This window comes from Pseudomonas sp. PGPPP1, assembly GCF_002255865.1.
In the GTDB taxonomy this organism is placed as follows: domain Bacteria; phylum Pseudomonadota; class Gammaproteobacteria; order Pseudomonadales; family Pseudomonadaceae; genus Aquipseudomonas; species Aquipseudomonas cremoris.
Genome location: NZ_NKIG01000027.1, coordinates 1 through 57,056, shown reverse-complemented (window position 1 = coordinate 57,056; position 57,056 = coordinate 1). Strand labels below are relative to the sequence as shown.

General features: G+C 61.1%; 47 protein-coding genes, 1 tRNA gene, 2 pseudogenes and 1 riboswitch (1 of these 51 running past the window's edge). Of the genes and pseudogenes, 35 read left to right on the top strand and 15 right to left on the bottom strand.

Going from position 1 to position 57,056, the window contains the following annotated elements:
- The 3 genes from cysC to pgnE all read left to right on the top strand — a co-directional run.
- Positions 1-254: the 3' portion of an adenylyl-sulfate kinase gene (gene cysC / locus CFE47_RS24520; protein ID WP_286841029.1), read on the top strand. The gene continues 355 nt to the left of window position 1, outside the view; only the last 254 of its 609 coding nucleotides appear in the window; its start codon lies beyond the left edge, outside the window; the stop codon is at positions 252-254.
- A gap of 103 nt (positions 255-357) precedes the next feature.
- On the top strand, positions 358-1,782 hold the full coding sequence (gene hldE, locus CFE47_RS24515; RefSeq protein ID WP_185705032.1) for a bifunctional D-glycero-beta-D-manno-heptose-7-phosphate kinase/D-glycero-beta-D-manno-heptose 1-phosphate adenylyltransferase HldE: 1,425 nt from the start codon (positions 358-360) through the stop codon (positions 1,780-1,782).
- Positions 1,775-2,701, top strand: coding sequence for a UDP-N-acetylglucosamine epimerase PgnE (gene pgnE, locus CFE47_RS24510; protein WP_286841027.1), 927 nt, complete (start codon positions 1,775-1,777; stop codon positions 2,699-2,701). The genes hldE and pgnE overlap by 8 nt, the downstream gene beginning before the upstream one ends.
- Before the next feature lie 105 nt (positions 2,702-2,806).
- Here the strand turns inward: pgnE and CFE47_RS24505 are convergent, their stop codons facing one another.
- The 4 genes from CFE47_RS24505 to CFE47_RS24490 are packed head-to-tail and all read right to left on the bottom strand — an operon-like array spanning position 2,807 to position 6,183.
- Complete coding sequence (locus CFE47_RS24505) at positions 2,807-3,766, bottom strand: metal ABC transporter ATPase (RefSeq protein WP_286841025.1); 960 nt, start codon at positions 3,764-3,766, stop codon at positions 2,807-2,809.
- A gap of 41 nt (positions 3,767-3,807) precedes the next feature.
- Positions 3,808-4,620: an aldo/keto reductase gene (locus CFE47_RS24500; protein WP_286841023.1), complete on the bottom strand. Its 813-nt coding sequence runs from the start codon at positions 4,618-4,620 to the stop codon at positions 3,808-3,810.
- Positions 4,617-5,792, bottom strand: coding sequence for an NAD(P)/FAD-dependent oxidoreductase (locus CFE47_RS24495; protein WP_286841021.1), 1,176 nt, complete (start codon positions 5,790-5,792; stop codon positions 4,617-4,619). Before CFE47_RS24495 ends, CFE47_RS24500 begins: the two co-directional genes overlap by 4 nt.
- A 55-nt stretch (positions 5,793-5,847) precedes the next feature.
- On the bottom strand, positions 5,848-6,183 hold the full coding sequence (locus CFE47_RS24490) for a DMT family transporter (protein ID WP_185705042.1): 336 nt from the start codon (positions 6,181-6,183) through the stop codon (positions 5,848-5,850).
- Positions 6,184-6,286: 103 nt separating this feature from the next.
- On the opposite strand from CFE47_RS24490, the gene CFE47_RS24485 reads away from it, so the two are divergent.
- Together CFE47_RS24485 and waaA are read left to right on the top strand one after the other, a co-directional pair.
- The gene (locus tag CFE47_RS24485) at positions 6,287-7,177 is read left to right on the top strand and encodes a LysR family transcriptional regulator (RefSeq protein ID WP_286841020.1); all 891 of its coding nucleotides are present in this window, start codon (positions 6,287-6,289) and stop codon (positions 7,175-7,177) included.
- A gap of 23 nt (positions 7,178-7,200) precedes the next feature.
- Positions 7,201-8,478: a lipid IV(A) 3-deoxy-D-manno-octulosonic acid transferase gene (gene waaA / locus CFE47_RS24480; protein ID WP_286841018.1), complete on the top strand. Its 1,278-nt coding sequence runs from the start codon at positions 7,201-7,203 to the stop codon at positions 8,476-8,478.
- Positions 8,479-8,587: 109 nt separating this feature from the next.
- On the opposite strand, the gene CFE47_RS24475 is transcribed toward waaA, so the two are convergent.
- Positions 8,588-10,027 carry a TolC family outer membrane protein gene (locus tag CFE47_RS24475; protein ID WP_185705048.1) on the bottom strand — a complete coding sequence of 480 codons (1,440 nt, stop codon included), beginning with the start codon at positions 10,025-10,027 and terminating at the stop codon, positions 8,588-8,590.
- A gap of 196 nt (positions 10,028-10,223) precedes the next feature.
- Positions 10,224-10,329: riboswitch (TPP riboswitch) on the top strand.
- A gap of 149 nt (positions 10,330-10,478) precedes the next feature.
- Between CFE47_RS24475 and thiC the strand changes: the two genes are divergently transcribed.
- Positions 10,479-12,383 carry a phosphomethylpyrimidine synthase ThiC gene (thiC, locus tag CFE47_RS24470; RefSeq protein ID WP_286841015.1) on the top strand — a complete coding sequence of 635 codons (1,905 nt, stop codon included), beginning with the start codon at positions 10,479-10,481 and terminating at the stop codon, positions 12,381-12,383.
- A gap of 141 nt (positions 12,384-12,524) precedes the next feature.
- A complete protein-coding gene (cytX, locus tag CFE47_RS24465) occupies positions 12,525-13,814 on the top strand; it encodes a putative hydroxymethylpyrimidine transporter CytX (protein ID WP_286841013.1) in 1,290 nt (429 codons plus the stop codon).
- Here cytX and CFE47_RS24460 read toward each other — a convergent pair.
- Positions 13,783-14,529 (bottom strand): RsiV family protein, encoded by a 747-nt coding sequence (locus CFE47_RS24460; RefSeq protein WP_286841011.1) that lies wholly within the window; start codon positions 14,527-14,529, stop codon positions 13,783-13,785. The two genes, cytX and CFE47_RS24460, sit on opposite strands and share 32 nt — an antisense overlap.
- A gap of 194 nt (positions 14,530-14,723) precedes the next feature.
- Between CFE47_RS24460 and CFE47_RS24455 the strand changes: the two genes are divergently transcribed.
- The 8 genes from CFE47_RS24455 to CFE47_RS24420 all read left to right on the top strand — a co-directional run bounded on the left by CFE47_RS24455 (position 14,724) and on the right by CFE47_RS24420 (position 23,675).
- Entirely contained in the window at positions 14,724-15,341 is a 618-nt protein-coding gene (locus CFE47_RS24455; protein WP_286841009.1) for an NUDIX domain-containing protein, read from the top strand.
- Positions 15,332-15,781: a DUF1249 domain-containing protein gene (locus CFE47_RS24450; protein WP_105695145.1), complete on the top strand. Its 450-nt coding sequence runs from the start codon at positions 15,332-15,334 to the stop codon at positions 15,779-15,781. Before CFE47_RS24455 ends, CFE47_RS24450 begins: the two co-directional genes overlap by 10 nt.
- Before the next feature lie 98 nt (positions 15,782-15,879).
- Complete coding sequence (gene cpdA / locus CFE47_RS24445; protein ID WP_286841006.1) at positions 15,880-16,695, top strand: 3',5'-cyclic-AMP phosphodiesterase; 816 nt, start codon at positions 15,880-15,882, stop codon at positions 16,693-16,695.
- Positions 16,696-16,899: 204 nt separating this feature from the next.
- A complete protein-coding gene (locus CFE47_RS24440) occupies positions 16,900-17,508 on the top strand; it encodes a YqiA/YcfP family alpha/beta fold hydrolase (RefSeq protein WP_286841005.1) in 609 nt (202 codons plus the stop codon).
- A gap of 45 nt (positions 17,509-17,553) precedes the next feature.
- The gene (parE, locus tag CFE47_RS24435) at positions 17,554-19,458 is read left to right on the top strand and encodes a DNA topoisomerase IV subunit B (protein ID WP_135291879.1); all 1,905 of its coding nucleotides are present in this window, start codon (positions 17,554-17,556) and stop codon (positions 19,456-19,458) included.
- Positions 19,458-20,453 (top strand): esterase-like activity of phytase family protein, encoded by a 996-nt coding sequence (locus CFE47_RS24430; RefSeq protein ID WP_286841003.1) that lies wholly within the window; start codon positions 19,458-19,460, stop codon positions 20,451-20,453. Before parE ends, CFE47_RS24430 begins: the two co-directional genes overlap by 1 nt.
- Positions 20,454-20,526: 73 nt before the next feature.
- On the top strand, positions 20,527-22,791 hold the full coding sequence (gene parC / locus CFE47_RS24425; protein ID WP_038844463.1) for a DNA topoisomerase IV subunit A: 2,265 nt from the start codon (positions 20,527-20,529) through the stop codon (positions 22,789-22,791).
- Positions 22,792-22,967: 176 nt separating this feature from the next.
- Positions 22,968-23,675: a PqiC family protein gene (locus CFE47_RS24420; RefSeq protein WP_185705063.1), complete on the top strand. Its 708-nt coding sequence runs from the start codon at positions 22,968-22,970 to the stop codon at positions 23,673-23,675.
- Positions 23,676-23,750: 75 nt separating this feature from the next.
- Here the strand turns inward: CFE47_RS24420 and CFE47_RS24415 are convergent, their stop codons facing one another.
- Positions 23,751-25,289, bottom strand: a complete 1,539-nt coding sequence (locus CFE47_RS24415) for an AhpA/YtjB family protein (protein WP_286840999.1) — start codon at positions 25,287-25,289, stop codon at positions 23,751-23,753.
- A 133-nt stretch (positions 25,290-25,422) separates the two neighbouring features.
- Here CFE47_RS24415 and serB point away from each other — a divergent pair, with 133 nt between their 5' ends.
- Positions 25,423-26,637, top strand: coding sequence for a phosphoserine phosphatase SerB (gene serB, locus CFE47_RS24410; RefSeq protein WP_185705069.1), 1,215 nt, complete (start codon positions 25,423-25,425; stop codon positions 26,635-26,637).
- Positions 26,638-26,774: 137 nt separating this feature from the next.
- Here serB and asd read toward each other — a convergent pair whose 3' ends face one another.
- From asd to CFE47_RS24395, 3 genes are read right to left on the bottom strand one after another with little or no spacing between them, the layout of a single operon-like run.
- Positions 26,775-27,635 carry an archaetidylserine decarboxylase gene (gene asd / locus CFE47_RS24405; protein WP_286840997.1) on the bottom strand — a complete coding sequence of 287 codons (861 nt, stop codon included), beginning with the start codon at positions 27,633-27,635 and terminating at the stop codon, positions 26,775-26,777.
- Positions 27,636-27,652: 17 nt separating this feature from the next.
- Positions 27,653-28,468: a rhodanese-like domain-containing protein gene (locus CFE47_RS24400; RefSeq protein WP_286840995.1), complete on the bottom strand. Its 816-nt coding sequence runs from the start codon at positions 28,466-28,468 to the stop codon at positions 27,653-27,655.
- A 57-nt stretch (positions 28,469-28,525) separates the two neighbouring features.
- Positions 28,526-30,061 (bottom strand): HDOD domain-containing protein, encoded by a 1,536-nt coding sequence (locus CFE47_RS24395; RefSeq protein WP_286840993.1) that lies wholly within the window; start codon positions 30,059-30,061, stop codon positions 28,526-28,528.
- 167 nt (positions 30,062-30,228) lie between these two features.
- Here CFE47_RS24395 and motA point away from each other — a divergent pair, with 167 nt between their 5' ends.
- Positions 30,229-31,080 (top strand): flagellar motor stator protein MotA, encoded by an 852-nt coding sequence (gene motA / locus CFE47_RS24390; protein WP_010213623.1) that lies wholly within the window; start codon positions 30,229-30,231, stop codon positions 31,078-31,080.
- Positions 31,081-31,083: 3 nt separating this feature from the next.
- A complete protein-coding gene (gene motB / locus CFE47_RS24385; protein WP_286840990.1) occupies positions 31,084-32,100 on the top strand; it encodes a flagellar motor protein MotB in 1,017 nt (338 codons plus the stop codon).
- An 87-nt stretch (positions 32,101-32,187) separates the two neighbouring features.
- Here the strand turns inward: motB and rsgA are convergent, their stop codons facing one another.
- Positions 32,188-33,219, bottom strand: coding sequence for a small ribosomal subunit biogenesis GTPase RsgA (rsgA, locus tag CFE47_RS24380; protein WP_033898469.1), 1,032 nt, complete (start codon positions 33,217-33,219; stop codon positions 32,188-32,190).
- Positions 33,220-33,327: 108 nt separating this feature from the next.
- On the opposite strand from rsgA, the gene orn reads away from it, so the two are divergent.
- Both orn and CFE47_RS24370 read left to right on the top strand, forming a co-directional pair.
- Positions 33,328-33,870, top strand: a complete 543-nt coding sequence (gene orn / locus CFE47_RS24375) for an oligoribonuclease (RefSeq protein ID WP_003171343.1) — start codon at positions 33,328-33,330, stop codon at positions 33,868-33,870.
- A gap of 192 nt (positions 33,871-34,062) precedes the next feature.
- Positions 34,063-34,680: a trimeric intracellular cation channel family protein gene (locus CFE47_RS24370; protein WP_286841079.1), complete on the top strand. Its 618-nt coding sequence runs from the start codon at positions 34,063-34,065 to the stop codon at positions 34,678-34,680.
- Here CFE47_RS24370 and queG read toward each other — a convergent pair.
- Entirely contained in the window at positions 34,677-35,741 is a 1,065-nt protein-coding gene (gene queG / locus CFE47_RS24365; protein WP_286840987.1) for a tRNA epoxyqueuosine(34) reductase QueG, read from the bottom strand. The two genes, CFE47_RS24370 and queG, sit on opposite strands and share 4 nt — an antisense overlap.
- 63 nt (positions 35,742-35,804) lie before the next feature.
- On the opposite strand from queG, the gene CFE47_RS24360 reads away from it, so the two are divergent.
- The 13 genes and pseudogenes from CFE47_RS24360 to CFE47_RS31860 form a co-directional block, all read left to right on the top strand.
- Positions 35,805-36,665: an NAD(P)H-hydrate dehydratase gene (locus CFE47_RS24360; protein WP_286840985.1), complete on the top strand. Its 861-nt coding sequence runs from the start codon at positions 35,805-35,807 to the stop codon at positions 36,663-36,665.
- Positions 36,653-37,123 carry a tRNA (adenosine(37)-N6)-threonylcarbamoyltransferase complex ATPase subunit type 1 TsaE gene (gene tsaE, locus CFE47_RS24355; protein ID WP_286840984.1) on the top strand — a complete coding sequence of 157 codons (471 nt, stop codon included), beginning with the start codon at positions 36,653-36,655 and terminating at the stop codon, positions 37,121-37,123. The genes CFE47_RS24360 and tsaE overlap by 13 nt, the downstream gene beginning before the upstream one ends.
- A gap of 15 nt (positions 37,124-37,138) precedes the next feature.
- Positions 37,139-38,566 carry an N-acetylmuramoyl-L-alanine amidase gene (locus CFE47_RS24350; protein WP_286840983.1) on the top strand — a complete coding sequence of 476 codons (1,428 nt, stop codon included), beginning with the start codon at positions 37,139-37,141 and terminating at the stop codon, positions 38,564-38,566.
- Positions 38,566-40,479, top strand: coding sequence for a DNA mismatch repair endonuclease MutL (gene mutL / locus CFE47_RS24345; RefSeq protein WP_502695507.1), 1,914 nt, complete (start codon positions 38,566-38,568; stop codon positions 40,477-40,479). Before CFE47_RS24350 ends, mutL begins: the two co-directional genes overlap by 1 nt.
- A complete protein-coding gene (miaA, locus tag CFE47_RS24340; protein ID WP_286840982.1) occupies positions 40,479-41,450 on the top strand; it encodes a tRNA (adenosine(37)-N6)-dimethylallyltransferase MiaA in 972 nt (323 codons plus the stop codon). Before mutL ends, miaA begins: the two co-directional genes overlap by 1 nt.
- Positions 41,451-41,544: 94 nt before the next feature.
- Positions 41,545-41,805, top strand: coding sequence for an RNA chaperone Hfq (gene hfq, locus CFE47_RS24335; protein WP_071482778.1), 261 nt, complete (start codon positions 41,545-41,547; stop codon positions 41,803-41,805).
- Between the two features lie 12 nt (positions 41,806-41,817).
- Positions 41,818-43,119 carry a ribosome rescue GTPase HflX gene (gene hflX / locus CFE47_RS24330; RefSeq protein ID WP_185705091.1) on the top strand — a complete coding sequence of 434 codons (1,302 nt, stop codon included), beginning with the start codon at positions 41,818-41,820 and terminating at the stop codon, positions 43,117-43,119.
- Between the two features lie 96 nt (positions 43,120-43,215).
- Positions 43,216-44,391: an FtsH protease activity modulator HflK gene (gene hflK, locus CFE47_RS24325; protein WP_185705093.1), complete on the top strand. Its 1,176-nt coding sequence runs from the start codon at positions 43,216-43,218 to the stop codon at positions 44,389-44,391.
- Entirely contained in the window at positions 44,391-45,257 is an 867-nt protein-coding gene (gene hflC / locus CFE47_RS24320; RefSeq protein ID WP_065900122.1) for a protease modulator HflC, read from the top strand. Before hflK ends, hflC begins: the two co-directional genes overlap by 1 nt.
- A gap of 293 nt (positions 45,258-45,550) precedes the next feature.
- Entirely contained in the window at positions 45,551-46,738 is a 1,188-nt protein-coding gene (locus CFE47_RS24315; RefSeq protein ID WP_185705095.1) for an ATP phosphoribosyltransferase regulatory subunit, read from the top strand.
- Positions 46,739-46,792: 54 nt separating this feature from the next.
- Entirely contained in the window at positions 46,793-48,082 is a 1,290-nt protein-coding gene (locus CFE47_RS24310) for an adenylosuccinate synthase (protein ID WP_010213605.1), read from the top strand.
- Between the two features lie 112 nt (positions 48,083-48,194).
- Positions 48,195-49,250, top strand: a pseudogene (locus CFE47_RS31865) (methyl-accepting chemotaxis protein); the annotation flags it as partial.
- Positions 49,251-49,640: 390 nt separating this feature from the next.
- Positions 49,641-50,156 (top strand): annotated as a pseudogene (locus tag CFE47_RS31860) (methyl-accepting chemotaxis protein); the annotation flags it as partial.
- 91 nt (positions 50,157-50,247) lie between these two features.
- Here CFE47_RS31860 and CFE47_RS24300 read toward each other — a convergent pair.
- The 3 genes from CFE47_RS24300 to CFE47_RS24290 all read right to left on the bottom strand — a co-directional run bounded on the left by CFE47_RS24300 (position 50,248) and on the right by CFE47_RS24290 (position 53,070).
- Complete coding sequence (locus tag CFE47_RS24300) at positions 50,248-51,813, bottom strand: ABC transporter permease (protein ID WP_286840979.1); 1,566 nt, start codon at positions 51,811-51,813, stop codon at positions 50,248-50,250.
- Positions 51,813-52,838: an iron ABC transporter substrate-binding protein gene (locus tag CFE47_RS24295; protein WP_185705101.1), complete on the bottom strand. Its 1,026-nt coding sequence runs from the start codon at positions 52,836-52,838 to the stop codon at positions 51,813-51,815. The genes CFE47_RS24300 and CFE47_RS24295 overlap by 1 nt, the downstream gene beginning before the upstream one ends.
- Positions 52,839-52,983: 145 nt before the next feature.
- A tRNA-Leu gene (locus CFE47_RS24290) sits at positions 52,984-53,070 on the bottom strand.
- A gap of 224 nt (positions 53,071-53,294) precedes the next feature.
- Here CFE47_RS24290 and rnr point away from each other — a divergent pair.
- Positions 53,295-55,925 carry a ribonuclease R gene (gene rnr / locus CFE47_RS24285; protein ID WP_185705102.1) on the top strand — a complete coding sequence of 877 codons (2,631 nt, stop codon included), beginning with the start codon at positions 53,295-53,297 and terminating at the stop codon, positions 55,923-55,925.
- Entirely contained in the window at positions 55,922-56,683 is a 762-nt protein-coding gene (gene rlmB, locus CFE47_RS24280) for a 23S rRNA (guanosine(2251)-2'-O)-methyltransferase RlmB (RefSeq protein ID WP_003188074.1), read from the top strand. The genes rnr and rlmB overlap by 4 nt, the downstream gene beginning before the upstream one ends.
- Positions 56,684-57,056: the final 373 nt, after the last annotated feature.

Below are 57,056 nucleotides of genomic sequence, written 5' to 3'. Positions count from 1 at the left end.
ACCGGGCGACCGCCAAGGCATTGTTCGGGCCGGGGCAATTCCATGAGGTCTACATCAGCACGCCGTTCGATGTGTGCGCGCGGCGCGACCCCAAGGGCCTGTACCGCTTGGCACTGGAAGGGCGCATCAAAGCGTTTACCGGCCTGGACAGCCCCTATGAGGCGCCGATCAAGGCCGACTGCGAGGTCAACACTGACGAGGTCGAACTGGCCGACGCCGTGGAGCATATCCTGGCGACTTTGTTTAAAAAATGATCAGTTGCGCCGCCCGATGCTTTACAGATAAAGCTCTCGAACTAGGCGGCGCTCACCCTGTGCTAATATCGCGCCCCTGTTCATTTTGTATGTGGGTTGCTCCATGAAGTTGTCCATGCCGCGATTCGATCAAGCCCCTGTCTTGGTGGTCGGCGATGTCATGCTCGACCGTTACTGGCATGGCGGTACCTCACGGATTTCCCCTGAGGCACCGGTACCGGTAGTCAAGGTCGAGCAAATCGAAGACCGTCCAGGTGGCGCTGCCAACGTTGCCCTTAACATTGCCGCGCTCGGCGCCCCGGCCTCCCTGGTGGGTGTGACCGGCGACGACGAAGCCGCCGACAGCCTGGCCAACAGCCTGCGCGGTGCTGGTGTGCGCGCGCTGTTCCAGCGCATCGCCCATCAGCCGACCATCGTCAAGCTGCGGGTCATGAGCCGTCACCAGCAATTGCTGCGTATCGATTTCGAAGAACCCTTCGCCACCGACGCCCTGGCCCTCAGTGGCCAGGTCGACGAGCTGCTCGAAGGCATCAAGGTGCTGGTCTTGTCCGACTACGGCAAAGGCGCCTTGAGGAACCACCAGGTGTTGATCCAGGCCGCCAAGGCCAAGGGCATTCCTGTGTTGGCCGATCCCAAGGGCAAGGACTTCTCGATTTATCGCGGAGCCAGCCTGATCACCCCGAACCTCAGTGAGTTCGAAGCTATCGTCGGCGGTTGCGCCGACGAGCACGAACTGGTGAGCAAGGGCGCGGCGCTGATGGCCGATCTCGACCTTGGCGCCTTGCTGGTAACCCGTGGCGAGCACGGCATGACCCTGCTGCGTCCCGGCCACCCGGCCATGCACCTGCCAGCGCGGGCCCGTGAAGTGTTCGACGTCACCGGCGCCGGTGATACCGTGATTTCCACCCTGGCCGCTTCGATTGCGGCCGGCGAAGAGCTGCCCCACGCCGTGGCCCTGGCCAACCTGGCGGCCGGTATCGTGGTCGGCAAGTTGGGTACCGCTGCCATCAGCGCGCCTGAATTGCGCCGTGCAATCCAGCGTTCCGAAGGCTCTGAGCGCGGCGTGCTGACCATCGAACAATTGCTGCTGGCGATTGATGATGCGCGTGCCCACAACGAAAGCATTGTGTTCACCAATGGCTGCTTCGACATCCTGCACGCCGGCCACGTGACCTACCTGGAACAGGCGCGCGCCCAAGGCGATCGCCTGATTGTTGCGGTCAACGACGACGCGTCGGTCAGCCGCCTGAAAGGTCCGGGTCGTCCGATCAATAGCGTCGACCGCCGCATGGCGGTACTGGCAGGTCTGGGCGCGGTGGATTGGGTGATCAGCTTCCCTGAAGCGACCCCGGAAAACCTGCTGGCCCAGGTCAAGCCGGACGTACTGGTCAAGGGCGGTGACTATTCCGTCGACCAAGTGGTCGGTGCCGATATCGTCAGCGCCTATGGCGGCAAGGTCAAAGTGCTGGGGCTGGTTGAAAACAGCTCGACCACGGCAATTGTCGAGAAGATTCGCGGTAATGACTAAGCGGGTGCTCATCACCGGTGGTGCGGGCTTTATCGGCTCGCACCTGGTGGATGCGTTGCTCGCCCTGGGCTATGAAGTGCGGGTGCTGGATAACCTCTCCACCGGCAAGCGCAGCAACCTGCCGTTGGACAATCCTCGCGTCGAGTTGCTGGAAGGTGACGTGGCCGATGCTGAGCGGGTAGCGCGTGCTGCCGAGGGTATGACCGCGGTCGTGCACTTGGCCGCGGTGGCGTCGGTGCAGGCTTCGGTGGACGATCCGGTCAGCACGCACCAGAGCAACTTCATCGGCACCTTGAACCTCTGCGAAGCCATGCGCAAAGCCGGCGTCAAGCGCGTGGTGTACGCCTCCAGCGCAGCGGTGTACGGCAACAACGGTGAAGGCGCTTCGATTGATGAAGCGACTGCCAAGGCACCGTTGACGCCCTATGCGTCCGACAAGTTGGCCGGTGAGCACTACTTTGATTTCTACCGCCGCCAGCATGGCCTGGAGCCGGTGATTTTCCGCTTCTTCAATATTTTTGGCCCGCGCCAGGATCCGTCATCGCCGTACTCCGGCGTGATCAGTATCTTCAGCGAACGTGCGCAACAGGGCCTGCCGATCACCGTGTTTGGCGACGGCGAGCAAACCCGAGACTTCATGTATGTGGGGGACTTGGTGAAGGTATTGGTGCAGGCCATCGAAGCGCAAGAAGCGCCTTTGGGGGCGATCAACGTGGGCTGGAACCGCACGACTACCCTCAAGCAGGTATTGCAGGCGCTGGAAGAAGCGGTCGGCAGCTTGCCCGCCGTGACTTATGGCCCGCCACGTTCGGGAGACATCAAGCATTCGCGGGCGAATAACCAGCGGCTGTTGGCGAGCTTCACGTTGCCCGAGCCGACACCCTTGAAGGTCGGCCTGGAACGCTTGCTCAAGGGTTGATGCAAGTCCAAATGTGGGAGCTGGCTTGCCTGCGATGATATCGCCTCGGTCTACCTGATGTAGCGAGGTGACTGCATCGCAGGCAAGCCAGCTCCCACATTGGTTTTAGCGATTGGCTTTTTTCTTCGGCACGATCTTGCGCAGCACCCGCTGTGCCAGGCGCTTCAATTTCGACTCTTTCTCCGGCTCAGCCAACCCTTGCTGGCGCAGCCAATCCTTCCAGCGAATCCGCTCCTCACGCACCAGCCAGCCTTCCTGTTGTGCGAAGCTTTCCGCCAGGTACAAACCCCGCGTGCTGGCTGGGTACAGTTGGTCTTTCTTGACGGTGTACAGCTCAGCCAGCGGTTGGCCGTCCTTGAGTGGCATCAGGTACAGGTCCGGACGCTGGCGGTCCAGGCGCGCGACCAGTTGGTCGCCTTCCAGGCGCTCGTCCACATGGAACAGGCTCAGGGATTTGGCTTCCTTGGGCACCTCCAGGCGCAGGTCATAGATCAACTGCAACGACGCCGTGGGCAGGTGCACGTAGGCCCGTGGGCGCTCGATCAATTGAGTGGTGGCGCAACGTACCGGGCGCGCGGCGCCGGACAGCGGGCTCAGGCGAAACGGCAGGGCTTCGCGGTAATGCAGCGCGGCAGAATAGGGGGCGGGCAGCCAAGTGTCGTTGAATCGCCCGCTGAGCCAGCCCTCAGGCGTCTCCAGCAGGCATTCTTCGGCGATTTCCTGGATGGCGGTGTGCAGTGGCAGGTTCAGTTCGTGGGCGGGGACGTAGCCGGAGATCAGTTTGAGCACTACGTCGCCACGGTCCTGGCGACGCTGGCGCACCAGCACCCAGTAATCCTTGTTTTGCCAATGCAGGGTCAGTCGCACCGACACGCCCAGGTTCGCCAACTCCAGTGCGAAACGCTCGGGGTCGGCCACCTCTACCGGCTTGCGCCGTTGCAGGGTCTGGGCAAAGTTGAGCGGCATGCCGACGCTCTGGTAACTCAGGCCTTCGGGGGTGGCTTCGACGTGCAGCGGCAGTGTTTTAAAGTTACTGGGGTTTTTTCTTATGAGCGTTCGCGGCATGTCGGCTCCTTCTTGCGACGGGGTCGGCCGCGTCGGCGGCATCAGAGTTGACGAATGACCTTGGCAGCAGTCGCCACGTTGTGGGCCAGGTGCAGCGGATTAATGGTCCCGACAATAGCACTGGCGACACCCGTTTGCGCAAACAACAACATGAAACTGGCGTGTATTGGATCCACTCCGGGCTCCAGGCAGACGTGGCCACTGGCCAGTGCCTTTTTCACCAGGATGCCCTTGCCGTTCGCCGCTGCATAGTCAATGACGGCTTTCTCGGTCTGTTCGTTCAAATTGTAGGTCACCATCGCGCAATCGCCCTGTTCCAGAGCCTTCACGCCGCCTTCGACAGTTTTGCCGGAGAAGCCGAATCCCCGGATTTTGCCTTCCTGTTTCAATGCCGCCAGGGTCTGGTAGACCTCGCAGTCGTTGAGGATGTGCAGGTCGTTGCCGTCGGAGTGCACCAGCACCAGATCGATAAAATCAGTTTCAAGTCGCTTCAAGCTGCGTTCAATCGACATCCGGGTATGGGCGGCGCTGAAATCGTGGCTGGACACGCCATTCTCGAACTCTTCGCCCACTTTGCTGACAATCACCCAATCCTTGCGTTGGTCGCGCAGCAGCGGCCCCAGGCGTTCTTCACTCATGCCATAGGCCGGCGCAGTGTCGATCAAGTTGATGCCCAGTTCGCGGGCCTGGCGCAGCAGCATGCGTGCGGCGTCATCATCGGGGATCTGGAAGCCATTGGGGTATTTAACCCCCTGGTCACGGCCCAGCTTGACGGTGCCCAGGCCCAACGGTGATACCAACAGGCCAGTGCTGCCCAGGGGGCGATGCAGGTCGTGCAAGGTCGGCAGGCTCATGGCAACAATTGCTCCCAGGCCGGTACGCCAATGGCGGGTTTTGGCAGCTCCGGCAACGGCTCGGCGACGCTTGGGCGGATGCCATCACGTTCCAGGCTGTTGATCACGCGATCGGCGAAGTCCGGTGCCAGGGCCAGCTTGGTAGGCCATCCCACCAATAGGCGGCCTTCTTCAAAGACGAAGGCATTGTCGGGACGCGTCAGGCCCGATTGCAGGGGTTCGGCACGGTCCACGCGCAGGGTGGCCCATTGGGTCTGGCTCATGTCGATCCATGGCAGCAATTGCGCCAACTCCTTCTGCGCAGTGGCGATCTGTTCAGCTGGCGTGCGTGCCACGCCATCAGCCTCGGCAATGTCGCCACCCATGTACCACACCCAATTGCCATCGGCGGCCGGATGGGTGGTGACGGTGATGCGTGGTTTGGTACCGCCGCCCAGGCAGTGTGCGTAAAGCGGTTTAAGACCGGGGCCCTTGGCGATGATCATGTGCAGCGGGCGTTTTTGCATGGCCGGTTTGCTCAGGCCCAGGTCGCTAAGCAAATCGGCGGTGCCACCCCCGGCGCTCAGCACGATGCGTTGGGCGCGGATCTCGCGGCCATCCACCTTCAAGCCCACCAGCTTGTTGCCTTCCAGCAGCGGTTCGATGCGCTGACCGGAAAGCAAGCCGTCGCCAGCCAGTTGTGCGAGGCGTTCGATCACGCTGGGCACGTCCACCACCAGTTCCGCCAGCCGATAGACCTTGCCCTTGAAGCGCCGGTCTTGCAGGGCAGGGGGCAGGTCATCGCCCTTGACCTGGTCGACTCGACCGCGCACGGCCTTGCTCGCAAAGAAGCTGGTGAGGTTGCCGGCGAGGGTGCCGGGCGACCACAGGAAATGGGCTTGGGACAGTACGCGCACGCCGGTCAGGTCCAGTTCCCCAGTGCCCGCCAACGCTTCACGCCAGCGGCGCGGCATGTCGGCAATGGCTTCGGACGCGCCGGTGAGGGCGCCATGCAGGGCGTATTTCGCCCCGCCGTGAATGATCCCCTGGGACTTCACGCTTTGCCCACCGCCCAAAGTGGCGCTTTCCACCAGCACCGTGGAAAACCCCTGGCGACGCAAGCGCGCGTTCAGCCAAAGGCCAGCAACCCCGGCGCCGACAATCAGGACGTCGGTGGAAATAACGGATGGCATGGGCGACCTCAGTGTTCAAGACAAGAGGCGCAGTATACAGGCTGTTGAGTGGCGGTCAGTGCCCGGCGGTTTTCGAGAACAGTTGAATCACCACCACGCCCAGCACGATCAGGCCCATGCCCATGATCGCCGGGGTGTCGAGCTTCTGCCCGTAGATAAACAGCGCGGCGATGCTGACCATCACGATCCCCATCCCGGCCCACACCGCATACGCCACGCCTACGGGAATGGTGCGCACCACCAGGGTCAGCATCCAAAAGGCCGTGGCATACCCGACGATCACCAGCAGCAACGGAATCGGCGTGCTCCAGCCCTTGATGGCTTTCATGGAAACGGTCGCGATCACTTCCGAGCAGATGGCAATGGCCAGATAGAGGTAGGCGGCATTCATGGGGTAATCCTCGGTGTGGGGCGTGCTTAATAAGGTCGCCATTCTAACGCTTCAGAAGATGGGATAAAGTCATTACCTATCTGGATTGAAGATGGGTTGAGCCATGAGCGTGCAGTGGAACCTAGAGCAGATGCGCCTGTTTGTCAGCGTCGCTGAGCAGCGTTCGTTTTCGGCGGTAGCGCGGGACCAGCGCAAGGCGCAGTCGGCGGTCAGTACCGGAATCGCCTTGCTGGAAGCTGACCTGGGCCTGAGCCTGTTTGAGCGTAGCAGCGGCCGTCAGCCGCGCCTGACCGAAGCCGGCAGCGTATTGCTGGAGGAAGCGCGTGAGGTGTTGCGCCAGTGTGAGCGGCTTAATGGCCGGGCCTTGTCACTGACTCGCGGCGAAGAAGCCTGCCTGCGCCTGGCCCAGGATGAAGCCATGCTATTCCAGCCGGTGCTCGACAGCCTTGAAGCGCTGGCCGGTCAATTTCCCCATCTGGAAGTACAGCTTTCCAGCGCCGCCCAAGGCGATGTGGCGCGCAAGCTGGTGGAGCGCAAGGCCGACCTGGGGCTGTTGTTCTATCACGACCAGATCCCCGAAGCGCTTGAGCGGCGGGTGGTCGGCAGTGTGGAAATGGTCACGGTGTGCGGGGTGAATCACCCGCTGGCCAAGGAGGCCTATGTGGACTGTAAGCGCTTGGCGCAGTTTCGCCAGTTGTTGATGTCGACCCAGACCAGTGTCTACCCCGGCAGCGAAGCCGCCAGCCCCTTGGTGTGGCGCGCCGACAGTTTCTACGTGTTGGCCGAATGGCTGATGAGTGGCCTGGGCTGGGCCTGGCTGCCCCGGCACATCGTGCAGTACCCGACTTACCATCAACAAATGATCGAACTGGACAGCGAGTGGACCCCTCCGGCCCTGGTGGTGGAGCTGGTTTGGCGGCGCGACGAGCACCTGGGCCCGGCTGCGCGCTTCCTGGCCGAACGTTTTGCCGAGTGCTTGCGCGCGATTGACTGAAAAAGCCGATAAACTCCGCCGCCATGAATAGAACTCTCTACAGCTGTCTGTTTTACCTGGCGCTGCCGTTGGTGGCTTTACGTCTTTGGCTGCGCGCACGCAAGGCGCCGGCCTACGCCAAGCGCGTCTGCGAGCGGTTTTCCTATGGCTTGCCGGTGCTGCAGCCGGGCGGGATCTGGGTACACGCTGTGTCGGTGGGCGAAAGCATCGCCGCCGCGCCGATGGTGCGCGGGTTGCTGGAGCGTTATCCGACCCTTCCCATCACCGTCACTTGCATGACGCCCACCGGTTCCGAGCGGATCCAGGCATTGTTCGCCAACGAGCCGCGCATCCAACACTGCTATTTGCCGTATGACTTGCCGTGCGCCGCCAAGCGTTTTCTTGATCGCGTGCAACCGAAGTTGGCGGTGATCATGGAAACCGAGCTGTGGCCCAACCATATCCACGCTTGCGCTCAGCGCGGGATTCCCGTGGCACTGGCCAACGGGCGGTTGTCGGCACGTTCGGCCAAGGGCTACGGGCGTTTCGCCAAGCTGACCGCGCCGATGCTGGCAGAGATGAGCCTGCTTGCCGTGCAGACGCAAACTGAAGCCCAGCGCTTCCTCAGCCTGGGCGCCCGCCCGGAAACCGTGGACGTCACCGGTTCGATCAAGTTCGACCTGACCATCGACCCTCAATTGCCCGTGCGCGCAGCAGCGCTGCGCGAACAATGGGGCGCCAGCGAGCGCCCGGTGTGGATCGCGGCCAGTACCCATGAAGGCGAAGATCAAGTGGTGTTGGCGGCTCATCGCCAATTGCTCGACAGCTACCCCAACGCATTGCTGATCCTGGTGCCACGGCATCAGGAGCGATTCGGTCCGATGTTCGAGCTGAGCGAGCGGGAAGGTTTTGCGACTGTGCGCCGCTCCAGTGGTGAGCCGGTGACCGCGCAAACCTCGGTGTTGCTCGGCGATACCATGGGCGAATTGCTGTTCCTCTATGCCCTGGCCGACAGCGCTTTTGTCGGCGGCAGCCTGGTGCCGACCGGAGGGCACAACCCGCTGGAACCGGCGGCATTGGCCTTGCCGGTGATCATGGGGCCGCACGTGTTCAACTTCCTCGAAATCACCGCGATGATGCGCGAAGCCGGGGCATTGCGAGCCGTGGATGACGCCGAAGGGCTGGCCGAGGCGGTGCGGCAATTGTTCGAACTGCCGCAGGATGCGCGCAAGATGGGGCAGGCGGGGTTGAAGGTGATGCAGGCCAACCAGGGCGCCTTGAAGCGCTTGCTGGATGGCTTGGGCAAACTCCTAAGTCACTGACTCAGCACCTAACCCAAATGTGGGAGCTGGCTTGCCTGCGATGCAGGCACCTCGGTGCATCAGGCATACCGAAGTGATGCTATCGCAGGCAAGCCAGCTCCCACAGGGTTCAGTAACTGGGGCGGGCCTTGAGTTGTTCGGCAGCCGCCTTGGCCAGATCCGGCGGCAGGAAGTCCCGATCCGGGTTGTAGTCCGCCTTTAGATACCGCGCCAGATCCTGCAAATCCCCCGGGTTCAACGTGCCCGCCGCCTGCTTCAAGCGCAGGTTGTCGAGGATGTAGTCGTAGCGGCTGTTGTTGTAGTTGCGCACCGACGAGTACAGCTGGCGCTGCGAGTCCAGCACATCGACGATATTGCGCGTGCCCACCTGATAACCGATTTCCGTAGCTTCCACCGCGCTCTGGTTGGAGATGATCGACTGGCGGCGCGCCTGTACCTGTTCCACATCGGTGTTCACCGCGCGGTGCAGGTTACGGGTGTTTTCCACCACCTGGCGGCGCAGGCCTTCGCGTTGTTGCTCGGTCTGGTCCAGGCGCGAATAGGATTCGCGCACTTGCGAGCTGGTGAGGCCGCCACTGTAGATCGGGATGCTCAGGCGCAGACCGATGGTGCGCTGTGAAACATCACCGCCGTAGGGCACCGGCAACTGGTTCGGGTTGCTGAAACCGAGGGCGTCGTTGTCACCTTTTTCGTACTGCGCCACGGCGTCGAGGGTCGGTGCGTGGCCGGCCTTGCGCTGTTTCAGGGTTTCTTCGGCGGCGGTTACCGCATAGTTACTGGCCAGCAGGTTGAGGTTCTGGCGCCCGGCAGTTTCGACCCACGCCTTGGCGTCGTTCGGCGCCGGCGGTAGCACGGGCAAGGTGTGGACGATGCCCTGGATCGAGTTGTACTGGCGGTTGGTCAGGGTGATCAGCGCTTCAAAGGCGTCTTCCACCTGGCGCTGCGCCAGGATCCGGTTGGCGCGGGCGGTGTCATAGCTGGCCTGGGATTGCAGTACATCCGTCTTGTCCGACAGGCCTACGTCGAAGCGCTCGTTGGATTGATCGAGCTGGCGCTTGAACGCGTTTTCTTCGGCCTTGGTCGACGCCAGGTTGTCCTGTGCACGCAGTACGGCGAAGTAGTTTTCGGCGCTCTGCAGGATCAGGTTCTGCTCGGTGGCCGACAGTTGCAGGGCGGCCTGTTCGTTGACAGCTTCGGCTGCTTGCAATTGGAACCAGCGGTCGGCGCGAAACAGCGGCTGGCTCAAGGTTGCGCGCCACGAGTGCGCATCGCGATTGGCCGTGGCCGCAGGCTGCGAGATCTGGGTGCGTACATTGTTGCTGTCTGCGCCTGCCGACAAATTCGGCAGCAAACCGGCGCGGGCCTGGGGCACCACTTCTTTCTGCGCGCCGTATTGGGCGCGGGCGGCGGCCAGGTCGGCGTTGTTGTCTACTGCTTCCTGGTAGACGCTGACCAGGTCAGTTTTGGCGGACAAGGGCGCTTCTGCTGCCCAGACCATTCCGTTGGTCGCACAAGACACGGCGAGCGCCAGTGAGAGTTTGCGCAGCATGAGTCGATCCCTAGTTTTAATATTACGGCGATAATTTAGCGCCCAAGGCTAAGGCTGGCCATTCCTGGCGTCAAGCATTGTGGCAGTGCCCGAGTGTAGTGGCGCTGACCCTGCGCAACAATCCCGCAATCACGCCATTCATCACGCTGAATACACCGGTATTGGCAATTTGCCCACGGCATGGTCTAGACTGGCCGCGTTCTTGTCGGGGTGCCTTGTTGGAAGGCTGAGATCGGTAAATACCGGATCCCGTTGAACCTGATCAGGTTAGCGCCTGCGTAGGGAACAAGATTTCTCGTCACCCGGCGAGTCCTCTTGTGCTTCGTCCGGGATGCTGTTCAAAAAACGAACAGCCCTCGTGCGCCAAGCACAGCACTGGTTTCAGTGCGTCCATCCGTCACAGGTTCGCTCCGACAAAAATCCACCGCCTGGATAAGTTGGAGAGCCCGTGATGAGCACAGAAATAAAAAGTACAAAACTCAAAAACACCGTGCACCTGAGTGAATCGGCCAAGGTCGACTCCGGTTCCGTGCAGCCGTTTACACGCTCGCAAAAAGTCTACGTACAGGGCACTCGCCCGGACATCCGCGTGCCCATGCGAGAAATCAGCCTGGACGTGACGCCCACCGATTTCGGCGGTGAAATCAACGCGCCGGTCACCGTGTACGACACCTCTGGCCCCTACACCGACCCCAATGTGATCATCGATGTGCGCAAAGGCCTGGCCGACGTGCGCTCGCCGTGGATCGAAGTGCGCAACGACACCGAGCGCCTGCCGGGCCTCAGCTCGCACTTCGGCCAGCAGCGTCTCAGCGATGCTGAACTGACCGCACTGCGCTTTGCCCATGTGAAGAACCCGCGCCGTGCCAAGGCTGGCGCCAACGTCACGCAGATGCATTACGCGCGCAAAGGCATCATCACCGCCGAGATGGAATACGTCGCCATCCGCGAAAACATGAAGCTCGAAGAAGCCCGCGCCACCGGCCTTCTGGACCAGCAACATGCCGGCCACAGCTTTGGCGCCAGCGTGCCGAAGATCATCACGCCGGAATTCGTGCGCGAAGAAATCGCCCGTGGCCGCGCGATCATCCCGGCCAACATCAACCACACCGAACTGGAACCGATGATCATCGGCCGTAACTTCCTGGTGAAGATCAACGGCAACATCGGCAACAGTGCCCTGGGTTCGTCCATCGAAGAAGAAGTGGCGAAACTGACCTGGGGCATTCGCTGGGGTTCGGACACCGTGATGGACTTGTCCACCGGCAAGCACATCCATGAAACCCGCGAGTGGATCATCCGCAACTCGCCCGTGCCGATCGGTACCGTACCGATTTACCAGGCCCTGGAAAAAGTTGGCGGCGCGGCCGAAGACCTGACCTGGGAGCTGTTCCGCGACACCCTGGTGGAGCAGGCCGAGCAGGGCGTCGACTACTTCACCATCCACGCCGGCGTCTTGCTGCGCTATGTGCCGCTGACCGCCAAGCGCGTGACCGGCATTGTTTCTCGTGGCGGTTCGATCATGGCCAAGTGGTGCCTGGCGCACCACAAAGAGAACTTCACCTACACGCATTTCGACGAAATCTGCGAAATCATGAAGGCCTATGACGTCAGCTTCTCCCTCGGTGACGGCCTGCGCCCAGGCTCCATCGCCGACGCCAACGACGCCGCGCAATTCGGCGAGCTGGAAACCCTCGGCGAGCTGACCAAGACCGCCTGGAAGCACGACGTGCAAACCATGATCGAAGGCCCGGGCCACGTGCCGATGCAGTTGATCAAGGAAAACATGGACAAGCAGTTGGAGTGCTGCGACGAGGCGCCGTTCTACACCCTCGGCCCGCTGACCACCGACATTGCACCGGGCTACGACCACATCACCTCCGGTATCGGTGCGGCGATGATCGGCTGGTTCGGTTGCGCCATGCTCTGCTATGTCACGCCCAAGGAACACCTGGGCTTGCCGAACAAGGATGACGTGAAGACCGGGATCATCACCTACAAGATCGCGGCCCACGCGGCGGACTTGGCCAAGGGGCATCCAGGCGCGCAGATTCGCGATAACGCCTTGAGCAAGGCGCGCTTCGAGTTCCGCTGGGAAGACCAGTTCAACCTCGGCCTGGACCCGGACACGGCGCGCTCGTACCACGATGAAACCTTGCCGAAAGATTCGGCCAAGGTCGCGCATTTCTGCTCGATGTGCGGGCCGAAGTTCTGCTCGATGAAAATCACCCAGGAAGTGCGTGAGTACGCGGCCAACCAGCGCATTGAGGCGGTGGATGTGGATGTGGCCAAGGGCTTGGCGGAGCAGGCGGAGCGGTTCAAGCAGGAAGGGAGTCAGCTGTACAAAAAGGTCTGACCCGGGATTGTCGGCCCCTGTACCGGCCTCTTCGCGAGCAAGCCCGCTCCCACATTTGAAACGCATTCCAAATGTGGGAGCGGGCTTGCTCGCGAAAGCAATCTCCCAAACAACACATGTCCCATCAGAGATAACCCCCCCTTGAACATTCAACCGAGTACCTACTCCCCCGACATTGCAGTGCCGAGTGACAAACGAGTCTTCGGCGCCCGCGACCTGTTCTCCCTGTGGTTTTCCCTCGGCATCGGCCTGATGGTCCTGCAAACCGGCGCCTTGCTCGCGCCGGGCCTGGGTTTGTCTGGCTCGTTGCTGGCCATCTTCCTCGGTACGCTGGTCGGCGTATTGCTATTGGCCGCCGTCGGTGTGATCGGCAGCGACACCGGCCTGTCTGCCATGGCTGCCCTGAAACTCAGCCTGGGCGCCAAAGGCGCGAGCCTGCCGGCGCTGTTGAACCTGCTGCAACTGGTCGGCTGGGGTTCGTTCGAGATCATCGTGATGCGCGACGCCGCCAGCTTGTTGGGCGCGCGCGCGTTCAGCGACGGTAGCCTGCTGGCCAGCCCGTTGCTGTGGACACTGTTTTTTGGTGGTTTGGCCACACTGCTGGCCGTGAGTGGTCCGCTGACCTTCGTGCGCCAGATCCTGCGCAAATGGGGTATTTGGCTGTTGCTCGCGGCTTGCCTATGGCTGACCTGGAACCTGTTTGCCAAAGCTGACCTCGCTGCCCTGTGGGCCCAGGCCGGTGACGGTTCGATGCCGTTTGCGGTGGGTTTTGATATTGCCATCGCGATGCCGCTGTCGTGGCTGCCGCTGATCGCCGATTACTCGCGCTTCGGCAAACGCGCAAAAAGCGTGTTTGGCGGCACAGCATTCGGCTTCTTTATCGGTAATTTCTGGCTGATGAGCCTTGGCGTGGCCTACACCCTGGCATTTGCGCCAAGTGGTGAAGTGAATGCGCTGTTGCTGGCGTTGGCCGGTGCGGGGCTGGGAATTCCGCTGTTGCTGATCCTGTTGGACGAGTCGGAAAATGCCTTTGCCGATATTCACTCGGCGGCAGTGTCCTGCGGCATTCTGTTGCGCCTGAAGGTCGAGCACCTGGCCCTGGCTATCGGTGTGATCTGCACCCTGATTGCCTGCTTTGCGCTGTTGGCCCAGTACCAGAACTTCCTGCTGCTGATCGGCTCGGTGTTCGCGCCTTTGTTTGGCGTGGTGCTGGTGGATCATTTCATCCTGCGTCGCCGAGGCCAGGGCTTGGTCGCGAACCTGCATTGGTCGGCGCTGTTAGCCTGGCTGGGTGGTATCGCAACCTACCACATGCTGGCCAACCTGTACCCGGATGTTGGCGCGACCCTGCCGGCGCTGGTGCTGGCAGGGCTGTTGCAATTCATCCTTGGCCGGGTTTTCAGTGCCGCGCGGGCGCCAGCTCAGGCTTGAGCACACCGGTGAGGCGCGCATAGGGGATGGTCATCTCGATCAGCCCCAATGCATACGGTGCGATGGTCGCCACGTTGTACTTGAGCACCACGCCGTTGCTGGTCAGGGCCACGTTAGGGGTTTTCTGGAATGGCCAGTTCTTCACGAACTCCGGGTCGCGGTCCATCTGCGAGTTGATCAGCCAACTGTTGTGGGCGACTTTGGCGGTATTCCAAAACGCTTGCTCCTGGCCCGGCAGCAACATGTCGGTCAGGCTCAGCTCTTTGTGAAGAATGCGCGAATAGTTGATGAACCCTCGGCCTGGCTCGCCGTGGGCGGCGCCGGTGTCCAGGTAGCTGGACACCTCAACGATCACCAGTCCGTCATGCTGTTCGCGTACCTTGGCCTGCAAGTACATGCTGTTGCGGTCGGCCGACTCACGCAAGAACTTGTCCCGATAGGCATTCAATGTGGCCGGTACGCTGGCGCCTGGCGTGGTGCGGGTCATTTGCAGCAGGCGCTGCTCCACCAGGGTGTCCAGTTGCGGTTCGGTGGGGAAGTGCACGGTGTCGATGTTCACCAGCGGGCAGTCAGGGCTGTCGCAGCCGGGCTTGATCTGCTCCGAGGCATCCGGCTGGGTGTCCAGCGGCTTGAGGTAGCTGGGTTGGAACAGGCTCTGGCAAGCACCCAGGGTCAAGGCAATACAGGCCACGGAGGCGATTTTTAAAAGCGACATGTGTGTCCTTCGTAAATCGATGGAAAGCGAAAAGAGTGGAGCTTCGACTACCAACAAAGCAGTCAGTTCGCCACTAAGCTTATTAGAGTGAGTTTGACGCCCGCCGTCTATCCCGGCAACCGGAAAGGGGCTGCACCAACGGGTGCGAGCGCGTTAGGATGGCGCCAAATGCGCAGGCACAACGAGGAAGGGACATGACGGATTTCGCAAAATCGACGCCGAGCAAGATTGAAATCGTTCAGCGCGACAATGCCTTCAAGGGCTTCTATCAGCTCGACCGCCTGCAATTGCGCCACGAGAAATTCGATGGTGGCATGAGCCGCGTGATCAACCGCGAAGTCTTTGTTCGTCATGATGCTGTGTGCGTATTGCCCTACGACCCGCAACGCGACGAAGTGGTATTGAACGAGCAGTTTCGCGTTGGCGCCATGGGTCGCACCGACAACCCATGGTTGATCGAAATGGTTGCCGGCCTGATCGACAGGGATGAAGAGCCGGAGGAGGTTGCGCACCGCGAAGCCGAGGAGGAAGCTGGGCTGACGTTCTCCGCGCTGTGGCCGATCACCAAGTATTTCCCATCGCCGGGCGGCAGTACCGAATATGTGCACTTGTACCTGGGCCGTTGCGACAGCACAGGGGTGGGTGGCGTCCATGGACTGGAAGAAGAGGCAGAAGATATCCGCGTCACCACCTGGGCGTTCGAGGATGCCCTGCAAGCGGTGCGCGACGGCAGAATTTCCAACGCAGCCAGCATTATCGCCCTGCAATGGCTTGCGCTTAATCGCGCGGAAGTGAGGGGGTTATGGCAGTAAAGGCACGGGAACGTTATCGAGTTGACCTGATTGGGTTGCAAGCGGCCTGCGAGGCCAACTATGCGCGGCTGATGCGTCTGCTGCCGGACATGCGCCATGCCCCAGCGGCGCGGCGCATTGGCGTGACCCATGGCGACCAGATGCTCGGCGTGCTGACCCTGGAAGTGATCGTCAACTGCCCGTACACCACCACCCTGCGCGTGCGCCAGGAGCACAGCCTGCCATGGCTGCCGGTGCCGCAGCTGGAAGTGCAGGTGTACCACGACGCGCGGATGGCCGAAGTCATCAGCGCCGAGCATGCACGACGCTTTCGCAGCATCTATCCTTACCCGAACGTGTTCATGCACCAGCCCGATGAGAAAGCACAGCTCAATGTGTTCCTCGGTGAATGGTTAAGCCACTGCCTGGCCTTGGGCCATGAGTTCGAAGTCGTGCGGTAGATGTGAACTGCATCTGATTCCTTGTATTTCCTCTTTGGTGTGCTGCCCAGCATAATCACGCCACACGTCCATTCCTGTGATTGCCTTGGGAGAGCGCCTTGCCGAGCGTATCCACCGTGACCCCCGATGCGCCGGCGTTGCTGGTGCAACTCTCCGACAGCCACCTGTTTGCCGAGGCCGACGGCACGCTGCTGGGCATGAACACCCGCGCAAGCCTGCAGCGGGTGATCGATTTGGTAAGGGCGCAGCAGCCGCAGATCGACTTAATGCTGGCCACGGGGGACCTGTCCCAGGACGGTACGCTGGAGTCGTATCAGCAGTTTCGCGATATGACCCAGCAAATGGGCGTGCCGGCACGCTGGATTCCTGGCAATCACGACGAACCGCAGGTCATGGCCCTCGCTGCTGTGCACAGTGATTTTTTGGAGCCGGTGGTCGATATTGGTAACTGGCGCATCACTTTGCTGGATTCCGCCGTGCCGGGTTCGGTGCCGGGTTATCTGCAAGACCAGCAACTGCAATTGCTCGCCCAAGCCCTCAGCGAAGCACCGAGTCGTCATCATCTGGTGTGCTTTCACCATCACCCGGTGCCTATCGGGTGTGCCTGGATGGAGCCCATCGGCCTGCGCAACCCCGAGGCCCTGTTTGCCGTGCTCGACCGTTTTCCGCAGGTGCGGGCGGTACTCTGGGGCCACGTGCACCAGGAAATCGACCGCGAGCGCAACGGCGTGCGTTTATTGGCGTCGCCGTCCACCTGCATCCAGTTCGCGCCGGGCAGTGAGGACTTCAAAGTCAGCGAACAGGCGCCGGGTTACCGTTGGCTGCGCCTGCATGCCGACGGACGGTTGGAGACGGGGGTGGAGCGGGTCCAGGGCTTCGCCTTTACCGTGGATTACGGCAGTAACGGTTATTAACCGCCCTAAACACTGATCAAAAATGTGGGAGCTGGCTTGCCTGCGATAGCGGTCTGCCTGCTAATAAATGGGTTGCTGATACACCGCAATCGCAGGCAAGCCAGCTCCCACAGGGTTCTTCTGTGTCCTGTGGACCGAGGTCATCACACAGGGCTTCGATCCCTGTAAACTGCGCCTCTTTGGCTGAAGCACGGAGAGCCCGGCATGTCCGCTTCGATCCTGTATATCCACGGCTTCAACAGTGCGCCTGCGTCCAACAAGGCCTGCCAGTTGATCACGGTGATGGACACCCTCGGCCTGGCCGATCAACTGCGCGTGCCGGCCCTGCATCACCATCCCCGTCAGGCAATTGCTCAGTTGGAGGCGGCTATCGCTGAACTGGGGCGGCCACTGCTGGTCGGCAGCTCACTCGGCGGCTACTATGCAACCCATCTTGCCGAGCGCCATGGCCTCAAGGCGCTGCTGGTCAACCCGGCGGTCAGCCCTCATCGGATGTTCGACGGCTACCTGGGCACCCAGAAGAACCTCTACACCGATGAAACCTGGGAATTGACCCACGACCACGTCACGGCATTGGCCGAGCTGGAAGTGGCGGCGCCCCAGGATGCGGCGCGTTATCAGGTGTGGTTGCAGACCGGCGATGAAACGCTGGATTATCGCCTCGCCCAGCAGTATTACCGGGCCTGTGCCTTGCGCATTCAGGCCGGCGGTGACCATGGCTACCAGGGGTTTGCCCAGCAATTGCCGGCGCTGCTCAGTTTTGCCGGCATTGGCGCAGATCAGTACCAATCCTTCGATTTTTCGTCACTGTAAAAATCGCAGGTCACTTTTTAATCGAAAGACTCACGACGAGACCCCATGGCCACTCCCAGCGCTAGCTCTTATAACGCCGACGCCATCGAAGTCCTCTCGGGCCTCGACCCGGTGCGCAAACGCCCCGGCATGTACACCGACACCAGCCGGCCGAACCACCTTGCCCAGGAAGTCATCGACAACAGCGTCGACGAAGCCCTGGCCGGCCACGCCAAGTCGGTGCATGTCATTCTTCACGCTGACCATTCCCTGGAAGTGTCCGACGATGGTCGCGGCATGCCGGTGGACATCCACCCGGAAGAGGGGGTGCCGGGCGTCGAGCTGATCCTCACCAAGCTGCACGCCGGCGGTAAGTTCTCGAACAAGAACTACCAGTTCTCCGGTGGTTTGCACGGGGTGGGTATCTCGGTGGTCAACGCCCTGTCCACTTTGGTACGGGTGAAGGTCAAGCGCGACGGCAACGAGTACCAGATGACCTTCGCCGATGGCTACAAAGCCACCGACCTGGAGGTGATCGGCACCGTTGGCAAGCGCAATACCGGCACCAGCGTGTACTTCGCGCCGGACCCGAAATACTTCGATTCACCGAAATTCTCCATCAGCCGCCTCAAGCACGTGCTCAAGGCCAAGGCTGTGTTGTGCCCAGGCCTGCTGGTGACCTTTGAAGACAAAGGCACCGGCGAGAAGGTCGAGTGGCACTACGAAGACGGCCTGCGCTCCTACCTGGAAGACTCCGTCAGCGACTTTGAACGCCTGCCCAACGAGCCGTTCTGCGGCAGCCTGGCGGGTAATAAAGAAGCCGTCGACTGGGCGCTGCTGTGGCTGCCCGAAGGCGGCGACAGCGTGCAGGAAAGCTACGTCAACCTGATCCCGACAGCTCAGGGTGGCACCCACGTCAACGGTTTGCGCCAGGGTTTGCTGGATGCCATGCGCGAATTCTGCGAATACCGCAGCCTGCTGCCGCGCGGCGTGAAGCTCGCGCCGGAAGACGTGTGGGAGCGCATTGCGTTCGTGCTGTCGATGAAGATGCAGGAGCCGCAATTCTCCGGTCAGACCAAAGAGCGCCTGTCGTCTCGCGAGGCCGCGGCGTTTGTCTCCGGTGTGGTTAAGGACGCGTTCAGCCTGTGGCTCAACGAGCACCCTGAATTGGGCCTGGCCCTGGCAGAGCTGGCGATCAACAACGCTGGCCGTCGCCTGAAGGCCAGCAAGAAGGTCGAGCGCAAACGCATCACCCAGGGCCCGGCATTGCCTGGCAAGCTGGCCGATTGCGCCGGGCAAGACCCGATGCGCTCCGAACTGTTCCTGGTAGAGGGTGACTCCGCCGGTGGTTCCGCCAAGCAAGCGCGGGACAAGGAGTTCCAGGCGATCCTGCCGTTGCGCGGCAAGATCCTCAACACCTGGGAAGTCGATGGCAGCGAAGTCCTGGCCAGCCAGGAAGTGCACAACATCGCCGTGGCCATTGGTGTTGACCCGGGCGCAGCGGACATGAGCCAGCTGCGCTACGGCAAGATCTGCATCCTCGCTGACGCCGACTCCGACGGCTTGCACATCGCCACGTTGCTGTGCGCGCTGTTCGTCCAGCACTTCCGCCCGTTGGTGGATGCCGGTCACGTCTATGTCGCCATGCCGCCGCTGTACCGCATCGACTTGGGCAAGGAGATTTTCTACGCCCTCGATGAAGCCGAGCGCGATGGCATCCTCGACCGCCTGGTGGCCGAGAAGAAACGCGGCAAGCCACAGGTCACGCGATTCAAAGGCCTGGGTGAAATGAACCCGCCGCAACTGCGCGAAACCACCATGGACCCGAACACCCGGCGCCTGGTACAGCTGACCTTGGAAGACTACGCCGCTACGTCGGAAATGATGGACATGCTGCTGGCGAAGAAGCGCGCGCCGGACCGCAAGTCCTGGCTGGAATCCAAAGGCAACCTGGCCGAGGTTCTGGGCTGATGCGCACAGGTTTCGCCCTGGCGATCCTGATGTTCAGCGGGTTGGCGGCCACCGAGGTGGCTGCCGCGCCCGTGGCTGAGTTGAAACTGGTGTCCGAACACCCGGTGGACGGCATGCGCGGCGGGAACCTGTCAGGTCTTGCGCAGTGTGGCAAGGCGTTGTGGACGGTTTCCGACCGCGATGACGACCAGATCTATCGCCTGGATATCAGTGCGCCGACCTGGCAGGCCGAAACGGTGAAAATCGAGGTACCACCGGTGCCAGAGTCCGGGCTGCCCTGGGGGTTGCGTTCGCGCACCAAGGCCGCTTCGTTCATTCGTGGTGGCGACCTGGATTTTGAGGGCATCACCTGCGATGCCGCTGGCAACCGCTACATTGTCAGCGAAGCCCACGCGGCGGTGCTGCAACTGCCGGTGAATGGCGCGCCCGAGTGGTTGAAGATTGCCCCGGGCATGGTGCGTGAAGCGCGCGCCAGTGGCATGTTGCTGCACTTCAATGCCCTGTTCGAAGGCTTGGCGATCAACCCCGAGGGCAATCAGATATGGCTGGCAGCGGAGCGTGAGCGGCGCGGGCTTGTCTCGATCAAGCGCGGGCAAAGCCTGTGGAATTGCGACGGCCCCTGCGTGTTGTTAAGCGAGGCCGGCCAGGAAATGCAACCGGCCCAGTTTCCCAAAGCCAAGGCCGTATCCAAGGATTTTGCCGACTTGGCGCTGTTCAACGGCAAGCTGTTTACCCTGGAGCGCAATGCGTTCCAGATTTGCCGGCGTGATGCAGTCACGGCCAAGGTCGAGCTGTGCTGGTCGTTTGCCGACGAGACCCTGACGCCTGAACGCAGGTATCCCCAGCCTTATGGTTTGGCCGAAGCCCTGGTGATAGACGCAGACGGTGCCTGGCTGGGTATCGACAACAACTTCGGCCCGCGTGCCGATGGTGAAAAGCGTCCGGTGGTCTATCGTTTCGCCGCCCCGGCCGGTGGCTGGAGTACCCAGCCTTGATGATTGAATTTCTTGAATTGACCCGACGCCGCGCCATTTGCGTTGCGTCTTACCAAACAATGATGAGGCCCGCATGAGTGACATCCTCGCAGACAGCTTAGATGGCGTAGAACGCCGGTCGCTGGCTGACTTCACCGAAAATGCCTACCTCAACTACTCCATGTACGTGATCATGGACCGTGCCTTGCCGCATATCGGCGACGGTCTGAAACCGGTACAGCGGCGCATCATCTACGCCATGAGTGAGTTGGGCCTGGACGCCGATTCCAAGCACAAGAAGTCGGCGCGTACCGTCGGTGACGTGCTCGGTAAGTTCCACCCGCACGGCGACTCCGCCTGCTACGAAGCCATGGTGCTGATGGCGCAGCCGTTCAGCTACCGCTACACGCTGGTGGACGGCCAGGGTAACTGGGGTGCGCCGGATGATCCCAAGTCCTTCGCCGCCATGCGATACACCGAGGCGCGCCTGTCGCGTTACTCGGAAGTCTTGTTGAGCGAATTGGGGCAGGGCACTGCGGACTGGGGCCCGAACTTCGACGGCACCCTCGATGAACCGCTGGTATTGCCAGCACGTTTGCCGAATATCCTGCTCAATGGCACCACCGGTATCGCCGTGGGCATGGCCACCGATGTGCCGCCGCACAACCTGCGGGAAGTCGCCACGGCCTGCGTGCGCTTGCTCGATGAGCCCAAGGCCACGGTGGAGCAGCTCTGCGAGCATATCCAGGGCCCGGACTACCCGACTGAAGCGGAAATCATCACGCCGCGCGCCGACCTGTTGAAAATGTACGAAACCGGCAAGGGCTCGGTGCGCATGCGCGCCGTGTACCACGTTGAAGATGGCGACATTATCGTCACCGCACTGCCGCACCAGGTGTCTGGCGCCAAGGTGCTGGAGCAGATCGCCGCGTTGATGCAGGCCAAGCCGTCGAAATTGCCGCAAGTCGCCGACCTGCGTGACGAGTCCGACCACGAAAACCCCTGCCGCATCGTGATCATCCCGACCAACAGCCGGGTTGACCACGAAGTGCTGATGCAGCATCTGTTTGCCAGTACCGACCTTGAGTCGAGCTATCGGGTCAACGTCAACATTATTGGCCTGGACGGCAAGCCGCAGTTGAAAAACCTGCGCAACCTGCTGGTGGAGTGGCTGGAGTTCCGCGTGCAGACCGTACGCCGCCGCCTGCAATTCCGGCTGGACAAGGTCGAGCGCCGCCTGCACCTGTTGGACGGCTTGTTGATCGCCTACCTCAACCTGGATGAAGTGATCCACATCATCCGCACCGCCGAGCACCCGAAAGCCGAGCTGATCGCGCGTTTCGAACTGAGCGAGATCCAGGCTGACTACATCCTCGACACCCGCTTGCGTCAGTTGGCGCGACTGGAAGAAATGAAGCTGCGTGACGAACAGGACGCGCTGCTCAAGGAACAAGCCAAGCTGCAAGCCCTGTTGGGCAGCGAAGCCAAGCTCAAGAAGCTGGTGCGCAGTGAGCTGATCAAAGACGCCGAAACCTACGGCGATGACCGTCGGTCGCCGATCGTCCAGCGTGCGGAAGCGAAAGCGCTGACAGAAACCGAGCTGCTGCCAAACGAGAAAATTACCGTCGTTCTGTCGGAAAAGGGTTGGGTTCGTTCCGCCAAGGGGCATGATATTGACGCCACTGGCTTGTCGTACAAGGCGGGCGACGGCTTTAAAACCGCTGCGGCCGGGCGTTCCAATCAGTTTGCAGTGTTTATCGACTCCACCGGGCGCAGCTATTCGGTGCCGGCGCACACCTTGCCTTCCGCACGGGGGCAGGGCGAGCCGTTGACCGGACGCCTTACGCCACCTCCGGGGGCGAATTTCGAGTGCGTGCTGCTGCCGGACGATGACGCGCTGTACGTGATTGCCTCTGATGCGGGTTACGGCTTTGTGGTCAAGGGCGAAGACCTGCAGGCCAAGAACAAGGCGGGCAAGGCGCTGTTAAGCCTGCCGAATAACGCCAAGGTCATCTTGCCGCGTCCGGTAGACGACCGCGAGAGCAACTGGCTGGCGTCGGTCACCACCGAAGGGCGCTTGCTGGTGTTCAAGATCAGCGACCTGCCGCAGTTGGGCAAAGGCAAGGGCAACAAGATTATTGGTATTCCCGGGGAGCGGGTGGCCAGTCGCGAGGAGTATGTGACTGACATTGCGGTCATCCCAGAAGGCGCCACCTTGGTGCTGCAAGCCGGTAAACGCACGCTCTCGCTGCGGCCGGACGACCTGGAACACTACAAGGGCGAGCGTGGTCGACGTGGTAACAAATTGCCACGTGGTTTCCAGCGGGTAGATGCTTTGTTAGTGGAAACGCCCGTTTAAGGCGTATTAGAGCCCCCGATCTACGATTTAACGCGTAGATCGGCGCTTTGGCGCTGGAGTCATGGCGCATATTCACGGATGATATGGCCTTTCCAGCGCCGGCGTGGCCGAGCGTGTTTAGGTTATTTTTAGTATTACATTGTGGTTCGCCTTGTGGCAGCCACCTGGATGGGATGATGACTGCTCCACGCCTTCCTTTAATTTTTATGCTCGCTGGCCTTCTGGGGCTGGCGGGTTGCAGCACACACCAACCGGTGTCGCTGTACCAGCTGGACAGCGGAAGTCCGGCTCAGCCAGCACAAACTGCTGGCATGGCTGTCTTGCTGGGTCCGGTGGTCGTTGCTGACTACCTGCAACGCGAAACCCTGCTGCAACGTCAGAACGACGGCAGCCTGCAAGGTTCCACTGATGGTCGTTGGGCGGGCAGCTTATCGTCCGACATCAACCAATTAATGTTGCGTCAGGTGGCCGGTCAACTGGACAGCCAGCGCGTGGTCCTGTCGCCTGCGCCAGCGGGTTTTACACCGGATGTGCAGGTCTTGTTGACCATTACCCGGCTCGACTCCGGCACGTCGCAGCCGGCGATCCTCGATGCGCAATGGCGCTTGATCGACCGCCGTGGCCAGGTGCGCGATAACCGCATCGTGCACTTGCAGGAAGAACACACCGGCACCACCGCGTCCCAGGTCCAGGCCCAAGGCGTGTTGTTGCAGCACTTGGCGCAGCAGTTGTCGGTAGCTCTCAAGCCATTGGCCAACCAACCGCCGATTGCCGAGGCGCCACGCAAGCAGGCTCCGGTCCAGGCCAAGCCGGCTGAGCCACAGAAGCCGAAGATGCCAATGGCCACGCCGATTCGTACGGATATGGAAGTGTTCAGGTTCTAAGCCGAACCGCAGATACAAAAAAGGCCCGCTGACTCAGCGGGCCTTTTTGTTGGGGGGTGTAGCGAGCCCGCATAGTTAACTTTTTGTGCGGGTCTCGTGCATCCGTGCCAGCTGTCGTTCCAGCATCGACGGATAAGGCTCCATCAACCGCTCCACACAGCTTGCGCCCTCTGGGCTGGCGATCGGGCGGATACGGGCGCGCTGGCGGATCAGCGAGTCTTCACTGATCTTGCGCTCCACCAACAACAGGTTGCGGCTGTGCTGGGACAGGGCCAGGGCGTCCTGTGCACTCTCGGTGAGCAGCAGGTCGATCTGGCTCATGCCGAACAGGTCATCACTCACCGTCAGGCCGAGTTGCAGTTGCAGGGTGATGCCGCTGTCCGCCACTTCGATCTGCAGGGCATGGCCCAAGGCGCGCAATAGCTCGCCGCAGCAGATGGCGTTGGTCAGGTAATCTTCGCCGCTGTCTTCGCTGTGGAACAGCATCAGCGTGCTGCCGTCGTTCAGGGTGTGCAGTTCGCTCTGGTAGAGCGAGGCGGCCTGGTCGAGGCAGTCACGGTAGCGCTCCAGCAACTCGGTCAGGCGTGCGCGCGGCAGGCGGCGCAGTTGGTCCTGAGCGCCCAGTTGCACGGCCAGCACGGCGCTGTGCTGGGGCTCGGCGTTCCTCACCGGCACCGGCGCGGCTTTGGGGGCGGTGGCAGGGCTGCCGTCCGAGGTGTCGCGCAAATCGGCGAACGGGTCTTCGTCGTCCAATTCGTCTTCTTCGGCCTGGATCGCCTTGCGGGTTGCAGGCTTGAGGCCCGCCACAGGTGGGGCTTCGTCGAAACCCGGCTCGCGCAGGTCGCGCACTTCAAACTCGGGTTCGTCGCCGTAGTCGGTGTCGTCGAATTCAGGCTCGGGCTCAGCCTCGCGCACCACAGGCTCTGGGGCAAAGCTGGCGTGAAGCTGGCGGGCGAGGTCGCCGATCTCATCCTGGCGGTCGGTGGCCGGGGTGTGTTCGTCGATGTCCCGCAGCCAGATGCGCAATTGCATCAACGGCGTGGAGATATGCCGACCCAGGCGCAGGCTCAAGGCCAGGGCCAAGGCCAGCAGGATCGCACTGAGGATGCCCATGCTTTGCAGGCTGATGGTCATCGGCTGCTGGAATTGCTGCATGTCGAGGCTGATGCGCAGTTGGCCGGCCTTCACGTCCTGGAACGTGATGTTGCTCTGATACAACCCTTCCGCTTCACCCAGCAGGCCGTTCTTCGGGCGCTGCCCGGCTTCGGCCATGATCCGGTTGTCCACGCTGTAGATGGCGGCGTGGGCCACCAGCGGGTTCTTGGTCAGGTTGTTGAGCAGCACGTTGAGGCTGAGGATGTCGTTGGACACCAACAGCTCGGTCGCCGAGGTGGCGGTTTGCGTGGTCAGGCTCTCGCCCAGGGCGTCGGCTTGTTCGTGCATGGCCTGTTTGAACTGCAAGCCCATCACGCAGGCATAGATCACCAGGGCCAAGGCGACCAGGATCACGTTATGGCTGGCGATGCGTAATGCGATCGGTACACGGCGGTGGCGCAGTGCCCGGAAGATCAGCAGGAAGAAGTTATCGGTTTTTACTGGCGTGGGCCGGTTCACTTGCGCTCGGCTCTTGGTCCGTGAAGTTGACGCGCAGTATAGCGACAGCCCTAGAACCGGCAAAGCGCTGGCTGTGCCCGATGGTCACTGAAAGTGGGTAGAATGCGGTTTTTTTCCAGCCTGGGGGTGCGCCTTGCGCGAAATTGTCCTGATTAACATCACCGGTGAAGATCGCCCGGGTCTCACCGCCGCCATTACCGGCGTTCTGGCCCAAGGTGGTGTGAACATTCTCGACATTGGCCAGGCGGTGATCCACGACACGCTGTCGTTCGGCATCCTGGTCGAGATCCCGAGCAATGAACAGGCGTCCTCGGTCCTCAAGGACATCCTGTTTACGGCGTACAAGCTGGATCAACAGGTGCGGTTCACCCCGGTGTCCGAAGCCGATTACCAGCAATGGGTCGCCGGCCAAGGCAAGAAACGCCACATCGTGACGCTGTTGACCCGCAAGGTCACGGCCGAGCAGTTGCAGCGAGTCAGCTCGATTACCGCGCAATACGGTTTGAATATCGACCATATCGACCGTCTGTCGGGTCGCATGCCGTTGGACACGCCAGCCGACAAAGGCAAGGGTTGCATCGAGTTCTCCGTGCGCGGCGAGCCGGCCGACCCACAGGCCCTGCGCGCCGAATTCCTCAGCGTGGCCCAGGAGCTGAATGTCGACATCGCCTTCCAGGAAGATTCGCTGTTCCGTCGTAACCGCCGCCTGGCAGTATTCGACATGGACTCCACGCTGATCGAGGCCGAAGTCATCGACGAGTTGGCCAAGGCCGCCGGTGTGGGCGAGCAAGTCTCCGAGATTACCGAGCGCGCCATGGCCGGTGAGCTGGACTTCCGCGCCAGCTTCAAGGAGCGCCTGGCGCTGCTCAAGGGGCTGGACGTCAGCGTACTGGACTCCATCGGCGCCTCGCTGCGCCTGACCGAAGGCGCCGAGACCCTGTTCGCCGAACTCAAGCGCCTGGGCTACAAGACCGCCATCCTGTCTGGCGGCTTCACCTACTTCGCCAAGCAATTGCAGGCCAAGCTAGGCATCGACTATGTGTTCGCCAACGAACTGGAAGTGGTGGATGGCAAGGTGACCGGTGTGGCCGTAGAGCCGATTGTCGACGCACAACGCAAGGCGGATTTGCTGAAGGAATTGGCCCATAAGGAAGGTTTGCGCCTGGAGCAGACCATTGCGGTCGGCGACGGGGCGAATGACTTGCCAATGCTGGCGATTGCCGGGCTGGGTGTGGCGTTCCGCGCCAAGCCGTTGGTGAAGCAGTCGGCTAAGCAGGCGATTTCGACGCTGGGGTTGGATGGGGTGTTGTACTTGCTGGGCTTCCGTGACCGCGACGGTCAGCTGTAACTCTCCTTCCCCTGTAGGAATGGGATCAAAAATGTGGGAGCTGGCTTGCCTGCGATAGCGGTGTTGGATTCACCACCGGCATCGCAGGCAAGCCAGCTCCCACATTGATAGGGTTCCAGCTTCAACTCTGTTTGGGGTCAGGCTTTAGGTGCCGCGATGCCTTGGCCCATCTGCACAGGAGTGCCTGCCGCCAACTCCTCAGCCCACTTCACCTGATCCGGCCCGAACAGCACAATCGCAGTCGAACCCAGCTTGAAGCGACCCAGCTCCGCACCTTTTTCCAAATGGATCGGCGCACGCGCTGCTTCGTCGTAGCGGAAGGTTTTCAGCTCACGTTTTGGCGGCGTCACCAAGCCAGCCCACACGGTTTCAATCGACGCGACGATCATCGCACCCACCAACACCACGGCCATCGGGCCGCGTTCAGTGTCGAAAATGCAGGCCACACGTTCATTGCGTGCGAACAGCTCCGGTACGTTTTCCGCAGTGGTCTGGTTCACCGAGAAGATGCGCCCCGGAATGTAGATCATCTCGCGCAGGGTACCGGCCAGTGGCATGTGCACGCGGTGGTAGTCCTTCGGCGACAAGTAAACCGTTGCGAAGTCGCCGCCCATGAACGGCGCTGCCACGGCGGAATCGCCACCCAGCAGTTCCAGCACGCTGAAACTGTGGCCCTTGGCCTGGAACACGCGACCATGTTCGATCGGGCCCAGTTGGCTGACCGCGCCATCGGCAGGGCTCAGCACCGCGCCAGGGGTTTGGTCCAGCGGGCGGGCGCCGTCTTTCAGGGCACGGGTGAAGAACGCGTTGAAGTGCTCGTAGGCGGTCACGTCTTCAACCAGGGCCTGGGACATGTCCACTTGATAACGCTTGGCGAACCACGTGGTGAAGGCGTTCTTGAACCAACGCACACGGCACTCGGCAACGCAGCCGGCCAGGCGCGACAGCAAGTGGTGTGGCAGCAAGTACTGGCTGAGGATGAACAACTGCTTTTTCATTGACTGTCCTTTAAACCTTAAATCTCAACGGGGGTGTCGGGGTGGTTGCCCCATTCGCCCCAGGAACCGGCATAACCTTTGACTCGCGGATAACCGAGCGCCTTGGCCACCAGGTAGGTGAAGCCAGAGCGGTGGTGAGTCTGGCAGTGGGTGATGATTTCTTTGTCTTTGGTCAACCCGAGGTCTTCGAGGATCTGCGGCATGTCACGGCGGATGCGCAGGTTGCGCGCCTTGTCCATGCCAGCGGTCCATTCGAAGTTCACGGCGCCGGGGATGTGCCCGCCTTTGGCCGCGAGCACCTTTTCACCGGAATATTCCAGCGGGCCGCGTGCGTCCCAGATACCCAAGTCAGCAGCGCCGAGGCGGCTTTGCAGGTATTCGCGGGTAGCCGTTGGGCCGTCATGCAGTGTGAGGCTGACCGGGCCACCGACAGGAACGGGCACCTCGGTGGAGACCGGGTGTTTTTCTTCCAGCCAGGCCAGCAGGCCGCCGTCGAGGTAGTGGTATTTCTGGTGGCCGATCACGTCGAGCATCCAGATAAAGCGACCGGCCCAGCCGCCACCTTCGTCGTCGTAGACCACGTAGGTCGCGTCGGGGGTGTGGCCCAGTTCGCCGAAGAGTTTTTCAAGGTCAGCCTTGTGCGGCAGCAGGCCGGGGGCTGGCGGCTGGCCCAGTTGGGTGCGCTTGGGGTCAACGAAATGCGCGCCGGGGATATGCCCTTCGGCGTAGCGGGCGGCACTGGTGAGGTCCACCAGAATCAGGTGTTCGGCATCGAGGCGACCGACGAGGTCGCTGGATTCGATCACCAGCGGCAAGCCAGAGAAGTCAGGCATGTGAGGTCTCCTGGGCACAAATGTTGGCGATAAAGGACCGCGATTGTAGCGCAAGCATCAGGCGCTGCGGTTGGTAAAGCAGTGCAGGGCTTTTTCGATGCATTGGGCGGTTTTGCCGAAGGCCTGCACGGTGGTTTCCGAGAACGGTCCGCCACCTTGGTCGGCCACCATCAGCATCACCACTTTGCCGTTGCAACTCAGGGAACGCAGCAGCAGGTGTTCGCCGTTGAACAGGCGGCGCAGGATCGGCGGCAGCAGTGCGGAGAACTGCGCGTGATTGTCCGGGTTGAGGCGCACTTGGGCGGACTTTTCCAGCAAGCGCTGCAATAGCGTGCTGTTGACCACATCCAGGCTCAAGTTGGCAGCGTCCTTCGGCAGCCCGTCGACCTGATGCACGCGCAAGGTGCTCTGGGCGCGATCGGTCATCAGCAGCATGACCCGCTGCATGCCGCTGGCCACCAAGGCTTCCTTGGCGCAGGTAGTCAGGTGCATGGCGTTGGCGAAGCGGCTGGGTTCTACCAGCAGCTCGGTGCAGCGCTTGCGCCAGATGGCCAGGGCTTCGGCGGTGGGCGGGGGTGCAGGCAGCAGGCCGCGATGAATCTTTTGCACATGCCACGGCCAGATCAGCGACAGCGCGGGGTGCCAAAGGTCGGGCATCACGGTGGTGCGCGCGCTGGTCACGGCTTGCTGGTGAACCTGTTGCTGCACTTCACCCAGTGGCTGTTGCAGGTACAGGGCGGTCAGGTATTGCCAGCGTTCGGTGTGCGGGCAGGTCCAGGACTCTTGGGCTGACATTGCCAAGCCGTTTGCCAGTAGCACCGTATTGGCGGGCTGGTTCAGCCAGCGGCGCAGGTTGGGTTCGGCATCGAGCAATTGCTGGTGGCGCAGTGGATCGTCTTCGCGGGCGATATGCAGCGCCTTGACCAGCAGGCGCTGTTCGTTCAGCAGCAGGTTATAGCCCTGGGATACCCAGATCGGCAGGTGCCAGGCCTCGGTCAGGCCCACGCACAAATCTAGCAGGCGTACGCCGAACAGTTCTTGCTCGACCTCGCGCGCCGACTGGCCCTTGTGGATAACCCGCAATTCCCACTCTTCGAGGAGCTTGGGATAGGCCACCGCCATCGGCCACAGTGGCGACAAGAACAGGAGGCTGCCCCAGTGAATGTCTTGCCACAGGCGCGCCAGGCGACTGCCGAACAAACCGTTGGCTTGCTGCGAGGCATGCTGGCTCACCAGCAATAGCTGGCGCAGCGCTACGGGAATTTCTTGGGCCGGCACTGAGGGCAGGCGCGCCAGCAGTTCTTCGGCCCGCTTTAGGCCTAGTCGATTGAGCGCTACTTCAAGGTTTTCCGCTGGCTCCGCCAGGCTGCCTTGAGTGTGGCTATTGGCCTCACGCATCACACTGAGTACCAGCGCCGGGCTGTTTTGCATCAGCTCGGCAATATCTCGTAATGAGCTGCGGTTATCGCGGATGGCTCTGCTTACGCGGTCGTGGCTGGCCTGGGGCACAGGCAGCAACACATCGTCCAGGCGCTTGATCCAAGCGGCGAGAGAGAAAGGTCTTACAGATGGGACTGTCGTTTCATTAGCCATGGTAGGGGCGCGATCATCACTTGCGGTCAACACGCCCGGAACGGGCCGAACTGGCTTTTCGCCTTAACGGGCTATAGTCTGGCGCAGTTTTGCCGATAAGTAGAACAAGAGTTTTTCAGTTCCCCCAAATATGTCCATGAACCCGACGGCGCAAGTACTCATCTCCTATGGCTAAAATTATCGGCATCATCGTCGTCTTCGCAAGCGTGCTCGGCGGGTACGTCCTGTCCCACGGTAAAATTGCTGCGCTGATCCAGCCCTTCGAGGTGATGATCATCGGTGGTGCGGCACTGGGTGCGTTCCTGCAGGCGAACCCCGGCTACATGACCATGCACGTGATCAAGAAGTCGCTGGGCATGTTCGGCTCGCGCTTCACCCACACCTTCTATCTAGAGGTGCTGGGCCTGGTCTACGAGATCCTCAATAAGAGCCGCCGCGAAGGCATGATGGCCATTGAGGCTGACATTGAAGACGCCGCCGCCAGCCCGATTTTCGCCAAGTACCCGGCCGTGCTCAAAGATGAGCGCATGACCGCCTACATCTGTGACTACCTGCGCATCATGTCCTCCGGCAACATGGCCCCCCATGAGCTGGAAGGCCTGTTCGACATGGAACTGTTCAGCCTTAAAGAAGAATTGGAACACCCGTCTCACGCCGTAACCGGTATTGCCGACGGCATGCCCGGCTTCGGTATCGTGGCGGCGGTACTCGGTATCGTGGTGACCATGGCCTCCCTCGGTGAGGGCGACCAGGCAGCCATCGGTATGCACGTAGGTGCGGCGCTGGTGGGTACCTTCTTCGGTATTCTCGCGGCCTACGGCTTCTTTGGTCCGCTGGCGACCTCCCTGGCGCATGACGCCAAGGAAGAAATCAACCTGTACGAATCGATCAAGGCCAGCCTGGTAGCCTCCGCTTCCGGCATGCCACCGTCGTTGGCGGTGGAGTTCGGTCGCAAAGTGTTGTACCCGAAACATCGCCCAAGCTTCGCCGAGCTGGAACAAGCGGTTCGCGGTCGCTAAGCCATGGAAAACAACCAGCCGATAATCATCAAGCGCGTCAAGCGCTTCGCTGCGGGGCACCATGGTGGCGCCTGGAAAATCGCCTTCGCCGACTTTGCGACGGCGATGATGGCGTTCTTCCTGGTGTTGTGGCTGATGTCCACCGCCACCCCGGAACAGAAGATCGCCATCGCCGGCTACTTCAAAGACCCGATTGGTTTCTCGGAGAGCGGTACACCCTTTGTGATCGACCTCGGCGGTTCGCCGCAGTTGTCGCCTGAGCGCACCATCAACCCGGAAATCAAGACTGAAGCGCCCCAGGAAAAAATCCCGATCGAGCGCGACACCGTCGAGGCCATGGCTGAGCAAGTCGAGCAGGAACGCCTGGAGCTGCTATTGCAAGAGTTGCAGACCAAGGTCGAGGAAAACCCGCAACTGCTGAAGTTCAAGGATCAGATTTCGTTTGAAATCACGCCTGAAGGCTTGCGCATCCAGATCACCGACGCCGCCAACCGGCCGATGTTCGATTCTGGCAGTGCGCGCCTGAAGCCGTACTTCGAAGACATCCTGCTGGCCATGGCCGACACCATCAAGGCGGTGCCGAACAAGATCAGCATCAGTGGCCACACCGACGCCAAGCCTTATGCGGGCCAGGGCGACTTCGGCAACTGGGAACTCTCGGCCAACCGCGCCAACGCCGCACGCCGCGCGCTGGTAGCGGGCAGCTATCCTGATCCGCAAGTGGCGCGGGTGGTGGGGTTTGCGTCCTCGCAGCTGTTTGATCATGCGGACCCTTACAACCCGGTCAACCGTCGAATCGATATCGTAGTGCTGACCAAAAAGGCCCAGCGTGCCATCGAGGGTGATCAACCGCCGCCGGCACCGACCCCAGGTGCAGGTGCGCCAGGTGAAGTGCCAGCCGACCCGAACGCCATTCCGCCAGGCCAGGAACCACTGCCGGCTCATGAGCTGCGGCAGAAGCTGAACCTGTTTGATGATGGTGGGATGAAAGATCCTACGGCGCCTAAGACGGGTTCCTAAACTGCACATACAACAAGGCCGCGATCATCGCGGCCTTGTTGTTTCTACTGTGTAGGAGCGAGCTTGCTCGCACCTACACGGGGTAAGTCAGTAACTGCTCTCTGGCAAGCTCGCAATAATTGACCGATAGCTGTTCATCCGTTGCTGCTGCACGCGCCCATCTTCCAAGGCCTTGAGCAATGCACAACCCGGCTCGCGGTCATGTTTGCAGTCGCGGAAGCGGCAGGTGCCGATCAGGTCGTTGAACTCGATAAAGCCCGCTTCCACATCGCTGCGGCTGACGTGGCCGAGGCCGAATTCACGAATGCCCGGGGAGTCGATCAGCTCGCCGCCGCCGGGGAAGTGAAACAGCCGCGCGGTGGTGGTGGTGTGAGTGCCCTGGCCGGACAGTTCCGACAGCGGGCCTACGCGGGTTTCGACTTCCGGTAGCAGGCTGTTGACCAGCGAGGACTTGCCCACGCCGGACTGGCCGACAAATACGCTGATGCGCCCGTCCAACTGCTGTTGCAGTTGTTCCATGCCATTACCGTGATGGGCCGACACCTCCAGCACCGGGTAACCCAGGGTGCGGTACACCGCCAGCAACGCGTTGAGCGCCGGGGCGTTCTGCTCGTCGATCAGGTCGAATTTGTTCAGCAGCAACAACGGGCGAATGCCAGCATGTTCGGCTGCCACGAGGTAGCGGTCGATCAGGTTGGCATGAGGCTCGGGCAGCGGCGCGAACACGATCACGATCATGTCGACGTTGGCCGCCACCGGCTTGAGCTGGCCCCGGCTGTCGGGGCGGCGCAGTTCGGTGGTGCGCGGCAATTGGGCGACGATCACGCCGATGCCCTGGTTACCCGCGCGCCATACCACCTGGTCGCCGGTGACCAGCGCAGGCAGGTTGGCCCGCAAGTGGCAGCGGAACACCTGGCCTGCGAGTTCGCCTTCCAGCGCCTCGACTTCAACCTGCACGCCAAAGTGCGCGATCACCAGGCCTGTTTGTTCAGGCCCCAGGTCGCCGCCCTCAAGCGCTTCCACGGCGGAGGATTCACGTTTGGCGGCGCGAGCGGCGCGTTCACCCTGAATCTTTTCGATGCGCCAGTTTTGGCGACGATTGAGCTGGCGTTTGGCCATTGGTGTTCCGTGTCGATAATGCAAAGGTTAGGTAAAACGGTCGCGAGTCTAGCACGCCCCTGCCTGCTAAACTGCGCAGCTACGCCAAGGTGCCAAGAGAATCAAGCCATGCAAAACCCACAGAACCTGATTTGGATCGATCTGGAAATGACCGGTCTGAACCCTGACACCGACGTCATCATCGAGATGGCCACGATTGTCACCGACAGCAACCTCAATACCTTGGCCGAAGGTCCAGTGATCGCCATCCACCACAGCGACGCCGTGCTCGCCACCATGGATGAGTGGAACACCCGCACCCACGGTAATTCCGGCCTGACCCAGCGCGTGCGTGACAGCCGTATCAGCATGGCCGAGGCCGAGGCCGAAACCATCGCTTTCCTGGAGAAATGGGTGCCAAAGGGCAAGTCGCCGATCTGTGGTAACAGCATCTGCCAGGATCGCCGCTTCCTCTATACCCATATGAAAGGGCTGGAAAGCTACTTCCACTACCGCAATCTGGATGTGTCCACGCTCAAGGAGTTGGCTGCGCGTTGGGCGCCGGAAGTCAAAGACAGCTTCCATAAAGGCAGTACGCACTTGGCGCTGGATGATATTCGCGAGTCGATTGCCGAGTTGCAGCATTACCGTAAGCACTTCATCAAGGCTTGATTAAGCGGCGCCTGGCCTTACGCCTTCGCGAGCAAGCCCGCTCCCACACTTGACCGCGTTTCGCCAGGATAAACGCGGTCAAGTGTGGGAGCGGGCTTGCTCGCGAAGGGCGCGACTCGGTCTTTCGCCTAGCGCCCCCTTTTGGTGCCCTCACCAAATGATTAGACTGCCGGCCTAATCGCAAGGATCGCCATCATGCTGTTGATGCTCTACCTCATCGCCATCACCGCCGAAGCCATGACGGGCGCGCTGTCCGCTGGGCGGCGCGGTATGGACTGGTTTGGCGTAGTGCTGATCGCCTGCGTGACGGCGCTGGGCGGCGGTTCGGTGCGCGATGTACTGCTGGGGCACTACCCGTTGACCTGGGTCAAACACCCGGAATACCTGGTGTTGACCTCTATCGCGGCGCTGGTGACGATCTTTATTGCCCCGTTGATGCGCCGCTTGCGCTCGCTGTTCCTGGCGCTCGACGCCGTGGGCCTGGTGGCGTTCACCCTGATCGGCTGCATGACCGCGCTAGAGATGGGCCACGGCATGCTGGTGGCTTCGGTCAGTGGGGTGATCACTGGGGTATTTGGCGGCATCCTGCGGGATATCTTCTGCAACGACATTCCGCTGATCTTCCGCCGTGAGCTTTACGCCAGCGTGTCGTTCCTCGCCGCCTGGTTCTACATGTTGTGTCTCTACCTCGAATTGCCCAGTGAACAATCGATTCTGCTGACCCTGTTCAGCGGCTTTCTATTGCGTCTGCTGGCGATCCGCTTTCACTTGGAAATGCCCAAGTTCGTCTACAACGACGACGTGCACTAGCGAGTGGCGTGTTGGTTCAGTGCCCACTCGACGTGTTCGCGTACCAGTTCAGAAGGGTAATCCCTACGCGCCTTCAAGGCTTCCAGCACGGGGATGCTTGACGGCGCGTTGCCCAAACCGACTGCCAGGTTGCGCAGCCAGCGCTCATAACCGGCGCGACGCAGGGGCGAGCCCTCGGTGCTGCTGAGGAATTTATCTTCGTCCCACATGAACAGCTCGGCCAGCTCGGCGTTGTCCAAGTTGTGCCGTGGCTTGAAATCGCTTTCGGCGGTAGCGCGAGCGAAACGATTCCACGGGCACACGATCTGACAGTCATCGCAGCCGAACACCCGGTTGCCGATGAGTGGGCGCAAGTCTTCCGGGATCGCGCTCTTGAGCTCGATGGTCAGGTACGAAATGCAGCGCCGGGCGTCCAGCACATACGGGCCGACGAAGGCATTGGTGGGGCAGATGTCCAGGCACGCGGTGCAGCGGCCGCAGTGTTCGGTGCTGTGGGGGGCGTCCACTGGCAGTGGCAAGTCGACAAACAGCTCACTCAAAAAGAAATAGCTGCCAGCCTTGCGATTGAGCACCAGGGTATTTTTGCCGATCCAGCCCAGGCCGGCCTGTTCGGCGATGGCTTTTTCCAGCACCGGTGCGCTGTCGACAAACGCGCGAAAGCCGAATGGGCCGATCTGTGCCTGGATGCGGTCGGCCAGTTGCTGCACGCGCTTGCGGATCAGTTTGTGATAGTCGCGGCCCAGGGCGTAGCGCGAGATGTAGGCCTTCTCCGGTTTGGCCAGCAACTGGGCCATTTGCGTGTCACCCGGGAGGTAGTCCATGCGTAGCGAGACCACGCGCAAGGTGCCGGGCACCAGCTCGTCCGGGTGCGAACGTTTGCTGCCGTGGGCGCCCATGTATTCCATCTCGCCGTGGTAGCCCGCGTCGAGCCAGCGTTGCAAGTGCTGTTCATGCTCGGCCAGGTCCAGGCCGCTGATGCCGACTTGTTGAAAGCCCAGTTCGCGACCCCAGTCTTTGATCGATTGGGCGAGGGTGGGCAGATCGGACGTAATAGCAGGCATGAGACACGGGAAACCACAGGTTAGATGCGTATAATTCTGCCAGACATCGGAGCTTGAAGACGCATGCCGCAGACAAAACACGAAATTCCCGACGTTCAACCGTTGCTGCACGGTCATTTGCCGCAGCTGGTTGCCCGTTCCCCGGACGCTCACAAAGGCCAGTTCGGCCATCTATTGGTCATCGGCGGTGATCGCGGCTTTGGCGGCGCCGCGCTGCTGAGCGCCGAGAGCGCCTTGCGCAGTGGGGCCGGCATGGTTTCCCTGGCGACGCGCGTTGAGCATGTGCCACCTGCGCTGGCCCGTTTGCCAGAGGTCATGACCGTGGGCGTGAGCTCGGCCAACCAGTTGATGGGGTTGCTCGAAAAAATATCGGTGATTGTCATCGGTCCGGGGCTCGGTGAGGCCTCGTGGGGCAAAAGCCTGTTATCCGCTGCCGCCAACGCCGGGCAGCCGCAAGTGTGGGATGCCGACGCGCTGAATCAACTGGCCAAGGGCGGTATCAGCCTGCCGGCCAACTCGGTGATTACGCCGCATCCAGGTGAGGCCGCCCGTTTGATGGGCATCTCGACAGCCGAAGTTCAGGCCGATCGCCTTAAGGTGGCGCGCGCGATCAGCCAAAAATTCAATGCAGTGGCTATCCTCAAGGGTGCTGGCAGTTTGATTGCCAGCCCGGACGGGCGTGTTTCGCGATGCGACCAAGGCCATCCGGCGATGGCAACGGCAGGTCTGGGGGATGTCCTGGCCGGCCTGGTGGGTGCCTTGCTCGCCCAAGGCATGCCGGCTTACGAGGCCAGTTGCCTGGCCGTGTGGTTGCACGCCACCGCCGGGGATCGCCAGGGCACCTTTGGTCGCGGGCTGGCGGCCAGTGACCTGATACCTGCCATTCGTCAATTGTTGGAGGAGCAGTCGCCGTGCCTGAAGTAATCCTATTCCTGGCCGATGAAGAGGCCATGGTGGCGTTCGGTCATCGCATTGCTCAGGTCACGGCCGGAACGGGGCTGATCTTTCTCGAAGGTGACCTGGGGGCGGGCAAGACCACGTTGTCCCGGGGAATCATTCGCGGATTGGGCCACACAGGCGCGGTAAAAAGCCCGACGTTTACCCTGGTAGAACCCTACGAGATTGGCGGCGTTCGCGCCTTTCACTTCGACCTCTATCGCCTGGTAGACCCCGAAGAGCTGGAGTACATGGGCATCCGTGATTACTTCGATGAAGATGCGTTGTGCCTGATCGAGTGGCCAGATAAAGGCACAGGCTTTTTGCCAAAGCCGGACCTGACCATTACCATTACGCCGCATGAATCAGGACGTCAGCTGAAGTTGTTGCCCCAGGGCGCGCGAGGCCAGTCGTGGTGCGCCGCTTTGGCATTGGAATTCAAATAATTGGTGGGGTTAGGTATGCGCTTTCGCGCGTTGGTTGCTGTCGTAGGGGTGTTGCTTGCGGCAATGACTGTCAATGCTCTGGCTGCTTCACAGGTGAAGAGTGTTCGCCTGTGGCGAGCGCCGGATAACACGCGACTGGTGTTCGACCTGTCTGGCCCGGTCCAGCACAGCGTCTTTACCCTGACGGCGCCTGATCGCCTGGTGATCGACATCAACGGTGCGACCCTGGCCGCGCCGCTTAAAGTGTCCACCGCCAACACGCCGATTACCGCCATGCGCTCGGCCCAACGTACGCCGACCGACCTGCGCGTCGTGATCGACCTGAAAAAGACCGTGACCCCGAAAAGCTTTGTGCTGGCGCCGAACGCCCAGTACGGCAACCGCCTGGTGGTCGACTTGTTTGACAACGCCGCCGATGCCAACCCGCCGCCTGCACCACCATCGCCGCCAAGCGTCGCGACGGTGCCTGCGGTACCGGTCAGCACGTCGCAACCGCAGGTTAAGTTGCCTCCACTGCCGCCGGCACCAGCGGGCAAACGCGACATTATTGTGGTGATCGACGCCGGCCACGGCGGTGAAGACCCAGGTGCCTCCGGCTCCCGTGGCCAGCACGAAAAAGACGTGGTGCTGGCGATTGCCCGTGAGCTGCAGCGCCAGGTCAACGCCATGAAAGGCTATCGCGCTGAGTTGACGCGTACCGGCGACTACTTCATCCCGTTACGCGGCCGTACCGAAATCGCCCGGAAGAAGGGCGCCGACCTGTTCGTATCGATCCACGCCGACGCGGCACCGTCCACCGCTGCATTTGGTGCCTCGGTGTTTGCCCTGTCGGATCGCGGTGCCACCTCCGAGACCGCTCGTTGGTTGGCCGACAGCGAAAACCGTTCCGACTTGATCGGCGGGGCCGGCAACGTATCGCTCGATGACAAGGACAAGATGCTGGCTGGCGTACTGCTCGACCTGTCGATGACCGCTTCGCTGACCTCCAGCCTCAACGTGGGCCAGAAGGTCCTGAGCAATATCGGTCGCGTGACCTCGCTGCACAAACAGCGTGTGGAACAGGCCGGGTTCATGGTGTTGAAGTCGCCGGATATCCCGTCGATCCTGGTGGAAACCGGGTTTATTTCCAACGCCAACGAAGCGTCCAAGCTGGCCAGTGCCAGCCACCAGCAGGCGCTGGCGCGCTCCATCAGCGCCGGGGTCCGGCAGTTCTTCCAGCAGAACCCGCCGCCGGGTACATATATCGCCTGGTTGCGCGACTCCGGCAAGATTGCCCAGGGCCCGCGTGACCATCGCGTGCAGCCCGGCGACACACTGGCCATGCTGGCGGTGCGTTTCCAGGTCTCGGCGGCTACCTTGCGCAGTGCCAACAACTTGAAAACCGATGAGTTGAAAGTGGGTCAGGTGCTGACCATCCCTGGCACTGAACTGGCGGCGCAGTAATGAGCGAATCCGTATTGAACAACGGCTCGCGCATCGAGCTGCTCAGCCCGCGCCTTGCCAACCAGATCGCTGCAGGCGAGGTGGTTGAGCGTCCGGCATCGGTGATCAAGGAGTTGCTGGAAAACAGCATCGACTCCGGCGCCAAGCGCATTGACGTGGATGTGGAGCAGGGCGGCGTCAAGCTGCTGCGGGTACGTGACGACGGCAGCGGCATCTCCTCCGATGACCTGCCGCTGGCGTTGGCCCGTCACGCCACCAGCAAGATTCGCGACCTGGAAGACCTTGAGCGGGTAATGAGCCTGGGCTTTCGCGGTGAGGCCCTGGCCTCGATCAGCTCCGTGGCACGCCTGACTCTTACCTCCCGCACCCGCAGCGCCGAACAGGCCTGGCAGGTGGAAACCGAAGGTCGCGACATGGCGCCTCGTGTGCAGCCGGCCGCCCATCCGGTGGGCACTTCGGTGGAAGTGCGCGACCTGTTCTTCAACACCCCGGCACGGCGCAAATTCCTCAAAGCCGAAAAAACCGAATTCGATCACCTGCAAGAAGTCATCAAGCGCCTGGCCTTGGCGCGTTTTGACGTGGCGTTTCATCTGCGTCACAACGGCAAGACCATCCTCAGCCTGCACGAGGCCCATGATGATGCCGCGCGGGCGCGCCGTGTCTCGGCTATCTGCGGCTCGGGGTTCCTGGAGCAGGCGCTGCCTATTGAAATCGAACGCAATGGCCTGCGTTTATGGGGTTGGGTTGGTTTGCCGACCTTCTCCCGCAGCCAAGCGGACTTGCAATACTTCTTTGTGAATGGCCGTGCGGTGCGCGACAAACTGGTGGCCCACGCGGTACGCCAGGCGTATCGCGATGTGCTGTTCAACGGGCGTCATCCCACGTTCGTGCTGTTCTTCGAGGTTGACCCGTCGGTGGTCGACGTCAACGTACACCCGACCAAGCATGAGGTGCGCTTCCGTGATGGGCGCATGGTCCACGACTTCCTCTACGGCACCTTGCACCGCGCCTTGGGCGATGTGCGTCCGGATGACCAGCTGTCTGCGCCGATTGTGACGGCAGTGGTGCGGCCAAGTGGCCCGGAGGCTGGCGAGTTTGGGCCTCAGGGCGAGATGAGCCTTGCGGGCAACCTGTTGCAGTCGCCGCAGCCACAGCCTGTTTATACAGCGCCGGGTTCGGGCTCGGGGGCCGGTTACCAGTATCAATACACACCGCGCCCGCAATCGGCGGTTCCGGTGGCGGAGGCCCAGGCGGCCTATCGCGAGTTTTTCGCGCCGCTGCCAGGTGCCCAGCCGGGTGCCGTGGCGTTGCCGGAGGGCGGAGGGGACATTCCGCCCCTGGGTTACGCGCTGGCGCAGCTCAAGGGTATCTACATCCTCGCGGAAAACGCCCACGGCCTGGTGCTGGTAGACATGCACGCCGCCCACGAGCGGATTATGTATGAGCGTTTGAAAATCGCCATGGCCAGCGAAGGCCTCAGCGGCCAGCCACTGTTGGTGCCGGAGTCTTTGGCGGTGAGCCAGCGTGAAGCCGATTGCGCTGAAGAACATGTCAGCGTGTTCCAGAAACTGGGCTTTGAGCTGCAGCGTTTGGGCCCGGAAACCCTGGCCATCCGCCAGATCCCTGCGCTGCTCAAGCAGGCCGAGGCCAACCGCTTAGTCGCCGACGTGCTGGCGGACCTCATGGAGTACGGCACCAGCGACCGCATCCAGGCCCATATCAACGAACTGCTCGGCACCATGGCCTGCCACGGTGCTATTCGCGCCAACCGCCGCCTGGCCCTGCCAGAAATGAATGGCCTGCTGCGCGACATGGAAAACACCGAACGCAGCGGTCAATGCAACCATGGCCGACCGACCTGGACCCAGATGGGCCTGGACGATCTGGACAAACTGTTCTTGCGCGGTCGCTGATGAGTGCCTTGCCCCCCGCGATTTTGTTGATGGGCCCTACGGCCGCTGGCAAGACCGACTTGGCCATCGAGCTGACCAAGGTGTTGCCGTGCGAGCTGATCAGTGTCGACTCTGCCCTGGTTTACCGGGGCATGGATATCGGTACGGCCAAGCCTTCCAAAGCACTGTTGGCGCAATATCCGCACAAGCTGATCGATATCATCGACCCGTCCGAGAGCTATTCGGCCGCCGATTTCCGTACCCATGCGCTGGCCGCCATGGCGGAGATCACCGCACGCGGCAATATTCCGCTGCTGGTGGGCGGTACGATGCTCTATTACAAGGCTTTGCAGGAAGGTCTGGCGGACATGCCGCCAGCCGATGCGCAGGTGCGCGCCGAGCTTGAAGAAGAGGCTGCGCGCCTTGGCTGGCAAGCCCTGCACGACCAGTTGGCCGCCGTGGACCCGGTGTCGGCCGCGCGAATTCATCCCAATGACCCTCAACGCCTCACGCGCGCGTTGGAAGTCTGGCGTGTAAGTGGCCAGACGATGACTGAACATAGGCTGAAACAAACTGCGCAAAGTGCCGACGCAGGCGCATCTGGACAGTCACAATTGCCCTATACTGTGGCGAATCTGGCCATTGCCCCGGCAAATCGCCAGGTGCTGCATGACCGAATTGCACAAAGATTCACAATTATGTTGGAACAGGGGTTCGTGGACGAGGTCGTAGCACTGCGTTCCAGAGGTGACCTGCACCCAGGGTTGCCTTCGATACGTGCTGTAGGCTATCGCCAAGTCTGGGATCATCTGGATGGCAAGCTGTCGTCAGCCGAGATGCAGGAGCGCGGCATCATCGCCACGCGCCAATTGGCGAAGCGCCAGTTCACCTGGCTGCGCAGCTGGAGCGATTTGCACTGGTTGGACAGCCTGGACAGCGACAATCTGTCACGCGCCTTGAAATACTTGGGAACGGTCTCCATATTGAGCTGAGTCCTTGCAATTGCCGTCTATCCTTGGGGGTGTGACGGCCATAAGCTATCTATTTTCCGATTTTTTATTATTGATCCTTAAAGGAGTGCGGCACATGTCAAAAGGGCATTCGCTACAAGACCCTTACTTGAATACTTTACGTAAAGAGAAAGTGGGGGTTTCCATCTACCTGGTCAACGGTATCAAGCTGCAAGGCACGATTGAGTCGTTCGACCAGTTCGTGATCCTGCTGAAAAACACCGTCAGCCAGATGGTTTACAAGCACGCTATCTCGACAGTGGTTCCAGTTCGTCCGATTCGCCTGCCTAGCGCAGCCGGTGACGAAGTGGGTGACGCTGAGCCAGGTAACGCCTGATAGGAGTCTCCTTTGTTCTTTGAGCGCCACGGTGGTGGTGAGCGAGTGATCCTCGTTCACTTGGATGGACAGGACCCTGAGGCGCGCGAAGATCCGCAGGAGTTTCAGGAGTTGGCAAATTCGGCCGGCGCCGAGACCGTTGCGTTTTTTAACGTACCGCGTCATCGGCCAACCGCCAAATTCCTGATTGGCAGCGGCAAGGTCGAGGAGCTTCGCGACCTGGTCCACGCCGAAGAAGCCGATCTGGTGATCTTCAATCACATCCTCACGCCCAGTCAGGAACGTAACCTCGAACGTGTTTTCGAGTGTCGCGTGATCGACCGTACCGGCCTGATTCTCGATATTTTCGCCCAGCGCGCCCGTACCCATGAAGGCAAGCTCCAGGTCGAACTGGCCCAGCTTGACCATATGAGCACCCGGCTGGTCCGCGGCTGGACTCACCTTGAACGTCAGGGTGGCGGTATCGGCATGCGTGGTCCGGGTGAAACCCAGCTTGAAACCGACCGTCGCCTGCTGCGGGTTCGCCTGCGCCAGATCAAGGGTCGCCTGGAAAAAGTCCGCAGCCAGCGTGAGCAATCGCGACGTGGCCGTTCCCGCGCGGATATCCCGACCGTGTCCCTGGTGGGCTATACCAACGCCGGCAAATCCACGCTGTTCAACAACGTGACCAAGTCCGACGTGTACGCGGCCGACCAACTGTTCGCCACCCTCGATCCGACCTTGCGCCGCCTGGACCTGGCCGATCTGGGGCCGATAGTGCTGGCCGACACCGTGGGCTTCATTCGTCACTTGCCGCACAAGCTGGTCGAGGCATTTCGGTCTACGCTCGAAGAGTCGAGCAATTCCGACCTGCTGTTGCACGTGATCGATGCGGCCGAACCGGATCGCATGTTGCAGATTGAACAGGTGATGCTGGTGCTGGGCGAGATTGGTGCCCAGGACTTGCCGATCCTCGAGGTCTATAACAAACTCGATTTGCTTGAAGGCGTTGAGCCACAAATCCAGCGCGACGAGAACGGCAAGCCCCAGCGGGTCTGGTTGTCGGCGCGTGATGGCAGTGGTTTGGAGCTGCTTGAACAAGCCATTGCCGAGTTGCTTGGCAGCGATTTGTTCGTCGGCACCTTGCGCTTGCCCCAGCGTTTTGCTCGACTGCGTGCACAGTTTTTCGAGTTAGGCGCGGTACAGAAAGAAGAACACGACGAAGAAGGTGTCAGCTTGCTGGCCGTTCGATTGCCGCGCTCGGAGCTGAATCGGCTGGTTAGCCGCGAAGGCGTTGTACCGACAGAGTTCATCGAACAACACACTTTGCAATAAAAGCCTCCGAAAGCGGTTGTGCCGCAGTAGCAGGCATTCTGTAGCATTGGTCGGCGCGCCGTGGGTGCGTCTTTGCTTTATCAGATGGAGAGCGCTATGGCTTGGAATGAGCCGGGTGGCAACTCGAATAATCAGGATCCTTGGGGTGGTAAACGCCGCAATAATGGCGACCGCAAGGGGCCACCAGATCTCGACGAGGCCTTCCGAAAGCTGCAGGAAAGCCTGAATGGGTTGTTCGGTGGTGGAAAAAAACGTGGTGGTGACGACGGCGGTCGCACAAGCAAGGGCGGCGGCTATGGCCTGCTGGGCCTTGGTCTTGTGGTACTGGCGGCGGTCTGGCTGTACAGCGCCGTATACGTGGTGGACGAGCAGGAGCAAGCCGTGGTGCTGCGCTTCGGCAAGTACTACGAGACTGTCGGCCCGGGCCTGAATATCTACTTCCCGCCGATCGACAAGAAGTACATGGAAAACGTCACGCGTGAGCGTGCCTACACCAAGCAGGGCCAGATGCTGACCGAAGACGAGAACATCGTCGAAGTGCCGCTGACCGTGCAGTACAAGATCAGCAACCTGCAGGACTTCGTGCTGAACGTTGATCAGCCGGAAATCAGCCTGCAACACGCAACCGAAAGCGCCCTGCGCCACGTGGTGGGTTCTACCGCCATGGACCAGGTGCTGACTGAAGGTCGTGAGTTGATGGCCAGCGAAATCAAGGAACGCCTGCAACGGTTCCTCGACACTTATCGCACCGGTATCACCGTGACCCAGGTCAACGTACAGAGCGCAGCTGCACCGCGCGAAGTACAGGAAGCCTTCGATGACGTGATCCGCGCCCGTGAAGACGAGCAGCGTTCGCGTAACCAGGCTGAAACCTACGCCAACGGTGTTGTGCCGGAAGCCCGTGGTCAGGCCCAGCGTATCCTTGAGGATGCCAACGGTTATCGTGACGAAGTGGTCTCCCGCGCCAAGGGTGAGGCGGACCGCTTTACCAAACTGGTTGCCGAGTACCGCAAGGCACCTGAAGTTACCCGTGAGCGTCTGTACCTGGACACCATGCAGGAAGTCTTCAGCAACACCAGCAAGGTTCTCGTGACCGGCAGCAAAGGTGGGCAGAACAACCTGCTGTACCTGCCGCTGGACAAGATGATCGAAGGTGGTCGTAGCAGCACCAGCGCGCCGTCGACCAGTTCGAATGCCGCTGCCAATGAAGCGAGCGCACGTGCGGCCGCTGACTTGCTGCAACAGCAAACACGTACCAGGGAGAGTCGTTGATGAGCAATAAATCGCTGACAGCCCTGATTGTGGGTGTCGTCGTGGTCATCGCTGCCTGGAACTGCTTCTACATCGTGTCTCAGACCGAGCGCGCGGTGTTGCTGCAATTCGGTCGTGTGGTCCAGGCGGATGTCCAGCCGGGTTTGCATGTGAAAGTCCCCTACGTCAACCAGGTGCGCAAGTTCGACGGCCGCCTGATGACTCTGGATGCACCGACACAGCGCTTCCTGACCCTGGAAAAGAAAGCCGTGATGGTTGACGCCTACGCCAAGTGGCGCGTCAAGGATGCCGAGCGTTTCTACACCGCGACTTCCGGCCTCAAGCAGATTGCCGACGAGCGTTTGTCGCGCCGTCTGGAATCGGGCCTGCGTGACCAGTTTGGTAAGCGCACCCTGCACGAGGTGGTCTCTGGCGAGCGTGACGCGCTGATGGCTGACATCACGCGTTCGTTGAACGCCATGGCCGAAAAAGAGCTGGGCATCGAAGTGATCGATGTTCGGGTCAAGGCCATCGACCTGCCGAAGGAAGTGAACCGCAGCGTGTTCGAACGTATGAGCACCGAGCGTGAGCGTGAGGCTCGTGAGCACCGCGCCAAGGGTAACGAACTGGCTGAGGGGATCCGTGCGGATGCCGACCGTCAGCGTCGTGTACTGCTGGCAGAAGCCTATCGCGAGTCTGAAGAGGCCCGTGGTGATGGTGATGCCCAGGCTGCGGCGATCTACGCCAAGGCTTATGGCCAGGACCAGGAGTTCTACGCGTTCTACCGTAGCCTGCGTGCCTACCGTGAAAGCTTCGCGAACAAAACCGACGTCATGGTGTTGGACCCAAGCAGCGACTTCTTCCGCTACCTGGAAAAGTCCAAGTAATCAGCCTGTGACTCTGTAGGACGCACTCCGTCGGGCGGCTAAAACGCCTGGCGGGGTGATCCTTTCAGAAAACGGGTGTATGATGCGGCAGCCGGGAAATTCCCGGCTTTTTTGCGTCTGCATGTTTGATTCGGCAGGCGTGACAGGTTTTTCGAGGAATGTGCCCGACGAGGCCGCTAGCAGGCCGTTCGTCACGTCGCTCTTGCGCGTGGTTTATGCAGGGGGCGGGCATTTTCTGCTTCACTCAAGGCTCGGCCGAGGGCTGGCCGCCCGGATCAAAGGGGAATGGCGTAATGGCAACGGTAGACCGCTGGCTGCTGCCAGATGGCATCGAAGAAGTACTGCCACCAGAAGCTGCGCGCATTGAAGTAGCGCGCCGCCAGGTGTTGGATCTGTTCCAGAGCTGGGGTTACGAGTTTGTCGTGACCCCCCATATCGAGTACCTGGAATCCCTGCTGACCGGCGCGGGCCAGGACCTGGATCTGCGCACCTTCAAGGTCATCGACCCGCAATCGGGCCGGCAAATGGGTTTCCGTGCTGATATCACGCCGCAAGTGGCGCGCATCGATGCGCACACCTTGCGTCGCGAAGGCCCGAGCCGCCTTTGCTACGCCGGCAGCGTGCTGCATGCACAGCCGCGCGCGTTGTCGTCTTCCCGTAGCCCGATCCAGTTGGGCGCCGAGTTGTACGGCGATGCCAGCCCGAGCAGTGACGTTGAAGTGATCAGCTTGATGTTGGCCATGCTGCAATTGGCTGATGTGCCGGATGTGCACATGGACCTGGGCCACGTGGGTATCTACCGTGGCCTGGCCCGTGCGGCCGGTTTGTCCGGTGAAGTGGAGCAACAGTTGTTCGATGCCCTGCAGCGTAAGGCCATCGACGAAGTCATCGCCCTGACCGAAGGCGTGCCTGCGGACCTCGCCGGCATGCTGCGTGCGCTGGTGAACCTGTGCGGCGGCCGTGAAGTGCTTGTGGCTGCGCGTGAGCGCCTGGCGAATGCCCCGGCCCCGGTTCTGGCTGCATTGGACGACGTGCTGGCGATTGCCGAGCAGTTGTCGGCGCGGTTCCCGCAGTTGCCGCTGTATTTTGACCTGGGTGAATTGCGCGGGTACCACTACCACACGGGTGTGGTGTTCGCCGTGTTTGTACCGGGTGTTGGCCAAGCCATCGCCCAAGGTGGTCGTTACGACGACATCGGCGCCGACTTCGGTCGTGCGCGTCCGGCCACCGGTTTTTCCACCGATTTGAAAACCCTGGTGACCCTGGGGCGTGCTGAGGTCGAGCTGCCGTCTGGTGGCATCTGGATGCCCGACAGTACGGACGCAGCACTCTGGCAGCAGGTTTGCCAGTTGCGCAGTGAGGGTCAGCGTGTCGTCCAGGCCTTGCCTGGACAGCCATTGGCCGCCGCCCGTGAAGCGGACTGCGACCAGCAATTGATTCTGCAGAACGGGCTTTGGCAAGTATCGCCACTGGCTTCTTGAGTTTTCCTGCCGGCCATCGCCGGCACCAAGTTTGCGCGAATGAGGACAAGTGTTATGGGTAAGAATGTCGTAGTCCTGGGCACCCAATGGGGTGATGAGGGCAAAGGCAAGATCGTTGATCTGCTGACCGAACATGCCGCTGCCGTAGTGCGCTACCAAGGTGGCCACAACGCTGGCCACACCCTGGTCATCGATGGCGAAAAAACCGTCTTGCACCTGATCCCGTCGGGCGTACTGCGCGAAGGCGTGCAGTGCCTGATCGGCAACGGCGTGGTGGTTGCACCTGACGCCCTGCTGCGCGAGATCACCAAGCTGGAAGAGAAAGGCGTACCGGTGCGTGAGCGCCTGCGTATCAGCCCATCCTGCCCGCTGATCCTGTCCTTCCACGTTGCGCTGGACCAGGCCCGTGAAAAGGCCCGTGGCGAGCTGAAGATCGGCACAACCGGTCGCGGCATCGGCCCGGCCTACGAAGACAAGGTTGCACGCCGTGGCCTGCGTGTGGGCGACCTGCTCAACATGCCGCGCTTTGAAGACAAGCTGCGTGAATTGGTGGATTACCACAACTTCATGCTGGTGGGTTACTACAAAGAGCCAGCCATCGAGTTTGAAAAGACCCTGGCCGAGTGCAAGGAATACGCTGAGCTGCTCAAGCCGCTGATGCTGGACGTGACGGCCGAGCTGCACGACCTGCGTCGCGCTGGCAAGGACATCATGTTCGAGGGCGCCCAAGGCTCCCTGCTGGACATCGACCACGGTACCTACCCGTACGTGACCAGCTCCAACACCACCGCTGGCGGCGTTGCGACGGGTTCGGGCGTTGGCCCGATGTTCCTGGACTACATCCTGGGCATCACCAAGGCCTACACCACTCGTGTAGGTTCGGGTCCATTCCCGACTGAACTGTTCGACGAAGTCGGTGCACACCTGGCCAAGCAAGGTCACGAGTTCGGCGCAACCACCGGCCGTGCGCGTCGTTGCGGCTGGTTCGACGCCGTTATCCTGCGTCGCGCTATCGATGTGAACAGCATTTCGGGCATCTGCCTGACCAAGCTGGACGTACTCGACGGCCTGGAAACCATCAATATCTGCATCGGCTACAAAGATGCAGAAGGTAAGGACGTCGCTCCGACTGACGCGGACAGCTACGTAGGCCTGCAGCCTGTGTACGAAGAAGTGCCGGGCTGGACTGAATCGACCGTGGGTGCCAAGACCCTGGAAGAACTGCCAGCTAACGCTCGTGCCTACATCAAGCGTGTTGAAGAACTGATCGGCGCGCCGATCGACATTATTTCGACAGGTCCGGACCGCAACGAAACCATCGTTTTGCGGCACCCGTTCGCTTAATAAGCTGTTGATGTAAAAAGCAAAGGGCGCCTTCGGGAGCCCTTTGTCGTTTCTGCCTGCCAAGCGGCACGCCCCTTGCTTGGGTTCTCTCTTTCGCGGTGCTATCAAATTAATGGCACCCGTGGTGGAGGGATTCCCGATGTCTGCCGTTCTCTCATTGTTACAAAGCCGTCTGTTGCGGCCGGTGTTCGTTACCCTAGGTATCGCCCTTTTGGTGCAGGTGTTGGTTGCGGTCGCTCTGACCCGGAGCACAGTGACTGCATTGGAGGCTGATTTGGGCAATCGCCTGGGCGTTGATAGCCAGAAGCTGTCTGGCGAGTTGGCGCAAGCTGGCAAGGAAGTCACGTCGAGCCTGGATAGTCTTTCCACCAGCACCCGTCAACGTTTGACAGCGGGGCTCTCTACCCGTTTGCAGGACGAGCAGAAGCAGCTGCGTGCAACCCTGGAAAAAGACCTGAAAGATTCCGCCAATGACATGGCTCAACTGCTGGCCTCAGTGGCGCCGCGTGCCATGTGGGACAGTGACGTGCCGACGCTGTCGGAGTTTGCCCGGCGCGCACAGCGCAATCCCAATGTGTTGTTCGTGGTCTATGACGATGCGGCGGGCGAGCATTTGACCCGCTACCTGAACCGCGAAAATCCGATCAACAAGGCCCTGTTGGAAAAAGGCCAGGGCGACCGCGCCCTGGACAAAGTCTTGAACGCGGCCAAGAACGATCCGTCGGTGTACTACGTCGAAGCGTCCATCAGCCCCAATGGCGTGGAAATCGGCAAAGTGATCATGGGGGTGTCGACGGCCTCGGTAGAGGCCGACCTGGTCGAGTTGGACAAGCGTTTTGCGGCACTTATCGCCAGCAGTGATCAGTTGGTCGGCGACAGCCTCAAGGGCGCCGCCGCAGACAGCGCGACAGCCATGGGCGCGCGCCTGCAGTCGGCCCAAGCGACAGCGACCCAGATGACCGCCAATACCACCAGCGCCGTACAGGAAGCCGCCGGCACGCTGCGTTGGCGTATCGGCATGGGGCTCGCTGTCGTCGGGTTTGGCGTATTGCTGCTGATCGCTATCGTGCTGAGTCGCCGCGTGGTCAATCGCCTGAAGTTGCTGATTGCAGCCATGGATGACCTGGCAGCGGGCGAGGGTGACCTCACCAAGCGCGTGCAGATCAACAGCAAGGACGAAATCGGCGACATGGCCTCGGCGGTCAATCGCTTTGTGGATAAGTTGCAGCCCATCGTGCGTGAGGCGGGCGATGTGGCCCAGCGCACTGGCGTGGAAATCGGCGCGATGACCTTGCGCAACGCTGGCGCCGATGCAGCGGCAGGCTTGCAGCGCGACGAGGTCGCCGAGAGCTTGCGCGCGCTGTCGCAGATGGCTGACGAGGCTCAAGCCGAAAGCCACGCCATGCAGGCCGCGTTGCAGCAGGTGGTGGATATTCGCCAGGCCACTGATGAGAACTCGCGCACCTCGGCGGAAGTCGGTGGCTTGATCGAGGCGTTGGCGGGGCAGGTGCAGGCGGGTTCCAAGGTCATCGAGCGGTTGGCCCAGCAAAGCGAGCAGATTGAGGTGGTGCTGACGGTCATCCACGGCATTGCCGAGCAAACCAACTTGCTCGCGCTGAACGCCGCCATCGAGGCGGCGCGTGCAGGTGAAACCGGGCGAGGTTTTGCGGTGGTGGCGGATGAGGTGCGCGCCCTGGCCAGCAAAACCCAAAGCTCCACCGGTGATATCCAGGCGCATATCGTGGCGTTGCAGCAGGGCGCGCGTGAAGCCGTGGAAACCATTGGCAAGGCCGGGCGACAGGCCAATGAAGGTTTGCTAGTGCTGCGCGACAGTGTGCGCTTGCAGCAGACGGTGCAGGCCTCGGTTGAGCAGGTGCACGCGGCAATTGGTTTGGCGACTCGCGCTGCTGAGCATCAGGCGCAGGGTGCGCATGCGGTGCGTGGCCGGGTCGAGGTTATTCATGCCCAGGCCGAGCGGGCGGCGCAGGCTGTTGTGGAGACGACGGCCAGTGGCAAGGTGTTGGATGGGTTGGCGGCGCAGTTGAAGGCGAGCTTGGGGCAGTTCAGGGCCTGAGGTTGCCTGATCTGGCCTTATCGCAGGCAAGCCAGCTCCCACATTTGGAATGCATTCCAATGTGGGAGCTGGCTTGCCTGCGATAGCGGTCTCAGCGACTCAGATACATCCGAGTCGTAAGCAGATAAACCGGCAACCCCGACACCAAAATCAACAACGTCGCATAAGGCGCCGCCGCCGCGAACTCCACATTCGAGGTGTGCGCCCACACCGCCGTCGCCAAGGTGTTCAACCCCGTCGGGCTGAGCAGCAACGTCGCCGTCAACTCCTTCATCGCATCCAGGAACACCAGCGCAAACGCCGCCCCCAATGCCGGGAAGATAATCGGCAACGTGACTCGGCAAAACGCGCTGAAAGACGACGCGCCCAGCGTACGCGCAGCTTCTTCCAGTTGCGGTGCCGCCTTGTTCAGCGCCGTGCGGATCGGTGCCTGGGCCAGCGGCAAAAATAGCAATGCATAAGCGATCAGCAACAAGGCGGAGGTCTGGTACAGCGCTGGTACGTAATGCAGTGCGAAATACACCAAGGTCAGCGCAATCACCAAGCCGGGCAGGGCGTGCAGCAGGTAAGGCAGGCGTTCGGCCCAGATCGCCAACTGGCCCTTGTAGCGCACGACCAGCAGGCCAACCGGCACCGCCAGTACCAGGCACAGCGCTGCGCCGCCCAAGGACAGCGCCAGGGAAGACAGCAGCGCCTCACCAATCTCGGCCACCGGGAATGCTGCCGACGAGCCCACTGCCAGCCAATAGCCGAGCATCCCCAGCGGAATCCCGCTGCCGATGATCGCCAATACCAGGCAATACACCTGGCCGAGCGTGGTCCACTTGCCCAGGCGAACCTGCTCGGCATGCCGCGCCGCGCCCTGGCCGATGCGTACGTGTCGACCTTTGCCGCGTGCGCGCAGCTCCAGCCATAACAGGGTCAAGCACATCACCAGCAGCACCGCCGAAAGCATCGCGGCATTCGCGTTACTGAACTCCAGTTCGAATTGTTGATAGATCGCCGTAGTAAACGTCTGCAGGCCGATGATCGACAATGCGCCGAATTCCACCAGCATATGAAGTGCAATCAGCAGTGCTCCGGCCAGCAGCGACGGCCATAAAAGCGGCAAGGTGATGCGGAAAAATACACCCCAGCGATTCAGGCCCAGCGTGCGGGCCGACTCTTCAAGTGAGGGGTCGAGATTGCGCAGGGTTGCCGCCACCGGCAAAAACACCAATGGGTACTTCGATAGGCTCATCACCAGTATCGCCCCGCCGAGCCCTTCGAAATTAGCGCTCAGCGAGACCCAGGTAAAGCTACTCACGAACGCAGGTACCGCAAACGGCAGGCAGAGGATCACGCCCCAAATGCGACGCCCTGGCAGATTGCTGCGTTCCAGCAGCCAGGCCAGCGACAGGCCGATCACGCCGCACGCCACTGTTACGCCGACCATCAACGCCAACGTGTTGCGCAGCAGCCCGAACACGTAAGGCCGCCATAGCAGGTGCACCGCTTCGGCCCAGCCCGCTTGCCAGGCTTTAGTGCCGACATACGCCAATGGCAGCAGGCTCAAGCCCACCAGGAAAAGGACGGGAAGCAGCAGCCAGATCGAAGGCCGTTTGCGCCTCGGGCTGAAACCCCCGCGCAGGGCGGGGGCGGGTAGCGATGGGTTCATCAGTTCAAGCCAACGTCACGTTCCAGGTCCAGGGCTTCTTCGGCGTTGCCCAGGTCGGCGGGGGTGACTTTCGGTGGTTGCAGCTCGCTGAACGGCTTAAGGCCACGGTTGGACTCCATGCCTTTGCGCAGTGGGTATTCAGCCGAGGTATTGGTGATCACGCGTTGGCCTTCTTCGCTGGCCATGAACGCCAGCAGTTGCTGAGCTTCTTTCGGGTGCTTGCTGGATTTGAGTGCGGCAGCCGAAGACACGGTGATCAGGCCGCCGACATCGCCGTCGGTGAAGTAATGCAGCTGGGAGTCCAGGTTGGTTTTTTCTTTCTTCAGGGCGAACCAGTAGTAGTTGTTCACCAGCACCGTGGCTACTTCACCATTCTCGACGGCTTTGAGGGCGACCATGTTGTTGCTGTACACCTTGCCGAATGCGCGCAGGCCGGTCAGCCATTCTTCGGCAGCTTCACGGCCATGCAGCTTGATGATCGCCACGGCCTGCTCTTGGAATGCGCCGCTGGTGGGCACGAAGCCGACCTTGCCTTGCCACTCAGGGTTGGCGAAATCGAGTACCGACTTGGGCAGGTCTTTCTCGGCGATCAATTTCGGGTTGAAGGCTACGACGCGGGTGCGGGCGGTCACGCCCATCCAGTCGCCGTTGCTGCCGACATAATCCTTGGGCAGTACGTCTAGGGTGCTGGCGTCGATCTTGGCCAGCAGGCCTTGTTCGCCGAGTTTGTTCAGCGGCGGCGATTCTTCGGTGTAGATCACGTCGGCCGGGGAGCGGTCACCTTCTTCCACGACTTGGCTCGCGAGCTGGTTGCTGCTGCCTTTGCGTACGTTGACGTGGATGCCGGTCTTGGCTTCGAAGGCTTTGGCGAGTTCGTCGCCGACTTCTTTGTGTTGGCCGTTGTACAAGGTCAGGGAGATCTTGTCGGCGGAATAAGCGGCGGGCGAGAGCAGGGTCAGGCCAAGCAGGGTGATGGTCAAGCCACGCAGAAGGGATGTCTTGAGACGGGTATCGCGGATCATCATCCGGGGTTTTCCTCACTTGAGTGCAACAAATCATTGCAAGGATAAACGATAAAGTTTCTCAGGTGCGGACGAGGGGGGAAATCGATGGGGAAGTTTTTAAACCCGGGAAACGAAAAAACCCGCTTTCGCGGGTTTGATCTGAATTTGGTGCCCAGGAGAAGACTCGAACTTCCACGACCTTGCGATCACCAGCACCTGAAGCTGGCGTGTCTACCAATTTCACCACCTGGGCAACATCAACAACGTTGCTGTCGTCGATGGCGCGCACTATACGGAGGGCATGTTGGGCTGTAAACCCCCGCCATGAAAAAATCCTGGAAAATTTCGCCAATGGTCGTGCAAGGTGTTCATCGGGGGCTGCAAAGGGCTTTTAAAGGCTTGTTGACGTCTGAAATTTCCCGTTTCAATACGCGTATGCCAAACTAACCCGCATATAGACAAGGTGAAAACTCTCTAATGGCCGATTGGCAGTCCCTCGATCCCGAGGCCGCTCGTGAAGCGGAAAAATATGAAAACCCTATTCCTAGCCGTGAACTGATCCTGGCGCATCTCGCCGATCGGGGTTCGCCTGCTAGCCGTGAGCAGCTGGTTGAAGAATTCGGTCTGACCACCGAAGACCAGCTCGAAGCCCTGCGCCGCCGTCTGCGTGCCATGGAGCGCGACGCTCAACTGATCTACACCCGCCGTGGCACCTACGCGCCTGTGGATAAACTTGACCTGATCCTGGGCCGCATCGCCGGTCACCGTGACGGCTTCGGTTTCCTGATCCCGGACGACGGCAGCGACGACCTGTTCATGAGCCCGGCGCAAATGCGCCTGGTGTTCGATGGCGACCGTGCCCTGGCGCGTGTCTCTGGCCTCGACCGTCGTGGTCGCCGTGAAGGCGTGATCGTCGAAGTCGTTTCCCGTGCTCACGAGTCCATCGTCGGTCGTTACTTCGAAGAAGGCGGCATCGGCTTTGTTGTGCCGGATAACCCGAAGGTCCAGCAAGAAGTGCTGATCACCCCGGGCCGCAATGGTGCTGCCAAGGTCGGTCAGTTTGTCGAAGTGAAGATCACCCACTGGCCAACCGCGCGTTTCCAGCCACAAGGCGACATCGTCGAAGTGGTCGGCAACTACATGGCGCCAGGCATGGAAATCGACGTTGCACTGCGCACCTACGATATTCCTCACGTCTGGCCTGAGGCTGTGCTCAAGGAAGCCGGTAAGCTCAAGCCGGAAGTGGAAGAGAAAGACAAAGAAAAACGCATCGACCTGCGCCATCTGCCGTTCGTCACCATTGACGGTGAAGATGCACGCGATTTCGACGATGCGGTCTACTGCGAAGCCAAGCCTGGCAAGTTGCGCCTGTTCTCCGGCGGCTGGAAGTTATTCGTCGCGATTGCCGACGTGTCCAGCTACGTGAAGATCGGTTCGGCCCTGGACAACGAAGCCCAGGTGCGCGGCAACTCGGTGTACTTCCCTGAGCGCGTGATCCCGATGCTGCCTGAGCAGCTGTCCAACGGCCTGTGCTCCCTGAACCCGAAAGTCGACCGTTTGGCCATGGTGTGCGAGATGACCATCTCGAAAACCGGCGAAATGACCGACTACCAGTTCTACGAAGCGGTGATCCACTCCCAGGCGCGTCTGACCTACAACAAGGTCAGCACCATCCTGGAAACGCCGAAGACCAGCGAAGCCAAGGCCCTGCGTACTGAATACGCTGGCGTGGTGCCGCACCTCAAGCAGCTTTACTCGCTGTACAAGGTGTTGCTGGGCGCACGTCACACCCGTGGCGCGATCGATTTTGAAACTCAGGAAACCCGGATCGTCTTCGGTTCCGAGCGCAAGATCGCCGCAATCACCCCAACCACGCGTAACGATGCACACAAGCTGATCGAGGAATGCATGCTGGCGGCCAACGTGGCCACCGCTGAATTCCTGAAAAAGCACGAAATTCCCGCGTTGTACCGGGTGCACGACGGCCCGCCGCCGGAGCGTCTGGAGAAGCTGCGCGCGTTCCTCGGCGAGTTGGGCCTGTCCCTGCACAAAGGCAAGGACGGCCCGACGCCGAAGGACTACCAGGCATTGCTGGCGAGCATCAAGGACCGTCCGGATTACCACGTGATCCAGACCGTCATGCTGCGCTCTCTGAGCCAAGCGGTGTACAGCGCCGACAACCAGGGCCACTTCGGCCTGAATTACGAGGCGTACACCCACTTCACCTCGCCAATTCGCCGTTACCCGGACCTGCTCACGCACCGGGCGATCCGCAGCGTGATTCATTCCAAGCAGAACACCCCGCACGTCAAGCGCGCCGGTGCCATGACCATTCCGAAGGCGCGGATCTATCCGTACGACGAAGCGGCCCTGGAACAGCTGGGCGAACAGTGCTCCATGAGCGAGCGCCGTGCCGACGAGGCCACCCGCGACGTGGTGAACTGGCTCAAGTGCGAGTTCATGAAGGATCGCGTCGGCGAGTCGTTCCCTGGTGTGATCACCGCGGTGACTGGTTTTGGCCTGTTTGTCGAGCTGACCGATATCTACGTCGAAGGCCTGGTGCACGTCACCGCCTTGCCGGGTGACTACTACCACTTCGACCCTGTGCATCACCGCTTGGCGGGCGAGCGCACCGGCCGCAGCTTCCGTTTGGGCGACACCGTGGAAGTGCAGGTCATGCGCGTCGACCTCGACGAGCGCAAGATCGATTTCGGTATGTCCGATAAGCCTGCTGAATCGCCGGGCAACCGTAAGAAGCGTGGCAGCACGCCGACTGCACCTGCCAGCAAAGGCAAGGGCGCTCCCGCGAAAGCGGCTGAGCCCGAGCCAGCCAAGGCGGGTCGTCGCTCGTCTGCCAAGGACAAGGCCCCCGAAGCCTACCGCCCAAGCGACGCCGCGGCGAAAAACGCCGAGCTGCGCAAGAGTCGTGAGTTGAAGCAGCAGCTGCTTAACGAAGCCAAAAGCGGTGGTAAAGCGGCGTCTGGGGGAAAGTCCCACGGGGCGGAAAAACCGTCGAGCAAGCCAAGTAAACACCGTAAAGGCCCGCCAAAAGCGGGTTCGGCTCCCGCGAAAAGCGGCGGGTCGCGCAAACCTAAGGCCAAGTCATGAGTCTGGAAAAAATCTACGGCGTGCACGCCGTAGAAGCACTGCTGCGTCACCACCCTAAACGCGTCAAGCAGGTGTGGTTGGCAGAAGGTCGCAGCGAGCCGCGTGTACAAGCGCTGGTTGAGCTGGCCACCCAAAACAAGGTTGCCATCGGCCAAGCCGAGCGTCGTGAAATGGACGTATGGGTTGAAGGCGTTCACCAGGGCGTGGTGGCGGACGTAAGTCCGAGCCAGGTCTGGGGCGAGGCAATGCTTGACGAGCTGCTCGACCGTACTGAGGGCGCGCCGTTGCTGCTGGTACTCGACGGCGTGACCGACCCGCACAACCTTGGCGCCTGCCTGCGTTCGGCGGATGCTGCCGGCGCGCTGGCGGTGATCGTGCCTAAAGACAAGTCGGCTACCTTGACGCCCGTGGTGCGTAAAGTCGCCTGCGGCGCGGCGGAAGTGATTCCGCTGGTGGCCGTGACCAACCTGGCGCGCACCCTGGAGAAACTCCAGCAGCGCGGCCTGTGGGTCGTGGGCACGGCGGGGGAGGCCGAGGTCAGCATTTATGACCAGGACCTCACCGGCCCGACCATTCTGATCATGGGTGCTGAGGGCAAGGGCATGCGTCGCCTGACCCGTGAGCATTGCGATTACCTGGTGCATTTGCCGATGGCCGGTAGCGTCAGCAGCTTGAACGTGTCGGTTGCCACTGGCGTGTGCCTGTTTGAGGCCCAGCGTCAGCGTGGCGCAAAGGCCAAGGCCAAGCCGAAGAAGTAACAACGTCTGGCGCAGGTCAAAATGTGGGAGCGGGCTTGTGTGGGAGCTGGCTTGCCTGCGATAGCATCACCTCCGTATTACTGAAAGACCGAGGTGTCTGCATCGCAGGCAAGCCAGCTCCCACAGAAGTCCAGCTCCCACAGTTGCTTGTGGTGTTTGGGTGATTGCTCAAATAATCACCAATCACCTTGCACGCATCCTCCCCCTTCTCTACAATTGCGCCCCTTGCCTTCCTGGCAGGCACTGATGTGCCTCCCTGCGGCAAGATCCATAAGTGTCATTCACTCCTTGTCTGACCGTTTTTGAGCGGCAGGCTACAACCCGTAAGGAGCATTCATGCGTCATTACGAAATCATCTTTTTGGTCCACCCGG

What these genes read in the sequence shown, in the direction of transcription:
- CFE47_RS24430 (WP_286841003.1), top strand. Translation starts at nt 19,458, where the DNA reads ATGCGCACAGGTTTCGCCCTGGCGATCCTGATGTTCAGCGGGTTGGCG.
- CFE47_RS24490 (WP_185705042.1), bottom strand. Translation starts at nt 6,183, where the DNA reads ATGAATGCCGCCTACCTCTATCTGGCCATTGCCATCTGCTCGGAAGTG.
- CFE47_RS24495 (WP_286841021.1), bottom strand. Translation starts at nt 5,792, where the DNA reads ATGCCATCCGTTATTTCCACCGACGTCCTGATTGTCGGCGCCGGGGTT.
- hflK (WP_185705093.1), top strand. Translation starts at nt 43,216, where the DNA reads ATGGCTTGGAATGAGCCGGGTGGCAACTCGAATAATCAGGATCCTTGG.
- hfq (WP_071482778.1), top strand. Translation starts at nt 41,545, where the DNA reads ATGTCAAAAGGGCATTCGCTACAAGACCCTTACTTGAATACTTTACGT.
- CFE47_RS24475 (WP_185705048.1), bottom strand. Translation starts at nt 10,027, where the DNA reads ATGCTGCGCAAACTCTCACTGGCGCTCGCCGTGTCTTGTGCGACCAAC.
- thiC (WP_286841015.1), top strand. Translation starts at nt 10,479, where the DNA reads ATGAGCACAGAAATAAAAAGTACAAAACTCAAAAACACCGTGCACCTG.
- waaA (WP_286841018.1), top strand. Translation starts at nt 7,201, where the DNA reads ATGAATAGAACTCTCTACAGCTGTCTGTTTTACCTGGCGCTGCCGTTG.
- CFE47_RS24450 (WP_105695145.1), top strand. Translation starts at nt 15,332, where the DNA reads ATGGCAGTAAAGGCACGGGAACGTTATCGAGTTGACCTGATTGGGTTG.
- CFE47_RS24300 (WP_286840979.1), bottom strand. Translation starts at nt 51,813, where the DNA reads ATGAACCCATCGCTACCCGCCCCCGCCCTGCGCGGGGGTTTCAGCCCG.
- CFE47_RS24455 (WP_286841009.1), top strand. Translation starts at nt 14,724, where the DNA reads ATGACGGATTTCGCAAAATCGACGCCGAGCAAGATTGAAATCGTTCAG.
- pgnE (WP_286841027.1), top strand. Translation starts at nt 1,775, where the DNA reads ATGACTAAGCGGGTGCTCATCACCGGTGGTGCGGGCTTTATCGGCTCG.
- queG (WP_286840987.1), bottom strand. Translation starts at nt 35,741, where the DNA reads ATGCCTGCTATTACGTCCGATCTGCCCACCCTCGCCCAATCGATCAAA.
- hflC (WP_065900122.1), top strand. Translation starts at nt 44,391, where the DNA reads ATGAGCAATAAATCGCTGACAGCCCTGATTGTGGGTGTCGTCGTGGTC.
- CFE47_RS24440 (WP_286841005.1), top strand. Translation starts at nt 16,900, where the DNA reads ATGTCCGCTTCGATCCTGTATATCCACGGCTTCAACAGTGCGCCTGCG.
- CFE47_RS24400 (WP_286840995.1), bottom strand. Translation starts at nt 28,468, where the DNA reads ATGCCTGACTTCTCTGGCTTGCCGCTGGTGATCGAATCCAGCGACCTC.
- CFE47_RS24315 (WP_185705095.1), top strand. Translation starts at nt 45,551, where the DNA reads ATGGCAACGGTAGACCGCTGGCTGCTGCCAGATGGCATCGAAGAAGTA.
- motB (WP_286840990.1), top strand. Translation starts at nt 31,084, where the DNA reads ATGGAAAACAACCAGCCGATAATCATCAAGCGCGTCAAGCGCTTCGCT.
- CFE47_RS24310 (WP_010213605.1), top strand. Translation starts at nt 46,793, where the DNA reads ATGGGTAAGAATGTCGTAGTCCTGGGCACCCAATGGGGTGATGAGGGC.
- CFE47_RS24360 (WP_286840985.1), top strand. Translation starts at nt 35,805, where the DNA reads ATGCCGCAGACAAAACACGAAATTCCCGACGTTCAACCGTTGCTGCAC.
- CFE47_RS24500 (WP_286841023.1), bottom strand. Translation starts at nt 4,620, where the DNA reads ATGAGCCTGCCGACCTTGCACGACCTGCATCGCCCCCTGGGCAGCACT.
- asd (WP_286840997.1), bottom strand. Translation starts at nt 27,635, where the DNA reads ATGAAAAAGCAGTTGTTCATCCTCAGCCAGTACTTGCTGCCACACCAC.
- motA (WP_010213623.1), top strand. Translation starts at nt 30,229, where the DNA reads ATGGCTAAAATTATCGGCATCATCGTCGTCTTCGCAAGCGTGCTCGGC.
- parC (WP_038844463.1), top strand. Translation starts at nt 20,527, where the DNA reads ATGAGTGACATCCTCGCAGACAGCTTAGATGGCGTAGAACGCCGGTCG.
- CFE47_RS24420 (WP_185705063.1), top strand. Translation starts at nt 22,968, where the DNA reads ATGACTGCTCCACGCCTTCCTTTAATTTTTATGCTCGCTGGCCTTCTG.
- CFE47_RS24350 (WP_286840983.1), top strand. Translation starts at nt 37,139, where the DNA reads ATGCGCTTTCGCGCGTTGGTTGCTGTCGTAGGGGTGTTGCTTGCGGCA.
- rlmB (WP_003188074.1), top strand. Translation starts at nt 55,922, where the DNA reads ATGAGTCTGGAAAAAATCTACGGCGTGCACGCCGTAGAAGCACTGCTG.
- orn (WP_003171343.1), top strand. Translation starts at nt 33,328, where the DNA reads ATGCAAAACCCACAGAACCTGATTTGGATCGATCTGGAAATGACCGGT.
- CFE47_RS24460 (WP_286841011.1), bottom strand. Translation starts at nt 14,529, where the DNA reads ATGTCGCTTTTAAAAATCGCCTCCGTGGCCTGTATTGCCTTGACCCTG.
- CFE47_RS24395 (WP_286840993.1), bottom strand. Translation starts at nt 30,061, where the DNA reads ATGGCTAATGAAACGACAGTCCCATCTGTAAGACCTTTCTCTCTCGCC.
- parE (WP_135291879.1), top strand. Translation starts at nt 17,554, where the DNA reads ATGGCCACTCCCAGCGCTAGCTCTTATAACGCCGACGCCATCGAAGTC.
- rnr (WP_185705102.1), top strand. Translation starts at nt 53,295, where the DNA reads ATGGCCGATTGGCAGTCCCTCGATCCCGAGGCCGCTCGTGAAGCGGAA.
- CFE47_RS24295 (WP_185705101.1), bottom strand. Translation starts at nt 52,838, where the DNA reads ATGATGATCCGCGATACCCGTCTCAAGACATCCCTTCTGCGTGGCTTG.
- CFE47_RS24485 (WP_286841020.1), top strand. Translation starts at nt 6,287, where the DNA reads ATGAGCGTGCAGTGGAACCTAGAGCAGATGCGCCTGTTTGTCAGCGTC.
- miaA (WP_286840982.1), top strand. Translation starts at nt 40,479, where the DNA reads ATGAGTGCCTTGCCCCCCGCGATTTTGTTGATGGGCCCTACGGCCGCT.
- mutL (WP_502695507.1), top strand. Translation starts at nt 38,566, where the DNA reads ATGAGCGAATCCGTATTGAACAACGGCTCGCGCATCGAGCTGCTCAGC.
- CFE47_RS24505 (WP_286841025.1), bottom strand. Translation starts at nt 3,766, where the DNA reads ATGCCGCGAACGCTCATAAGAAAAAACCCCAGTAACTTTAAAACACTG.
- rsgA (WP_033898469.1), bottom strand. Translation starts at nt 33,219, where the DNA reads ATGGCCAAACGCCAGCTCAATCGTCGCCAAAACTGGCGCATCGAAAAG.
- hldE (WP_185705032.1), top strand. Translation starts at nt 358, where the DNA reads ATGAAGTTGTCCATGCCGCGATTCGATCAAGCCCCTGTCTTGGTGGTC.